Raw genomic sequence first — 57,426 nt, 5'->3', positions numbered from 1 at the left:
CCGTATCGTCTTGCCCCGTGTCACGTTGATCAGCAGCCCATGATCCCGCGCCGCGATCAGCGTCAGATCGCGAATCGGCTGTTTCAACTCGATGCCGATCATCAAGCCCTGCCCACGAATCGCCATCACGTTGGGGTTGTCTGCCAGTTCGGCGCGCAGGCGGGTCAGCAGGCGCTCGCCCTGTACCCGGACATTTTCCAGCAAGCCTTGCTCTTCGATGATGTCCAGCACCGTGCAGCCGACCCGGCAGGCCAGCGGGTTGCCGCCGAAGGTGCTGCCATGGCTGCCGGGGGTGAACAGGTCCGCCGCTCTGCCCCGTGCCAGACAGGCGCCAATCGGCACGCCGTTGCCGAGGCCTTTGGCCAAGGTCATGACGTCCGGCACGATGCCTTCATGCTGGAACGCAAACCACTGGCCGGTGCGGCCGATGCCGGTCTGGATCTCGTCGAGCATCAGCAGCCAGGCGTGCCGATTGCACATTTCGCGCAGGGCTTTGAGGTAGCCGGGCGGCGCCAGTTGCACACCGCTTTCGCCCTGGATCGGCTCGACCAGAATCGCCACGATACGCGCGCCGTGCTTTTGCTGCAGCTGATCCAGCGCCGCCAGATCACCAAAGGGCACTTTGGCGAAATCCCCCGGCAGATCATTGAAACCCAACCGCACCGCCGGGCCATCGCTGGCCGACAAAGTGCCTAACGTGCGGCCATGAAACGCGTTGGCCATGACCACCACCAGCGGCTGTTCGATACCTTTGCGCCAGCCGTATAACCGAGCCAGTTTCAGCGCAGTTTCATTGGCCTCGGCGCCGGAGTTGTTGAAGAACGCCCGCTCCATTCCCGACAGCTGCGTGAGTTTGCGCGCCAGTTGTTGCTGCCAGTCGATGCTGTACAGGTTGGAGGTGTGCAGCAGCATTGCGGCCTGTTCGCTGATGGCAGCGACGATGCGCGGATGCGAGTGCCCGACATTGGTCACCGCGACGCCTGCGACGGCATCCAGGTATTCACGACCGGCCTGATCCCACAGGCGAGTGCCCAGGCCTCTGGTGAAACTCAAGGCCAGCGGTTGGTAGGTGTTCATCAGGGCGGCGGTCATGACTTCAAACTCCAGTGAAGGTCGGTGTGTTTGCAGTATGGTTAGCCACCAGAACTGGATAAACTCGGCAAAACTTCAATCATTTAACAGCAGAGCTTGATAATGGACCTGTTGCAGGCGATGAGCGTCTACGTGAAGGTCGTGGAAGCCGGAAGCATGACGGCGGCTGCGTTGCAGTGTGAAATGTCCACGACCATGGTCGGAAATCACCTGCGCGCACTGGAGCAACGGCTCGGCGTGCAACTGCTGCAGCGCACCACCCGCCGCCAGCGACTGACCGAATTCGGCAGCGTTTACTATCAGCGCTGCCTCGACGTTCTGGGTTTGGTGGCCGACTCCGAACGCCTCGCCGAACAGGCCCTTGATGAACCCCGTGGCCTGCTGCGCATCACCGCGCCGCTGACCTTTGGCGTCGAACGTCTGGCCCCGGCACTCAGCGAGTTTTCCCTGCAATACCCGCAGGTGAAAATGGATGTGGTGCTGACTAACAGCCGACCGGACCTGCTGGAAAGTGGCCTCGACGTGGCATTTCGACTGGGGCATTTCGAGCAGTCGAACCTGATCGCCCGGCCGCTGATCGACTACACCCTCACCGTGTGCGCCTCGCCGGCCTACGTCGCCCGGCGCGGCATGCCGATCACCCCGCAAGAACTGCAGCAACACGACTGCCTGTCGTTCGCCTACCCTGCCGGCGACGACTGGCAATCGGTGGAAAAACGCTGGCGCCTCAGCGGCCCGCACGGCGAGATTCTGGTGGATGTCAGCGGCCCGATGCTGATGAACACCTCGGCCGGCCTGCATCAGGCAGCGCGCACCGGCATGGGCATCGTCATGCTGCCGGACGCGCTGGTGGAACAGGACCTGCGCGACGGCAAACTGGTGACGGTGATCCCCGATTACCAGCCACCAAGCCGTCCGTTGCATTTGCTGTACGCGCCGGATCGTTATCGTTTGCCCAAACTGCGGCGCTTCGTCGAATTCGCGATGAAAACCTGGGGCAGAGCCTGACTTGGTTGCTATCGACTACGCTCCGGTGATTGCCGACAAGGATGCTGCCACGTGATGAAGAACGACCTTACCGTACGCGATCTGTTGCCCGACGAAGTGGAGCCAGTTCGGCTGTTTCTCGGCCTACATGGCTGGGGACACCGGACAGGCTCCGGCGACTACTTCACTCAACTGATCGAAAACTCGCAACGCACTGCCGTCGCACTGAGCGACGAAAAAATCATCGGTTTTGCCCGAGGCATCACCGATGGTTTGTCCAACGGTTATCTGTCGATGGTGGTGGTTGATGGCCAGCATCGGCGCGCCGGCGTCGGGCGCGCACTGGTCGAGCATGTCATGGGGGACAACCCCGAGATCACTTGGGTACTGCGCGCCGGGCGCGAAGGTGCGGAGGCGTTTTTTGCCAGTTTGGGGTTTGAAACATCGGTGATTGCCATGGAGCGACCAAGGCTCAAGCAACACGTCTGAATCAGCTCCCGCTTTTCACCAACACCGGCTTCTCCTGATAACGCTGCGCGAACAATTGCTTCAACTGCGCGACCTTGGGCATGTCGTTGATCACGATGTACGGATAGCTTGGGTGTTCGGTCAGGAAGTCCTGGTGATAGTCCTCCGCCGGGTAGAAACCGTTGTAGGTTTCCAGTTTCGTAACGATCGGTTTGCTGTAGGCATGCGCCGCGTCGAGTTGGGCGATGTAGGCCTGGGCCACCCGTTGTTGATCGGCATTGACCGGGAACAGCGCCGAGCGATATTGCGTGCCGCTGTCCGGCCCCTGACGGTTGAGTTCGGTCGGGTTGTGGGCCACCGAGAAGTAGATCTGCAGCAGACTGCCGTAGCTGACTTGCGTCGGATCGAAGGTGACTTGCACTGACTCGGCATGACCGGTGTCGCCTTCGCTGACCCGTTCATATTGCGCCGTGTTCGCCGCGCCGCCGGCATAACCGGAGACGGCTTTCTGCACGCCTTTGACGTGCTGGAAAACCCCTTGCACACCCCAGAAACAACCACCGGCGAACACTGCGGTTTCGCTGTGCGCCTGAGTGGTTTCGTCGAGGGCCGGTGGCGGGATGACCACCGCATCCTCGGCGCCGAAAGAGAACGCCGAGCATTGGCCGATCACACCCGCCATAGCGACGGCGAGCAACACACGGCGCCAGTTGTTTTGAGCTTTCATGTTGCGCACTCCCGATCAGCCGAAGGTGAAGGCGTAAGCCGATACGCCCGGGTCAAGAAATTCGATGGTGAAGGTCCGATCCTTCACCGCATCGGTTTGCCGCACCAATTGGTACAGGCGCTGTTCGGTCACGCGACCGCTGCCATCCGCAGCGACATCCACACCATGGGCGGCACCCGGCGCCTGACCGTCAATCGAGACTTTGAAACGCACCGGTTTGCCATCCGTGCCCGGGCCCAGCACTAGATGCAGGTCGCGGGCATGGAAGCGGTAGACGATGCGGCTGGCCGGCGCGCTGGCGGTAGCGCGCTCGGCACCGACGGCCCACTGGCCGCCAAGGCTCCAGTCATTCAGGGTCAGGTTGGCCGGTGGGTTATAGGTCGCCACCTTGTCAGGCACCAGGCCGGTTTCCGGTACGAAATGTTCCGCACGCTGGTAGCCGACATAGGTTTCCGGTGATAGCACCTGATTCATGTCCGGCGCCTGTTGCACGCCTTGGGCATCGGCGTTGATCAAGCCGTCGGCGACAGTTTTCGCCCCGGTCTCACGCAGCAGCTGCTGAATGACCCGTTCCGATTCGGCGTATTCCCCTTCGCCAAAATGGTGGTATCGAATCCGTCCCTGAGCATCGGCAAAATAATGCGCCGGCCAGTATTCGTTGTTGAAAGCACGCCAGATCTTGTAGTCGTTATCGATCGCCACCGGGTAGTTGATACCCAGCTCCTTCATGGCTTTAGTGACATTGCCCACATCGCGCTCGAAGGCGAATTCCGGGGCGTGCACGCCGATCACCACCAGACCCTGATCGCGGTATTTCTCGGCCCACGCTTTGACGTACGGCAGCGTGCGCAGGCAGTTGATGCAGGAGTAGGTCCAGAAATCCACCAGCACCACTTTGCCCTTTAATGCCTGAGCGTCCAGCGGTGGCGAATTTAGCCATTGCACGGCGCCAGTGAGCGGCGGCAACTGACCTTCGACCGGCAATGTTCCCGGTGCCTTGTCGGCAACTTTCATCGCCCCGCCGGCAGCAGGAATCTGCGCCATCATGGTGCCGCTGCCCGTCGGCGATTTGCCGGAAAACTTGCCGACCAAGGCCTGTTCAATCCCGCCCGTGGACGCCGTCGAAATCCGCGCCAGAATGCCGGTATCGAGGCCCAGCGCGATCGCCACGACACCCGCGAGCATCGCCGCCCCCACCCCGCGCCGGATCCACTCACCGGTGCCGATCGAGCGCTTCATCAACGCAAACACCTTACCGCCCAGCAGCAGCGCCGCCGCCAGTGAAGTCGCGGCGCCCGCCGCGTAGGCGAGCAACAACAGCGTGGTGGCGATGCTTGCCCCTTGCAGCGCGGCGCCGGTCAGAATCAAACCGAGGATGGGCCCGGCGCACGGCGCCCAGAGCAGCCCCGTGGCAACACCGATCAGAAACGAGGCGCCGGGACGCGGACGATTGTCCTGGCCGGCGGCCTCGGACAGCCGACTGCCGGCCGACACCAGCGGCCGCGTCAGGCGCTCGGCGAGGCGCGGCAGCAGCAGCGTCAGCCCGAACAGTGCAACGAACAGCAACGCGAGCCAGCGCCCGTACTGATTGACTTGCACCACCCAACCGCCGCCCACCGCCGCCAGCGTGGCGACGAGGGCGAAGGTCAGCGCCATCCCGGTCAATAGCGGCAAGCCACTCTTGATAAACGGCTGCCCGCTGCGAGCGAAGACAAAAGGCAGAACAGGCAGGATGCACGGACTGACGATCGTCAGCACACCGCCCAGATAAGCGAGAACCAAGAGCCACATGGTGTCGTCCTGTAGAAAGTGAAGGTCGAAAAAGTGCCATGGCTCATGCCGCCACGGGTTTGAACGTCATCGCCAGGCCATTCATGCAATAGCGCAGGCCGGTGGGTTTCGGGCCGTCATCAAAGACATGCCCCAAGTGCCCGCCGCAGCGCCGGCAGTGCACTTCATTGCGGACCATGCCGAAGGAACGGTCCTGACGCGTGGCCACCGCCTGTTCCAGCGGTGCCCAGAAACTCGGCCAGCCCGTGTGGCTGTCGAACTTGGTTGCCGATGAAAACAGCGCCAGGTCACAGCCCGCGCAGGCGAATGTGCCGCTGCGATGTTCGTTGTTGAGCGGGCTGGTATAGGCCCGTTCAGTGCCTTCTTCGCGCAGGATCGCGTATTGCTCATCCGAGAGCAGCGAGTGCCATTCGCTGTCGCTATGGGTCACCTCAAACGCCTCATCGGCTTGCGCTTGCTCGACCAGCGCGGTGCCCGGGGACAATTTTGGCAATACACCCGCCACCAGGGCTGCGAGCCCCAGCCCGCCGCTCGCTACGAGAATCTGTCGCCGTGAAAACATGGCCGTCTCCAAAAATTCCAGGTGCCTGTCATGGAACACAGCCTAGGCTTGGGTTGATCGCCAAATCCTCACGGGAAGTTAACGAATTCGTGATAACTCACCCTCAGGAAAACCCGCACAATGCACTCACTGCGCCGAAGGATTGAGCTTGATGGAACCGACCAGACGCATCCTCGTGGTCGAGGATGATCAACACATCGCTGACCTGATTTGCCTGCACCTGCGCGACGAGCATTACGACGTCGTGCACAGCGCCGACGGTGATGAAGGCATGCGCCTGTTGCAGCAAGGGCAATGGGATGCGCTGATCCTCGACCTGATGCTGCCGGGCGTCGACGGCCTGGAAATCTGCCGCCGCGCCCGGGCGATGGCGCGCTATACGCCGATCATCATCACCAGCGCACGCTCCAGCGAACTGCACCGCATTCTGGGTCTGGAACTGGGGGCCGACGATTACCTCGCCAAACCATTCTCGATGCTGGAACTGGTGGCCCGAGTCAAAGCCTTGCTGCGCCGGGTCGACGCCATGGCACGCAACCTGAAAATGGACGCCGGCAGCCTCAGCCTCGATGGCCTGAACATCGACCCGATTACCCGCGATGTCACCCTCAATGGCGCGCGTCTGGACCTCACCCCGCGAGAGTTCGACCTGCTGTATTTCTTCGCCCGACAACCGGGCAAGGTCTTCTCACGCATGGACCTGCTGAACGCGGTGTGGGGCTACAGCCATGAAGGTTACGAGCACACGGTCAACACCCACATCAATCGCCTGCGGGCGAAGATCGAAAGCGATCCGGCGCAACCGACCCGCATCCTCACCGTGTGGGGTCGCGGCTATAAATTCGGCACGGAACAACCATGAGACTGAACCTGTCGCAGCGCCTGTCGCTGGTGTTCGCCGTTTTGCTGCTGGTGTGCTGCGGCACCTCGGCATGGCTGCAAGTGCGCTCCAGCAAGATGCATGAACTGGAAGTGGTGCAAGGCCTGTCGCGGGACCTGGCGCAGCACATCGCCCATGACACGGTGCTGATGGACAGCAATGGCCTGATGCCCGGTGCCGTGCGCGAACTGTTCAGCAAGCTGATGCTGGTCAACCCGAGTGTCGAGGTGTACCTGCTCGACAGCGAGGGGCGGATTGTCGGCAACGCGGCGCCGGAAGGCCATCTGCGCCGGGAGACTGTCGATCTGGCGCCGATCCGCCGTCTGCTCAATGACCAGCCGCTGCCGATCCTCGGCGATGACCCGCGCAGTGCCGACGGGCGCAAGGTCTTCAGTGCCGCGCCATTGAAGGTCAACGGCAAGTCCGCCGGTTATCTGTACGTGGTGTTGCTCAGCGAAGAACACGATCGCTTCGCTGAACGGGGCGCGACCAGTGCCGCACTCAATACGGCGTTGCTGTCGATCGGGCTGGTGGCGCTGTTGTGCCTGATCGCGGGTCTCACGGCGTTCAACCTGATTACCCGACCCTTGCGCCGGTTGACCGAAACCGTCAGCCGCTTCGACATTGATGGCACGCCGCAACCTCTGCCCGCTCCGTCAGCAGCTGTGGATAAAAGCGCTGACCCGGATGAGATCGCCGTGCTTGATGGCGCCTTCCGCCAAATGCAAAAACGCCTCGGTGAGCAGTGGCGCTCATTGACCCGCCAGGATCAGGAGCGACGCGAACTGGTGGCGAATATCTCCCACGACCTTCGCACACCACTGGCCTCGCTGCACGGTTATCTGGAAACCCTGTCACTCAAGGACGCTACGCTCACCGCCGAAGAACGCCGCCGCTATCTGGGTATCGCACTGGATCAGAGCCGCAAGGTCGGCGGATTGGCGCAATCGCTGCTGGAGCTGGTACGTCTGGAACACGGTTTCGTGCAACCGGTACTGGAACGCTTTTCGCTGATCGATCTGCTGCAGGACATCTTCCAGAAATTCGAACTGGCCGCCGAAGCCCGCCATGTCGAACTCAAGGCCACCTTCGTGCCCAACCTGCCAACGGTCTGCGCCGACCTCGGGTTGATCGAACGGGTGCTGACCAACCTGGTGGATAACGCCTTGCGCTACACGCCTGCGGGCGGTGAAATCGAACTGGATGTGAAACCCCTGGGCGCCTTGGTCGAAGTCACCGTCAGCGACACCGGCCCCGGCATCGCTCCGGAGCTGCGCGAAGGTCTGTTCCTGCGTCCGTTCAATATTGGCGGGGCGCGACGTGACGGTGGATTGGGGCTGCGCATCGTCCACCGCATCCTGCAACTGCACGGGCGTGAGATTCAGTTGATCGATGTCGCCGGGCGCGGGGCGACTTTCCGCTTCACGCTGCCGACCGATCAGCAAACCACTGAACAGTGGATGGTGCGCTCGATGAACCTGAACACGCCGGACAAATAATCCGCACCACCGGACTGTTGTTCCGTGACAACGCCGCCCCGCTCCCCTAAATTAACCGGCCTGAAAAAGACCTCGCGCTTTCTCGTTTCCACTCAAGTTAAAAAAGTAGTGAAATTTCAATGTCCGATTTCAACACCGCTGAATCCGTAGTTACCGAATTGTCCAAAGCGGAATACGAAAACTCCATCAATCTTTCACAACACCTTCCACAAGCCAAAATCATCAGCGAGATGGTGCTGGACGCCTTCCAGTCGACCCGCGAAAGCGACCAGATCCGCGAACTGCGCGCCGCGATCCGTCAGGCACACGACAGCTTCGACGACGACAAGGCCTATGAGCTGATGGGCGAACTCAAGCGCCTCAAGGACGCCGAGGCCGCCGACATCGCCGCCCTCGAAGACCTGAGCAGCAAGTTCTCGATCGGCCGCATCCTGTCCTGCTTCAAGGACGACCCGGCGTTCCAGGAAATCGTCTACGGCCTCGCGCTCAAAGTGCTGAACCAGACTCATCAAGCGATCAGCAACCCGAGCGGCGGCAAGAGCAAGGCCGCCAAGAAGAAAGAACTGGAAATCTTCACCATCAGCAAGGACGGCAGCAGCGTGACCCTGCCGCTGCGCACTCCGCGTTCGCGCCTGAGCGTTGACCGCGAAGCGCTGGAATTCCTCGGTTTCACTTTTGTTGGTGAAGGCGAAGAAGCCGAGCTGGAAGGCGAAACCTTCCTCGACAACGCCGGCACCGAACACGCAATCAACCGCAAGAACATCATCACCGCACTGCAACAGCAGACGGCGTTCGAGGGTTACAGCATCGCCGCGCAGTAATCCCGGCGCCGACAAAAAAGCCCCGCTCTGAGATTCAGGCGGGGCTTTTTGTTGGGCGGCGTAACGGTCAGACTTCCGACTGCACCGCCGCGATCATGTCGACTTCAATCGCGGCGTTCTTCGGCAACTGATAGACACCGACCGTGGTGCGGGTGTGCCGGCCGGCATCGCCGAGCACATGGCTGAACACGTCCGATGCACCGTTGGCCACCTCGCTCAGGTCAATGAAGTCCGGGGTGGACTTCACATACACCGTGACCCGTAATAACGCCCGGATCTTGTCCAGCGAACCCACCGCATCGACGATCAGTGCCAGGCAGCGCATGGCACTGATGCTCGCGGCTGCCTGGGCATCCTTGAGCGTCAACTCCAACCCCACACGACCGGGATACAGAATCCTGCCATTGACCCGCGGCACCATGCCGCTGATGTACAACTCATCGTGATGGCGGATCAGCGGCGCGTAATTGCCGCCAGCGGTGTTCTCGCCATAGATGTCGTAGTTCAGCTCTTGTGCCAGGGCAATGAAGCGTTCGTCGCAGGTCATCCTCTCAGTCATTTCGCCCAGCCTCTCGATTGATGCATGAATAACAGTGTCCCTGCGAAGTGGCATGGCGCTATCACCGTTATGGTTGGATCCAAATCTAGGGGGTTTACGCCGATATCGCAACTAAACCCTGTAGGAGCTGCGGCACGCTGCGATCTTTTGATTTTGATTGTATTTTTTAAGATCAGGATCAAAAGATCGCAGCGTGCCGCAGCTCCTACAAATGTATCGCGTCGAAGTGGCCTCTGCTCGCGATTGCCGACGCCTCGATCACCGAAAGCCAGCCAACAAAAAACCCCGCACATCTCTCAATGTGCGGGGTTTTTCGTGAAGCCATCCAGCCTTACGGCGCGTACGTCAGCAGCAGCTCGGCCGGCACCTTGAAGTCCAGGGACATCATGACGCTCAGGGCGGTGATGGTGAAGATCGAGAACACGAACAGCTTGCGTGCCCAGACCGTGTCATCCACCGCCTTGTAGCCGGTCCAGGCCATGTACAACCAGTACATGCCCATGGCCGCGGCAACGGCGAGGTAGCTCATGCCGGCGTAACCGCTGAAGGTCAGCATCAAGGTCGCCACGAGGAACGCCAGGATGTAGAGCAGGATGTGCTTCTTGGCCACTTCGATTCCGCGCTTGACGGGCAGCACCGGAATCGATGCGGCCAGGTAGTCGTTGAAACGGAAGATCGCGATGGCGTAGGAATGCGGCATCTGCCACAGGCTGAACATCACCAGCAGGGTCAGTGCGGCCATGTCGAAGCTGTTGGTTACGGCAACGTAACCGATCACTGGCGGCATGGCGCCCGACAGACTGCCCACCAGCGTGCCGTGAACCGACTTGCGCTTGAGGTACAGGCTGTAGAAGCCGACGTAGATGATGAAGCCGATTACCGCGAACAGGGCGGCCAACGGGTTGGCCACCTTGTACAACAAGGCAACGCCGAGAACACCCAGGATGGTCGCGTAGACCAGGGCCAGTTTCAGGGAGATCAAGCCCTGCACCAGCACCCGGTTCTTGGTGCGTTCCATCTTCAGGTCGATGTCGCGGTCGATGCAGTTGTTGAACACGCAACCGGAGGCCACAACCAGGGAAGTGCCGATCATGGCGGCCAGGAACACCGCCAGATCTACATGCCCTTTCGAGGCCAGGAAGAACCCGCCTGCCACAGAAAGCACGTTACCGAAAATGATCCCCGGTTTGGTGATTTGGATAAAGTGCTTGAGCGACATCGGGTCTACCTCACTTCGCCATCATGTACGTGTGGATGCTGAACATGATCCACAGCGACAGGCCAACCAGCAGCAGGATCACGATGGCCGTAAAGACAAACGCGATCACGTTGTTACGTTGTGCAATCGAACGGTCCAGGTGCAGGAAGTAGTACAGGTGAACGATCACCTGGATTACCGCGAACAGCAGGACGATTGCCAGCGTCGTGGACTTCGGCAAGGTCGGGTACATCACCAGGCCGAACGGGATGACGGTCAGGATCACCGACAGGATGAAGCCGATGGCGTACGACTTTACGCTGCCGTGGCCAGCATCATGGCTGTCATGGGAGTGTGCATTAGCCATTACAGGGTCCCCATCAGGTAAACAACGGTGAATACGCAGATCCACACCACGTCCAGGAAGTGCCAGAACAGGCTCAGGCAGCTCAGACGGGTCTTGTTGGTCGCCGTCAGGCCGTGCTTGTTTACCTGGTACATCATGATGCCCATCCAGATCAGACCCGCAGATACGTGCAGACCGTGGGTACCGACCAGGGTGAAGAACGCCGACAGGAAGCCCGAACGGCTAGGACCGAAGCCCTCGGAGATCAGCAGGTGGAACTCGTTGATCTCCATGGCGATGAAGCCTGCGCCGAGCAGGAAGGTCATGAACAACCAGCCCAGAACCTGCTGCTTCTTGCCTTTGTACAACGCCAGCATGGCGAAGCCGTAGGTGATCGAACTGAACAACAGCAGAGCGGTTTCGCCCAGCACGTATGGCAGTTCGAAGATGTCGTGGCCCGACGGGCCACCGGCGACGTTGTTTACCAGTACTGCGTACACCGCGAAGATCGACGCAAACAGAATGCAGTCGGTCATCAGGTAGAGCCAGAAACCGTATACGGTCATCTCGCCCGAGTCGTGGTGATGGTCATCGTGCCCATGGTCACCATGGGCGTGTCCAACATTGGTCACTAAGTTCGACATGGTTTAAGCCTGTTCCAACGAGGTTACACGGGTGGCATTGGCCGGGATTTTCCCTGCCGCGACCAGACGCTTGTGCTGCTCGGCTTCGATGCGCTCGATCGTTTCAACCGGAACCATGTAGCCCTGGTCGTCACGTGCGGCGTGGATCACGAAGTAGATGACAGTGCCGGCCAGACTGGCGATCGCCAACCACCAGATGTGCCAGATCATCGCGAAACCGAAGACGGTCAGCAGTGCGCCCATCACCACGCCAGTGGCGGTGTTGTTCGGCATGTGGATCGGCTCGTACTTGGCCGGAGCCTGGTACGCAGTACCGTTTTCCTTGGCTTCGGTGAACGGGTCGATGCAGTCAGCCTTAGGCAGCACAGCGAAGTTGTAGAACGGAGGTGGCGACGAGGTCGACCATTCCAGAGTGTGGGCATTCCACGGGTCACCGTGTTCGCACATGTTCTCTGGCTTGTTGCGGTCACGCACACTGACGTACAGCTGGATCAGTTGACAGGCGATACCGACAGCGATCATCACCGCACCGAACATGGCCACGTACAGGTACGGTACCCACTCAGGGTTGGTGGTGGCGTTCAGACGACGGGTCATGCCCATGAAGCCCAGTGCATAGAGCGGCATGAACGCGACGAAGAAGCCCGAGATCCAGAACCAGAACGCTGCTTTACCCCAGCCTTCGTGCAGCTTGAAGCCGAACGCTTTCGGGAAGTAGAAGCCGAAACCTGCGATGTAGCCGAATACCGCGCCGCCGATGATCACGTTGTGGAAGTGCGCAATCACGAACAGGCTGTTGTGCAGAACGAAGTCAGCACCCGGGATGGCCAGCAGTACGCCGGTCATGCCGCCGATGGCGAAGGTCACCATGAAGCCCAGGGTCCACATGACCTGGCTGGTGAAGCGCAGACGGCCCTGGTAGATGGTGAACAGCCAGTTGAACAGTTTCACACCCGTCGGGATGGAAATCAGCATCGTCGCCAGACCGAAGAAGGCGTTGACGCTGGCACCCGAACCCATGGTGAAGAAGTGGTGCAGCCAAACCATGAAGCCCAGTACCGAGATCGCGCCCGAAGCGTAGATCATCGAGTGGTGGCCGAACAGTTTCTTGCCGGTGAACGCCGAGATCACTTCCGAGAAGATGCCGAATGCCGGCAGGATCAGGATGTAAACCTCAGGGTGGCCCCAGGCCCAGAACAGGTTGACGTACATCATTGGATTGCCACCAAGTTCATTGGTGAAAATGTGGAAATCCATGTAACGGTCGAGGGTCAGCAGTGCCAGGGTAGCGGTCAGGATCGGGAACGAAGCCACGATCAGGACGTTAGCCCAGGTGCAGGTCCAGGTGAAGATCGGCATGTCCATCAGTTTCATGCCAGGGGTACGCATTTTCAGCACGGTGGCGAGGAAGTTGACCCCCGTCAGCGTCGTACCCAACCCGGATAGCTGTAGCGCCCAGATGTAGTAGTCCATCCCCACGCCAGGGCTGTATTGCAGACCCGACAGCGGCGGATAGGCAACCCAGCCGGTCTTGGCGAATTCGCCGACGCCCAGGGACAGGTTGATCAGCACAACGCCGGACACCAGCAGCCAGAAGCTCAGGGAGTTCAGGAACGGGAAGGCAACGTCACGCGCGCCGATCTGCAGCGGCACTGCAAGGTTCATCAGGCCGGTGAAGAATGGCATCGCCATGAAGATGATCATGATCACACCGTGAGCGGTGAAGATCTGGTCATAGTGTTCAGGCGGCAGGTAGCCAGGCGAACCCTCGGTGGCCATGGCCAGCTGGGTACGCATCATGATGGCATCGGCAAAGCCACGCAGCAGCATGACCATGGCAACGATGATGTACATCACGCCGATTTTCTTGTGGTCGACCGACGTCAGCCACTCGGTCCACAAGTAGGTCCACTTCTTGAAGTAGGTGATTGCAGCGAACAACGCCAGACCACCGAGCGCGATCATCGAGATGGTGACCATCACGATCGGCTCGTGGAAAGGGATCGCTTCCCAACTTAATTTACCAAACATCGTTTACTCCTCTGCCCCGGCAGCTGAATGCGAATTCGAGTCCATGTCCGTTGCCGCCACTTCTTTCTCTTTCTTCTCGTGCTTCAGCGGCTTGCCCGGTTTCATGCCTTCGTACTTGTCGACGATGGTCTGGAACAGGTTCGGCGTGACCGAGGAGTAGAGCTCGACTGGATTGTTCTGGCTTGGCTTGGCAAGGGCTGCGTATTCAGCTTGTTCAAGCTGTTTAGGTGCCTTTTTGACTTCACTTACCCAGGCGTCGAAATCTTCCTGAGAAGTTGCGATCGCTTTGAATTTCATACCGGTGAAACCGGCACCGCTGTAGTTGGCGGAGATACCGTCCATTTCAGCGTTGCGGTCAGCGATCAGGTGCAGCTTGGTGGTCATGCCCGCCATCGCGTAGATCTGGCCGCCCAGGCCCGGGATGAAGAACGAGTTCATCACGGCGTCGGAGGTGATCCGGAAGTTCACCGGAGTGTGCGCCGGGAACACGATCTTGTTGACCGTGGCGATGCCTTGTTCCGGGTAGATGAACAGCCACTTCCAGTCCAGCGCAACGACTTCGATGGTCACCGGCTTGACGTCGGATTCAATCGGACGGTACGGGTCCAGTTTGTGGGTCGAAATGTAGGTGATGTAACCCAGGGCGATGATGATCAGAACCGGGATGGTCCAGACCGCCACTTCGATTTTGGTCGAATGCGACCATTTCGGGGTGTAGACGGCATCCTTGTTGGACGCGCGGTACTTCCAGGCGAACAGGAAGGTCATGACGATAACCGGCACAACGACCAACAGCATCAGCAGCGTGGCGGTGATGATCAGGTTGCGCTGTTCCAGGCCGACCTGGCCCGTTGGATTGAGCAGGGTCATGTTGCAGCCTCCCAGCAACAACGTGCCGAGCAGCGGCACTAGGCCTAGTAATCTGGGGTACCTGTTTTTACTCATCTCACGACCTCTAAAGCAGCTTGCGCAATGCAGTTGGGTTTTGATCGCCAACACTTCACCCTGCCAAGGGTTGGCATTTTCTTTGGATTGAATAAGGGCCGCCCGTCGCGCGTCAGACGCTCGACAAAACCTTGGGACAGCGGTCAGTTCTTATTCGAATTCGTGGTCAAAGGCCTTGTTACAGACCAATTCCATTTGGTGCGGAAAGTTGGAAGGCACCGACACCTGGGTGTCTCGAAAGCCTTTCGGCCTGCTCGACACCCGACTTCCTGTCCAGTTCCTTAATAAAGGTTGAACAGTGCCGGGAATTCAGTGCGGGCGATTGTAGATAGGTAGCGCCCTATACACCATGTCTTATCCCGAAATAATTTTTATCGCTCAGAGCAACAATCCATCACCGTTTTTGCAAAAGTTCCGCATGTTATCGAAATCGATTCTCAACAAAAACACCAAAAAATGTAGGCCTATACACCTCAGTTCAGACAGCTCCGAAGGCTTTTTCCCGACACCGAATTGGCGCAAAGCCCGATATTCAAAGGCCTCTGGCCATCTGCCAGAGCCTGTTAAAACTGCCTGATCTGGCACCCACGTGCAAAACCAGAAAAATGCCGAAACAGACCAATCCTTTTTTGTAACATTACGCCAATCCGGGTTGCTGAAACGCCCTGCGACACGGCGTGTGTGACAACATGTCGCACACCTGTCGCACGCTCCATTGCCGTTCGTCACGGTGATTTCACAAACTCTCTGAAATGCAAAACGCCCCGAGCGGCTGATCCGCAAATCGGGGCGTTTTCTGTATCGGCCAATCCGTCGAAGAGTTGACTCAGCGCAGTGCTTTTCGGTTACGCGCGGTCAGCAGCGGCACCAGGATCACCACCAGCACGAAGGCCACCAGTGCCCATTGCGCCAGCGACAGGCCGAGGATCGGTGGGTACGGCGTCGAGCAGAAACCGTCGACCTGGAAGCCCAGCGGGAAGATCTTCGCCAGCGGCAGGTCATCGACAATCGGCTGCAGCACATCGATGCCGCAGCTCACCGCCGGATAGAACTGGGTGTACACATGATGCCCGGCGACACCGGCGCCGGCGATCGCGCAGATCACCACCAGTACCTCAAATACCGTGATGCTGCGGCGGGTGCGCATGGCCGCGCCGATAAACGCGAACAACGCAATCAGCAGCAATGCATAACGCTGCAGGATGCACAGCGGGCATGGCGCCTCGCCCAGCACGATCTGCATGTACAGCGCGCCGCCGATCAGTGCCAGACAGATGATGCCCAGCAGCACCAGAAAGCGCCGCTCGCGTCCCAGTCGAATCGTTTCCTCGCTCATCGCGTTTCCCTTGTATGTCCATGGTTCAGCTGGCTGGCGGCTGCGCTTGCAGTTGCGCCATCAGACTGATGTTGTCTTCGATATGCCAATTGGCCGCGATGCGACCGTTGTCGATCTGATAGATATCGGTTGCCCGGAAGTCTACACGCTGGCCCTGCCCTTTGAGAGCCTTGAACGTACCGCTGAAGTGGCCGCGAAAGTGCAGATGCACCACCACGCGGTCACCGGCAATGATCATTTGCTCGATTTCGCAACTCAGGTCTGGCACCGCCGTGCGAAAGAACTTCGACGCCAGCAACGGCCCGCTCGGGCCCTGCACCCGACCTTCGGGCGGGGTCTTGTCGACAAACTGCGGCGACAAGGCTGCCGTGGCCAGGGCCTCTTCCCCACTGTTCCAGAAACTGCCGTAACGCCGCGCCGCCAATTCCATTGCATCACGTTGAGCCTTGGGCAGGCTCTGATCGACGATCAGTGTCTGGGGTGCGATCAACGCCGATTCGGCCGAAGCAAACGGACTGGCCAGCAAAGCAGCCGACAGGCCAAGCATTGCCAGGCTCGAACGAGAGGAGAAGATGATGTGCGACATGGGGCGATCCTGATCAGTTAAACGAACGAGCGCCTATCATCAGCATCGGGGAATAAACGATAAACCGGTTAAGAAACGATTAACCTTTAAACACTTTTTAAGAATCAAGGTTGCGTAACGGCCATCGCGGGCAAGCCCGCTCCCACAGATTCAGCGTCGTTCACACATTTTGTGCACGCCACAAATCCTGTGGGAGCGGGCTTGCCCGCGATGCAGACGACTCGGTGTTTGCAATTACTCCAAAGCCGCCGCCGGCCCGAAGAACTCATAACGGCTCTGCTGCTCAGGCACACCCAGTGCTTTCAGATGCCGCTTGATCGCGCCCATGAAGCCCTTCGGCCCGAGGAAGTAAGCATCGACGTCACGTTGCGCCGGCAGCCATTCAGCCAATTGCTCTTGACTGAGCATTCCGACCTTGTCCGCCGCCGGGCTCACGCCGTCGTCTTCGGCGTAGCAATAGAAGCGCTTGAGCTGCGGATGACGCGCCGCCAGCCCATCGATCCAGTCGCGGAACGCATGCACGCTGCCGTTGCGCGCGCAGTGGATAAAGTGCACCGGGCGCTCGGTTTGCAACGCCGCCTCGAGCATCGCCAGGGTCGGGGTAATGCCGACACCGCCGCTGATCAGCACCAGCGGTTTGTCGCTGGCAGTCAGGGTGAACTCGCCCGATGGCGGGAACAGTTGAATGCTCGCGCCGACGTGCAGTTGATCATGCAAGTGGTTGGACGCACGACCACCCGGTTCGCGTTTGACGCTGATGCGGTACTGACCTTTATTGGCCAGTGCCGACAGCGAGTAATTACGGCGGATTTCTTCACCATCGAGGATCAGCTGCATGCCGATGTACTGACCCGGCTCTGCGGCCAGGATCGGACCTTTGTCCGCCGGCTCGAAGTAGAACGAAATGATTTCCGCGCTTTCCTCAACCTTGTCCACCACGATGAACTCCCGCGCCCCGCGCCAGCCGCCGAGCGCTTGTTCTTTCTGGTCGTAGATCGCCGCTTCGGCGCCGATCAGAATCTCGGCCAATTGCCCGTACGCCGCGCCCCACGCGCTCATCACTTCCGGCGTGGCGATTTCGTCGCCGAGCACTTCGGAAATGGCGCGCAGAAGGCAGGTGCCGACAATCGGGTAATGCTCCGGGAGAATTTGCAGGGCGACGTGCTTGTTGATGATCTTCGCCACCAGATCGCCCAACTGGTCGAGCTGATCGATGTGTCGGGCGTACATCAACACGCCATTGGCCAAGGCACGTGGCTGGTCGCCGCTGGCCTGATGCGCCTGATTGAACAACGGGCGGACTTCAGGGTATTCGGAGAGCATCATGCGGTAGAAGTGGGTGATCAGCGCTTCACCGCCGCTTTCCAGCAGAGGCACAGTGGATTTGACAATGGCACGATCCTGGACGCTAAGCATAAGAATGACTCCTGAGCTTTTTGAGAATTACCTTAGGCTCATCAGTTTTCGTGCCAGATAAATTATCGTTATAAATCAATGGTTTATTTTTACGTAGTCATTTAGACTCAAAGCGTTTTATAGTCATCGCGACTACATCGAGTCTCTTTGACTACAAGACCATGACCGCCAAATCCCTGCTCACCGCTCTACTGCCACTGGTCTCCGACCTGTCCCGCGAACTGCCCGAGGGCGAGCGCTATCGGCGCCTGCTCGAAGCCATGCGCGCCCTGCTGCCGTGCGATGCCGCCGCGTTGCTGCGCCTGGACGGCGAATGGCTGGTGCCGCTGGCGGTGGATGGTTTGAGTACCGACACCCTCGGCCGGCGCTTCAAGGTCAGCGAACATCCACGCTTCGAGATCCTGCTGGACGGCGCCGGGCCAACGCGGTTCGCCGCCGACAGCGACTTGCCCGATCCTTACGACGGCTTGGTCGATGGTCTGGGCGATCACCTCGAAGTGCATGACTGCCTCGGCTGCCCGCTGTTCGTCGATGAAAAACTCTGGGGCCTGATCACCCTCGATGCGCTCGATCCGGAGCGTTTCGAACCGATCGAACTCGACGCCCTGCAAGCCTTCGCCAGCCTCGCCTCAGCCACGGTCAACGCCGCCGAACGCATCGAACGCCTGGCGCTGCGCGCCGAAGACGAGCATCAGCGCGCTGAGGTCTACCGACAGGCCAGCGGTCAGCAGCAGCGCGAAATGATCGGCCAGAGCAAGGCGCACAAACGGCTGGTGGAGGAAATCAATCTGGTCGGTGGCAGCGACCTGACCGTGCTGATCACCGGCGAAACCGGGGTCGGCAAGGAGTTGGTGGCGCAGGCGATCCACGCCGCCTCGCCGCGATCCGACAAACCGCTCATCAGCCTCAACTGCGCGGCCCTGCCCGACACCTTGGTCGAAAGCGAACTATTCGGCCACGTGCGCGGCGCCTTCACCGGTGCCACCAGCGACCGCCGCGGCAAGTTCGAACTGGCCAATGGCGGCACGCTGTTTCTCGATGAAGTCGGCGAACTGTCGCTGACCGTGCAGGCCAAGTTGCTGCGCGTACTGCAAAGCGGCCAGTTGCAGCGGCTCGGCTCGGACAAGGAACATCAGGTCGATGTGCGCCTGATCGCCGCGACCAACCGCGATCTGGCCGAAGAAGTGCGCAGCGGCCGCTACCGCGCCGACTTCTATCACCGCCTGAGCGTGTACCCGCTGCGAGTGCCGGCACTGCGCGATCGCGGCCGCGATGTGTTGCTGCTCAGCGGCTTCTTTCTGGAACAGAACCGCTCGCGCATGGGCCTCAACAGCCTGCGCCTGAGCAGCGACGCCCAAGACGCGCTGCTCGCCTACACTTGGCCGGGCAACGTGCGCGAGCTGGAACACTTGATCGGGCGCAGTGCGCTGAAGGCGCTGGGCAATTGCAACGTGCGGCCGAAGATCCTCAGTTTGAGCGCGGCGGATCTGGATTTGCCGCGGGAGGTTGTGGGTAACTCTATTGAGCCGGCTGCCGAGGTGCCCGCGATGCCGTTGATCAACGGCGATCTGCGCAGCGCCACCGAGCAATATCAGCGGCAGTTGATCAGTGCTGCGCTTGAGCGTCATCAGGATAACTGGGCGAGTGCGGCGCGGGAGTTGGGCTTGGATCGGGCGAATCTTGGGCGGATGGCCAAGCGATTAGGCATGAAATAATCACTTCATCCAGTTTGAGTGGATTCCTTGTGGCGAGGGGATTTATCCCCGATGTGCTGCGCAGCGGCACCAGGAAATGGGACTGCTGGGCAGTCCATCGGGGATAAATCCCCTCACCACAGATGATTCTTGCCCTACCCGATAACCGACCTAAAGCCCACCCCGTTAACGCCGATAACCCGGCATCAATAGTTTCTGGCGATTTGCACCCTCGCCCATCACCTTTTTCCACAGAAGGTTTATATGTCTTCCACCAAAGCCCGCGCAGATTCACTTTCGCTTCTGCTGTTTACCTTGCGCAGCGGCAAGCTGATGGCGATCAACCTGCTGAAAGTCAGTGAAATCATTCCCTGCCCGCCGCTGACCAAAATGCCCGAGTCGCATCCGCACATCAAAGGCATTGCCACCCTGCGCGGCGCGTCGCTGTCGGTGATCGACCTCAGCCGCGCCATTGGCGAGCGACCGCTGGAAGACCCGAACGGCGGCTGCCTGATCGTTACCGACGTCAGCCGTTCGAAGCAGGGACTGCACGTGCAGGCGGTGAGCAAAATCGTCCATTGCCTGACCACCGACATCAAGCCGCCACCGTTCGGCTCCGGCGGTTCGCGCGCCTACATCACCGGCGTGACCTCGGTCGACGGCACGCTGGTGCAAGTGCTCGACATCGAGAAAGTCATCCACAGCATCGCCCCGGCACAAATCGAAATGGCCCCGACCGACCTGAGCATGGAAGACGCCGAAGTGCTGGGCAATGCACGGATTCTGGTGGTCGACGACAGCCAGGTAGCGTTGCAGCAATCGGTGCATACCCTGCGCAACCTCGGCCTGCAATGCCACACCGCGCGCAGTGCCAAGGAAGCCATCGACTGCCTGCTGGATCTGCAAGGCACCGCGCAGCAGATCAACCTGATCGTCTCCGACATCGAAATGTCCGAAATGGACGGCTATGCCTTTACCCGCACCCTGCGCGAGACGCCCGACTTCGCCCACCTCTACGTGCTGCTGCACACCTCGCTCGACAGCGCGATGAACAGCGAAAAGGCCCGCCTGGCCGGGGCTAACGCGGTGCTGACCAAGTTCTCTTCGCCGGAACTGACCCAGCGTTTGATCGAAGCCGCCAAACACGTCGCAGCCAACGGTCATTGAGTCTTGAGCCAGACGTACTGCTTTTTGATGCGGCGCGACCTTCGTCAAGACGTGCCGCCGCCCCACTGGCCGGAAGGCATTGAACTGAGCGCTTACCGCCCGGAACTGGCGGCGGCGGTGCATCAGCTGATGCAACTCGGCTACCGTGAGGGCGGCGGTCGGGTGCCGGCACTGGAGGAATGGCAGCTGCGGTTTGAAAGCGATGCCGAATACGATCCTGAATTGTGCTTCATCGCCCGCGATAACGAAGGCGTGATCGGCGTGGCGCAATGCTGGACCAGTTCGTATATCAAGAATCTGGTGGTGCATCCGCGCGCTCAGGGCCGAGGTTTGGGTCGGGCGTTGCTGTTGAATGCATTCAAGGTGTTTCAGCAACGCCGTGAAGGGTTTGTCGATCTGAAGGTGCTGGAAGACAATCTGCGGGCGCAGCGTTTGTATGAAAGTGCCGGGATGTTTGTGGTTCGCCGGGAAATCGTGCCGGACTGATTCAAAGTCAAAAGATCGCAGGCTTCGGCAGCTCCTACAATGGAACGCATTCTCTGTAGGAGCTGCCGCAGGCTGCGATCTTTTAGCGATGTCTCGGCAACAAAATTCTTTAGGCATACTCCAACCTCTGGACACTCAAGACCAAGGATGCCGCCCCATGAAACCCCTCACCCTGAGCCTGCTCTGCCTCACCGCCCTCGCCTCCCAGGCCCACGCCTCCAGCCCCGACGCCTGGGCCGCGTACGACAAATCCGTACTCGCCAGTTGCACCAAGGCCAGCGGCCTGAAAGCTGCGAAACCGGTCGGCACACCCGCGCAATTCGATGACCGCGTTGGCTACACCGCCGTGCTACTGCAAGGCCAATACCCGCAAAAACACATGAAAGGCCAGCAAGGCACTGAGCTGTGCCTGTACAGCAAAAAGTCGAAAACCGCGTTCGTCACCGAATGGGACTCGATTGGTCCGACCGCCAAGCCTTGAGGACTGGCGCACAACTTGCTTCGATCAGCCTTAGCCTGGCGACTTTATGTCGCCGTTTCACACCCTGATTGAAGATTGATCGTGCAATGAATACGACCTTTTCCTGCGTCGGTTGCGGCAAATGCTGCACCGACCACCATGTGCCCCTGACCCTCGCCGAAGCCCGCATGTGGGCGGCGGATGGCGGTCAGGTGATCGTGCTGGTGGAGGCCTTTCTCGGCAACGGCCTGGGCCTGCCGGCGCAGCAGCGTGAACACGCCGAACGACGTTCAGCGGCAGTGCGCAGCGGTACCACCGAGGCCCACGTGGCAATCACTTTCGCCGCCTACAACGTCGGTCGCTGCCGGAATCTTGACGAAGACAACCTGTGCCGCATCTACGAGCGCCGACCGTTGGTGTGCAGGATTTATCCCGCTGAGATCAATCCGCACATCCCGCTCAATCCGGCCGCCAAGGATTGCCCGCCAGAGTCGTGGCAGCAGGGGCCGCTGCTGATTGTCGGTGGGGAGCTGGTCGACCAGGAGCTGTTGGAATTGATCCAGCGTTCACGCCAGGCTGATCGCGATGACATCCGCATCAAGGATGCGATCTGCGCGGCGCTGGGGATTCGCACCACGGCGCTCAAGGGAGACGGGTTTACCGCGTATTTGCCGCAGATGGACGCTTTTGCGGCTGTGATCGATCAGGTGTCTTCACAGCCACTGAACACAGCATCCAGTGAATGGCTGTTTCATTTGTCCGGAGACGACGTGGCCGGGCAATTGCTGGCGGCCGGTGCGCAGGTGGTGACGGAGCCGGCGCAGACGTATGCGTTCATTTCGCTGCGCGCGGCTTGATCGGAAATTCCTGCCGATTGGACTGGCCTCATCGCTGGCAAGCCAGCTCCCACAAGGTTCCATGTCGTGCACAAGTCATGTGAACACTCGAGAAACCTGTGGGAGCTGGCTTGCCAGCGATGAGGCCAGTGGCAACAGCATCAATCCTAGCCTTGCCGCCGCCCCCAGAACTCCCGCGCCAGCAAGCGCAAATCCCCCGCCAACCCCGCCACATCCTCAGAGTTGCGCTGACTCAGCCGCCCCTCATCCACCGTCAATTCGGACGCCGTGCGAATGCTGACGATATTGCGATGGATGTCTTCGCTCACCGCGCTCTGCTGCTCCACCGCTGCGGCAATCTGCAGGCTCATTTCGGTGATCTGCTCGACCCGCTCGCTGATCCCGTCCAGCGCCCGCGCCGCACGCTGTGCCTGTTCGACGCTGTTATCCACATGCTCACTGCTTTGCTGCATCACCAGCACCGCATCGCGCGCGCCGTTTTGCAGAGTGCTGATCATCCGCTGAATCTCGTTGGTCGATTGCTGCGTGCGCCGCGCCAACCCGCGCACCTCATCCGCCACCACTGCAAAACCGCGCCCGGCATCGCCCGCGCGCGCCGCTTCGATCGCCGCGTTAAGCGCCAGCAGATTGGTCTGCTCGGCGATGCTGCGGATCACCTCCAGCACCCCGGAAATCTCGCTGCTGTGGCCTTCGAGCTGATGGATCACCTCGGTCGCCCGCCGCAATTCCTCGGCCAGACGCAACACCGCACTGCGACTTTCACCGACCAGCCAATGCCCTTCACGGGTTTCCGTATCGGCCAGGTCCGCCGCCACCGACGCCTGCTGCGCATGGTTGGCGACCTGCGCGACACTCGCGGCCATTTGGTGAATCGCTGCCGCCACCTGATCGGTTTCCGCCTGCTGCGCCAGCGAACTGCTGTGGCTTATTTGCAGATGATCAACCAGTTGCGCCGCATGCCCGGCCAACTGTTGCGATGCGTCCCCCATACGCCCGACCACCGCGCCGACCTGGGCTTCGAGCATCTGCAGGGCAAACTCGATCTGGCCGAACTCATCGCCGCGCCCGGTGTAAATGCCCTGGCTCAACGGATTGTCCGCGACCTGCCGCGCCCGTTCGCTCAGCCGCTCCAGCGGACGCAGAATCCAGCGCACGCCTAATGCACACACACTGCTGCCGACGACAAATGCGGTGCCATCAATCCATGCCGACTCCGGACGCAACCAGGCCTCGATCCCCAACACCACACCCAGCAACGCACTGGCCAACGCCGTGATCCTGCCGCGCAAACCTAACCTGAGCAGCGGCCGCCTTCCCTTCAATTCGCCACGCAACTGCGCATAAACCCGCTCCGCCGCGGCCACCCACCGCGCATCAGGCCGGGTGCGCACCGACTGATACTCCACCGCCACGCCGTTCTGCGTGACCGGCGTGACATACGCGCTGACCCAATAATGGTTGCCATTCTTGCAACGATTCTTCACCAGCCCCATCCACGAACGACCGCTCTTGAGCGTCTGCCACATATGGGCAAACGCCTGCGCCGGCATGTCTGGGTGACGCAACAAGTTATGCGGCGTGCCGAGCAATTCGTCGCGGCTATAACCGCTGATCTGAATGAAATCGTCGTTGGCGTAAGTGATCGCGCTGGTCAGATCGGTGGTCGAAAGAATGTTCGCATCCAGCGCCACATCGACGTTACGGCCGGTTACCGGGAGATTGATCTTCATGGAAAGCGCGCTCGTTTTATGAGAAGAGTCGGCAGGGCTGCTGACTCTAAGCGCACCAATTGGTCAAATATTGATCTGGCTCAGGGGATGAGCACTTAGCCATCACTGCGACGGAAAATCGCAGTCGATGGCTGAAGGCGGGATGAAACTCAGCGCTTGCCCATCGAACGGCGGGTACCCGGCGGGGCCATGCCCGGGGTCTTGGTGTGACCATTCTTGGCGCCGTTCTTGTACCACGGCTGATTCGAACCCTTGGCGGCCGCCAGTTCACCCGGTTTGAACGGGAACTTGAAAGCCGGGATCTCGGGTTTGGTCTCGCTGGCGTCAGTCAGCTCGGCCGGGACATCGCTCAAAGCGTCGTCAACCGGCGGTTGGATCGGGGAAGTCATAAAAGCTCCGCAAAGCAAAAAGTCCGGCCCGAACAGTGAGCCGCGAAGGCGCGCAGTATACCTGCGCGCCTTGCGACAGCACCTGAAGATTTGCAGCGCACGCCGAACGGTTTAGAGGTAGGTGATGGTGCAATGTTTCCCGAATCGGGAATGATCGGTCCCGTTTTGGGTCCGGCTGACAACAATAGCCGGCAGAGATGCGTCGCCCGCACAAACGCCTTCGCGAGCAGGCTCGCTCCCACAGGTGGACTGTGGTTTCAACCTGTGGGAGTGAGCCTGCTCGCGATGAACGATGACGCGGTGCTCGGACGGATCAAGTGCGTGGATCAACCCGATCCAGCGCCCGGTTCACGGCCAGTTCGGCGAGCATGACGATCTGCTGGATCGCCAGCGCCGTGCTGCGTTGCGGACCGCCGAGTTCATTGGCGAAGTTACTGGCCATGGCACTGGCAGAGGCCAACGATTCGTAAGCGTGGGCGAGCAGGGTTTCGGTGTCGATAGCTGGGTTGACCAGAAACATGGTGCTTGGCTGTCGCGGCTGGGCGGGTTGCGGACAGAGGTAGAAGTCGAGCGCGCGTTTGATGGCTTCGCGGTTTTGGGCGAGGTCTTCTGCGCGGATGGCTTCGGCGAGCGGGGTTTTAGTTTCGGGGGGTGGGTCTGGAATCAGTTTATCCATGGGTAGCTCCTACTTGTATTTGGGAGCCAGCCTTTGTCGTTTCCACACGACAAAAGGTGGCAACTGTGCGCGGGGTGGAAAACCGATAAGTAGGCAACCGGCCAGACCGAAGTCTGCCCACGCACAGCCGCCGCGACGCAGTTTGCAGACGAAAAAAGACGTCGGCAACGATTACGGTGCTGGTGCATTGTTTCTACTTGAATCGGGTTTCCACACCCGATCGCTGAATTGGCAGCGACAACCAAAGCCTAGAGACCGCGCTTCCGACGGACAACCTGAAAACCTTGTGGGAAGGTTCTGGTTTGCTCACACACTTTTAAACACAAACCCTCTCACTGTAGGAGCTGCCGAAGGCTGCGATCTTTTGACTTTGGCTTTCACAACTCAAAAGCGAGATCAAAAGATCGCAGCCTTCGGCAGCTCCTACAGGGAGATCGAATTTATTTAGTTGGAGACCGGTCGGCTGTCAGGCCGCCATCGCTGGCAAGCCAGCTCTCACAAAAGATCAAAAGATCGCAGCCTGCGGCAGCTCCTACAGGGAAAATAAGTACAACCCGCACGCGGCGCATGCCGCCCCACTCCAGGATGAGCGCGAGCTCGGCTGCCGCTCTTGATCTTGATCTTGATCCACGGGCGACGTCGGAAGGCTGAGCGGAGGGATTGATCCGGGCGTGGGAGCGTAGCGACCGTTTGGCGCAGCCAAACACAGCGAGAGGAGGTGCAGCGAAGCAAAGCGTAGGCGCTGCGCCCGGATCAATCCCGGAGCGAAGGGACCCAGAGCCACAGCGAGCGGGCCGAACGCAGGAGCGAGCGTTTTTTTGCTTACTTTTTTTTGGCGTTTGTAAAAAAAGTGAGTCGCCGTCAGGGCGAAACCGTAATCAGCCACACCCGCAGAAACGGATATACACCCCGGCGAAACTGACAGCGCTGACAGCCAGCCGTCACCCTCCTGACCCCCAAACAAGTTTATAAATACCCAACCTGCCCAAACTCCACCCCTGGCGCCCCAATCGCATGCGAATCCAGAAAAACATAGCCCTGCCAGCCCTAGTGATCGCCCTGGCCGCCGCAGGCACATGGTGGGCACTGAAACCCGCCCCGACCAAACTGGCCACCCCGACCGCCATCCCGGTCCGCGTCGTCACCGTCAGCGAAAAAGACGTCCCCCGCTACACCAGCGGCATCGGCTCGGTGCTCTCATTGCACAGCGTCGTAGTGCGCCCACAAGTCGATGGCATCCTCACCAAAATCCTCGTCAAGGAAGGCCAACTCGTCAAAGCAGGCGACCTGCTCGCCACCATCGACGACCGCTCTATCCGCGCCAGCCTCGACCAGGCCCGCGCGCAACTGGGCGAAAGCCAGGCACAACTGCAAGTCGCCCTGGTCAACCTCAAGCGCTACAAACTGCTCAGCGTCGACGACGGCGTCTCCAAGCAGACGTACGACCAGCAACAGGCCCTGGTCAACCAACTCAAAGCCACCGCCCAAGGCAACCAGGCCTCGATCGACGCGGCGCAGGTACAACTTTCCTACACGCAGATCCGCTCCCCGGTCACCGGCCGCGTCGGTATTCGTACAGTCGATGAAGGCAACTTCCTGCGCATGACCGACACCGCCGGCCTGTTCACCGTGACCCAGATCGACCCGATTGCCGTGGAGTTCTCGCTGCCGCAGCAAATGCTGCCGACCCTGCAGGGCCTGATCAACGACCCGCAGCACGCTCAGGTCAAGGCCTACATCGGCGCCGACACCGATGGCGAAACCGGCAACCTGCTCGGCGAAGGTCACCTGACCCTGATCGACAACCAGATCAACGCCAACACCGGCACCATCCGCGCCAAGGCCGAGTTCGACAACGCCAGCCAGAAACTCTGGCCGGGCCTGTTGGTGACGGTAAAAATTCAGACGGCGCTGGACAAGGATGCGCTGGTGGTACCGCCCACCGTCGTCCAGCGCGGTCTCGATCAGCACTTCGTCTATCGCGTGAATGGCGACAAGGTCGAAGCCGTGCAGGTGCAGATGGTTTATCAAGGCAGCGGCCAGGACATCATCAAAGGCGTGAAGGCTGGTGATCAATTGGTCAGCGACGGCCAGTCACGGCTCAAACCCGGCTCTACCGTGCAGGTCATGACCGAGCCGCCGCAGGTGGTGCAAGCGGAGCCCAAGCCATGAAGCAGCACACAGGCGTCTCCACCTGGTGCATCGATCACCCGGTCGCGACCATTCTGCTGACCATCGCGCTGGTGCTGGTCGGGGTGATTGCCTTCCCGCGCCTGCCGATTGCCCCACTGCCGGAAGCGGAATTTCCGACAATTCAGGTCTCGGCGCAGTTGCCTGGCGCCAGCCCCGATACCATGGCCTCGTCCGTGGCCACACCGCTGGAGGTGCAATTCAGCGCCATCCCCGGCATGACCCAGATGACCTCCAGCAGTGCGCTCGGCTCCAGCCTGCTGACCCTGCAATTCACTCTCGACAAGAGCATCGACACCGCCGCCCAGGAAGTCCAGGCGGCGATCAACACCGCGGCCGGCAAGCTGCCCAAGGACATGCCGACCCTGCCGACCTGGAAGAAGGTCAACCCGGCCGACAGCCCGGTACTGATCCTCAGCGTCAGCTCGACGCAAATGCCCGGCACCGAACTCAGCGACCTGGTGGAAACCCTGCTGGCGCGTCAGATCAGTCAGATCGACGGTGTAGGCCAGATCAACATCACCGGTCAGCAACGTCCGGCGATCCGCGTGCAAGCCTCGGCCGACAAACTGGCGGCGATCGGCCTGACCCTGGCCGACATTCGTCTGGCGATCCAGCAGACCAGCCTCAACCTCGCCAAAGGTGCGTTGTACGGCGAATCGAGCATCTCCACGCTGTCGACCAACGACCAGTTGTTCCACCCCGAGGACTACAGCCAACTCATCGTTTCCTACAAGGACGGCGCCCCGGTTCACCTGCGCGATGTCGCCAAAGTCGTCAACGGTTCGGAAGATGCCTACGTGCAGGCCTGGGCCGGTGATCAACCCGGGGTGAACCTGGTGATCTCGCGGCAACCGGGGGCGAACATTGTCGAAACCGTCGACCGCATTCAAGCCGCCCTGCCCGGCCTCGAAGCCATGCTCCCGGCCTCGGTGCAGGTGAAAACCCTGATTGATCGCACTCAGACCATCCGCGCCTCGCTGCATGAAGTCGAGATCACCCTGTTGATCGCGATCCTGCTGGTGGTGGCGGTGATGGCGCTGTTCCTGCGCCAGTTGTCGGCGACCATGATCGTCTCGGCGGTACTCGGCGTGTCGCTGACCGCCAGTTTCGCCCTGATGTACCTCTTGGGCTTCAGCCTGAACAACCTGACGCTGGTGGCGATTGTCGTCGCGGTCGGGTTTGTCGTGGACGATGCGATTGTCGTGGTGGAGAACATCCACCGGCATCTGGAGGCCGGCGACAGCATGCGCGAAGCGGCGGTCAAAGGTGCCGGCGAAATCGGCTTCACCGTGGTCTCGATCAGTTTCTCGCTGGTGGCGGCGTTCATTCCGCTGCTGTTCATGGGCGGTGTGGTCGGGCGGTTGTTCAAGGAATTCGCCCTGACCGCAACCTCGACCATTTTGATTTCGGTGGTGGTGTCGTTGACCCTCGCACCGACGCTGGCCGCGCTGTTCATGCGCAAACCGGTGCACCACGCCCACGACAAACCGGGCTTCAGCGAGCGCTTGCTGGCCTGGTACGAAAAGGGTCTGCGCCGTGCCCTCGCCCACCAGAAACTGATGATCGGCGTGTTCGGCCTGTCCCTGGCGCTGGCGATTGCCGGTTACATCTTTATCCCCAAGGGTTTCTTCCCGGTGCAGGACACCGGGTTTGTCCTCGGCACCACCGAAGCTGCTGCGGATATCTCCTACGGCGACATGGTGAAAAAACACCTGGCGATGGCCGAAATCGTCGCCGCCGATCCGGCCGTGCAGGCGTTCTCGCACTCGGTCGGTGTGTCCGGCAGCAACCAGACCATCGCCAACGGCCGCTTCTGGATCGCCCTGAAAAAACGCGGTGACCGCGACGTCTCGGCCAGCCAGTTCATCGACCGCATTCGTCCGCAACTGATGAAAGTCCCGGGCATCGTCCTGTACCTGCGCGCCGGCCAGGACATCAACCTCAGCTCCGGGCCGAGCCGCGCGCAGTACCAATACGTGCTCAAGAGCAACGACGGCGCAACCCTCGCCACCTGGACCCAGCGTCTGACCGAAAAGCTGCGCAGCAACCCGGCGTTCCGCGACATTTCCAACGACCTGCAACTGGGCGGCAGCATCACCCACATCAGCATCGACCGCAGCGCCGCCGCGCGTTTCGGCCTGACCGCCAGTGACGTCGACGAAGCGCTGTACGATGCGTTCGGCCAGCGCCAGATCAACGAGTTTCAGACCCAGGTCAATCAGTACAACGTGATTCTGGAACTGGACACCAAGCAGCGCGGCAAGGCCGAAAGCCTCAACTATTTCTACCTGCGCTCGCCGTTGAGCGGCGAGATGGTGCCGCTGTCGGCGCTGGCCAAATTCGATGCGCCGACCATCGGCCCGCTGTCGATTGCCCATGACGGCATGTTCCCGGCCGCCAACCTGTCGTTCAACCTGGCGCCCGGCGTGGCGTTGGGCGACGCGGTGATTCTGCTCAATCAGGCCAAGGCTGAAATCGGCATGCCGACCGCGATCAGCGGCAACTTCCAGGGCGCGGCGCAGGCGTTCCAGAGTTCGCTGGCCAGTCAGCCGTGGCTGATTCTCGCGGCGCTGGTGGCGGTGTACATCATTCTCGGCGTGCTTTATGAGAGCTTCGTGCATCCGCTGACCATCATCTCGACCCTGCCGGCGGCCGGTCTCGGTGCGGTGATCATGCTGTGGATCTGCGGCCAGGACTTCTCGATCATGGCGTTGATCGGCTTGGTGTTGCTGATCGGTATCGTCAAAAAGAACGGCATTCTGATGATCGACTTTGCCCTTGAGGCGCAGCGCAATCGCGGCTTGCCGCCGCAGGATGCGATTTACGAGGCGTGCCTGACGCGATTCCGGCCGATCATCATGACCACCCTCGCCGCCCTGCTGGGTGCCCTGCCGCTGATGCTCGGTTATGGCACCGGCGCCGAACTGCGCCAGCCGCTGGGGATTGCGGTGGTGGGCGGTTTGCTGGTCAGCCAGATGCTGACGCTGTTTACCACGCCGGTCATATACTTGTGGCTTGAGCGGCTGTTCCACAGGCCCAAACCAATGCCCACGACGGCATTGGCGACTACAGACTGAGGCGGTCATGCGCGTTCTGATTATCGAAGACGAGGAAAAAACCGCGGACTATCTGCACCGCGGTCTGACGGAACAGGGTTACACCGTGGACCTGGCCCGCGACGGCGTCGAAGGCCTGCACCTGGCGCTGGAGAGCGACTATGCGGTGATCGTCCTCGACGTCATGCTACCGGGCCTGGACGGCTTTGGCGTGCTGCGCGCATTACGTGCGCGCAAGCAGACCCCGGTGATCATGCTCACCGCCCGCGAGCGCGTCGAAGACCGGATCAAGGGCCTGCGCGACGGCGCCGATGATTACCTCGGCAAGCCGTTTTCCTTTCTGGAACTGGTGGCTCGCCTGCAAGCGCTGACCCGACGCAGCGGCGGGCATGAACCGGTACAAGTGAGCATCGCCGACCTGTGGATCGACCTGATCAGCCGCAAGGCGACCCGTGCCGGCACCCGACTGGACCTGACCGCGAAAGAATTCTCGCTGCTCAGCGTGCTGGCGCGCCGGCAAGGCGAAATCCTCTCGAAAACCGCGATTGCCGAGATGGTCTGGGACATCAATTTCGACAGCGATGCGAATGTCGTCGAAGTCGCGATCAAACGGCTGCGGGCCAAGCTCGACGGACCGTTCGACGAGAAACTGCTGCACACGATTCGTGGCATGGGTTATGTGCTGGAGAGCCGTGGTGTCCAGTAATTCGATTGCCCTGCGTTTAAGCGGGATGTTCACCCTGGTGGCGCTACTGGTGTTCCTGTTGATCGGCGGCGCGCTGTATCAACAGGTCGACAAGGGCCTGGGCCTGCTCCCGGAAGCCGAGTTGGATGCGCGTTACAGTGTGCTTGAATCGGCGCTCAATCGTTATGGCACACCCGAGCATTGGGTGAAGATCAACGCCAAGCTCAAGCTGCTCGGCGAAGAGGACAAGCGCATACGTTTCTGGGTGGTCAGCGCTGATCCCGGTTACGAGTATGGCGAGCCTGACGCGCAAATCCGCGCCTTCGCCCAGGGCCCGACCGGCATGCATGATCTGCAGTTGCCTGAACATCCTTATCCGCTGAAAGTGCTGCTGACCGAGTTACCGGCCAAGGACCAGCGCCCGCCGCTGCGGTTCATGATCGGCATCGACACCGAAACGTTCCACGAAACCCAACACAAACTGTTGATCGCTCTCGTCAGCCTCGCGATTGTCGGTGTGCTGATGGCCTCGGCGCTGGGGTACTGGGTCGCGCGAATCGGCCTCAAGCCGTTGATCAAACTGTCGGATGAAGCCCAGCGCCTCGCGCCTCCCCTACGGGCCGGACGTTTGCGGATGTCGCCATTGCCGCCGGAGCTTGAGCAGTTTGTCGATTCGTTCAACTCCACGCTGGAGCGGGTCGAACAGGCCTACTCGCGGCTGGAATCGTTCAACGCCGACGTCGCCCATGAACTGCGCTCGCCGCTGACCAACCTGATTGGCCAGACCCAGGTCGCATTGACGCGCGGACGCTCCGCCGAGCATTACTTCGAAGTGCTGCAGTCGAATCTTGAAGAGCTGGAGCGCCTGCGTTCGATCATCAATGACATGTTGTTCCTCGCCAGCGCCGACCAGGGCAGCAAGGCGACCAAACTGACATCTACGTCGCTGGCCGATGAAGTCGCGACTACGCTCGAGTATCTGGATTTCATCCTTGAAGACGCGCAGGTGCAGGTACACGTCAGTGGCGATGCGCAGGTGCGGATCGAGATCGCACATCTGCGCCGGGCATTGATCAATCTGCTGAGCAACGCCGTGCAGCACACCGAGCCGGGCAAGGTGATCGAAGTGCGGATCGAGGTTGAAGACCATCAGGTCAGCATTGGTGTGGCCAACCCGGGATCGCCGATTGCCAGCGAGCACTTGCCGCGTCTGTTCGAGCGCTTCTATCGAGTCGATGCCTCGCGCAGCAACAGCGGCAACAACCATGGATTGGGGCTGGCGATCGTCAAGGCGATTGCGCTGATGCACGGTGGGGATGTGTTTGTGCGCAGTGATCGGGGGATGAATACCTTCGGCATTCACCTCCCCGTTTAATCGCTGATTAAAGTCCCCTGTGGCGAGGGGATTCATCCCCGATGGGTTGCGAAGCGACCCCAAAATCAGCAATCGCGATCTTCCTGACACAACCAGTACAAAGGATTGAGGGCTGCTTCGCAGCCCATCGGGGATGAATCCCCTCGCCACAAGGAATGGCGTTCACCCGAGGTTGATCTTTGCTTTTGCTGTAACAGTCATTTATGAAAATCACGCTGTTTCCCAACGCTCGGCAACCTTATCTTTGCCCGCACCAAACAGCACTTGCCAAGCAAGAAGGTTTTCAAGATGTCCAACAGTATGGGTATTGCCAGCGCTTTCGTTTTGTCCTCATTGATCCTGTCGCCAATGGCGATGGCTGAAGAATCGCAGGCGTTCGTCGCGCAGAATGCTGCTCGCGCTCACGCCTTCGAGCAATCTCAGGCAGAAGTGATGGCGAAGTCGCAAGACGCCTCGCAAGCCCCACAGGCCGCCACTTCCCAGGCTCAAGCGGCCGAGAAAGACAGCTGAGTCGCGCACCGCGAAACATTTCCCTCGACGCGGTTGTTTGGCTCTTCCCGTTCAACCGTCGTCCTTCCAGGCCGCTGCCTTTCAGCGGCCTTTTTTCGTTGTGGTCTGAAAGCCGTTTGGTTCGTCTGTAACAACAAGAAATATCCCGCACCTCAAGACATTGAAGTGTCAGTTGACCCAAGGAGCTCCATCGCAAGTGCGTTACCCAGTCAGCTTCACCCCGTTGTTCATTGCAATTGCCGCAACGATTGCCCCCGCCGCCCATGCCGACGAAGCCGCCAGGGAAGGTTTCGTCGAAGGCTCGAGCCTCAACCTCAACGCTCGCAACTACTACATGAATCGCAACCGCCTGCAGCAGGCGGACGATAACATCGAGTGGGGCCAGGGTTTTCTCGGGATCTTCCAGTCGGGTTACACCGAAGGCACGGTCGGCTTCGGCATCGACGCCCACGCCATGCTCGGGCTGAAGCTCGACGGCGGTGGCGGTACCGATGGTTCGAGCATCCTGCCGATCAGCGATGGCAACGGCAAAGCGCCGGGCTCGTTCTCGACCGCAGGTGGCACGTTGAAGATGCGCGCGTTCGATACCGAGCTGAAGGCCGGTGACCTGTTCCTCACCAACCCGGTGATTGCCGGTGGTGAATCGCGCATGTTGCCGCAGACCTTTCGTGGCGTCAGCCTGACCAACCACAGCTTCGACGGCTGGATGTTCGAAGGTGGCCAGGCCAGTTTCACCAAGCCGTACAACCAGAGCGGCCGCCAGCGCATCGGCACGTCCTACGGCAAACTCGCCGAGGGCGACGAAAGCCGACACCTGAACTGGGCCGGCGTGTCCTGGAGCGGTGTCGAAGGGCTGACCAGCAATCTGTACGCCGCCGAGCTGAAGGACATCTGGAACCAGTACTACTACGACCTGGATTACACCTGGCAGTTGAACGATCTGGTCAGCCTCAACCCGGGCCTGCACTTCTATCACACGCAGGACACCGGCGACGCGCTGCTGGGTAACATCGACAACAACACCTACAGCCTGCACTTCACCGTTGGCATCGGCAGCCACAGCGTCACCGCTGCGTACCAGCGCGTGAACGGCAACACGCCGTTCGACTACATCAGCCAGGGCGACAGCGTTTACCTCGACAACTCGCAGCAGTACTCGGACTTCAACGGCCCGAACGAGCGCTCGTGGAAGCTCAAGTACGCCTACGACTTCGCCGGTCTCGGCGTGCCGGGCCTGACGTCGGCAGTTTCCTATTCGCGTGGCACCGTGGACCTGACCAAGGTCGATCCGGACAGCAAAGGCTATGCCTCGTGGTACAGCGCCGACGGTCGCAACGCCAAGCACTGGGAACGCGACCTCGATTTGAAATACGTGGTGCAGAGCGGCCAGGCGAAAGACCTCGCGGTGCGCCTGCAATGGGCGACCAACCGTGGCGGCAACGGCTACGGCGCGATCGATACCGACACCGATGAATACCGCGTGATTGTCGACTACCCGATCAACGTCTTCTAAGATCACCTCTAGGTCAGTTACAACTGACACTTATTTTGACTGAAATAGATTTTGTGGCGAGGGGATTTATCCCCGATGGGCTGCGCAGCAGACCCTTTTTTTGGGGCTGCTTCGCAGCCCATCGGGGATAAATCCCCTCCCCACAGTAGATCTGCTTTAGTGTTATCCCCCGCAGTGTTTGTGCAACTACTCTTATAAGTCTCAGCCCAATCGAAAGCCCCATCATGATCGCGAGCCGTACCCCACCTCTGGCGGGCAAGCCCGGACGCCCCGAATTGCTGCTGATCTGCGGCAGTTCGCTGACCGTGATCGCGATTCTGTGCATCGTCACTTTTCTGCTGATTCGTGAGCACGCCAACGCTCAGGAAGCGGCCACCCGCAGTGCCACCACCATCGCCCAGTTGATCGACGCCGACGTCCTGCGCACGGTCGAGTTGTACGACCTGACCCTGCAAGGCCTGATCGCCGCCGCCCAGCGCGATGACTTGCGCGACGTCACCCCGCAGATTCGCCATCTGGCACTGTTCGACCGTTCGACCACCGCGCGTTTCAAGGGCGACATTCTCCTGCTGGACAAGCATGGCGATGTGGTTGCCGACTCATCGCGGATCGAACCCAAACCGGGCAACTTTGCCGATCGCGACTACTTCCTTGCCCATGCCTTCAACCGCGATACCGGCATGTTCATCAGCCGCCCATTCAAGACCCGCTGCGATTGCGACGACGCCAATCAGTGGCGCATCAGCTTCAGTCGGCGGATCTCCTCGGACACCGGCGAATTCGCCGGCGTGGCGGTGGCGTCGATGAAACTCGACTACTTCGATCAGTTGTTCAACAGCCTCGACATCGGCAAAGACAGCACGCTGAACATCATCAACAGCGACGGTGTGCTACTGGCGCAGAAGCCGCATCTGCAAAGCGACTCCATCGGCAAGAGCTTCGGCAACCGACCCAACGTGGTGCGGATTCTCGGCGACAAGAATGGCAGCGGCAGTTTCACCAGCACTTCGAGCATGGACCATCAGCAACGGCTTTACACCTATTCGCGGGTCGGTAATCTGCCGTTGACGGTGATGGTCGCGCTCTCCAGCGATGAGGTGTTCGGCACTTGGCGGCGCACGGCGCTGTTGATCAGTGGCGCCACCGGCGTGCTGTGTGCCGGGCTGCTGTGGCTGACCTGGCTGCTCGCCCGCGAGCTGCGTTTGCGCCAGCGCGCCGAACGCGAGCTGGCGCAACTGGCTGCCACCGATGCGCTGACCGGCGTGGCCAACCGGCGGATGCTCGATCAGTCGCTGCGCCACGAATGGTTCCGCGCCCAGCGTTCGGGCAAGCCGCTGTCGGTGATGATGATCGATGCCGATCACTTCAAGGCCTTCAACGACCGTCATGGGCATCAGGCCGGTGATCAGGCGCTGCGCGAACTGGCCAGGGTTATCACCGCGAACGTGCGACGACCGGGTGATCTGGTCGCCCGTTACGGTGGCGAAGAGTTCTCGGTGATTCTCGCCGAAACCGACAGCAGCGGTGCCCGGCAAATCGCTGAACACATTCGTCAGGCGGTGGAGCAGATGCCGAGGGTCGAGGGCGCGGACGTGGCAATGACCGTCAGTATCGGTATCAGTACCTGGACATCGGCTGTCGAGATGTCGCTGGAGCAACTGCTGTTTGCGGCGGACAAGGCGCTGTATCAGGCCAAGGAGAGCGGTCGCAATCGCGTAGTCAGTTCGTAAGATCAAAAGATCGCAGCCTTCGGCAGCTCCTACAGTTGGACTAACTTTCCCTGTAGGAACTGCCGAAGGCTGTGATCTTTTGCTTTGAATAAAGGCATAAAAAAAGGCCATCCGAGGATGGCCTTCAAAAAACTAGAGAGGTTTTTTACTTACACTGCCGCAACCGGGCGCATGTAAGAGATCGGTGCAGTGCTGGCGTCTTCGAACGTCACGACTTCCCACGCATCTGTCTGCTCAATCAACTTGCGCAGCAGCTGGTTGTTCAGTGCATGACCGGACTTGAAACCTTTGAACTCACCAATCAGGCTGTTACCCAACAGGTACAGGTCGCCAATCGCATCGAGGATCTTGTGCTTCACGAATTCGTCTTCGTAGCGAAGACCGTCTTCGTTCAGTACACCATCGGAATCCACCACGATCGCGTTTTCAACGCTGCCGCCGAGTGCGAGGTTGTGCTTGCGCAGGTACTCGATGTCACTCATGAAACCAAAGGTACGCGCGCGGCTGACTTCTTTTACGAACGAAGTGCTGGAAAAATCCACGCTTGCACTCTGGGTGCGGTCCCGGAAAACCGGGTGATCGAAATCGATCTCGAAGCTCACCTTGAACCCTTCGAAAGGCACGAAAGTGGCGCGCTTGTCGCCGTCTTCCACTGTCACTTCACGCAGGATGCGGATGAATTTCTTGGCGGCGTCCTGCTCTTCCAGGCCAGCCGATTGAATCAGGAATACGAACGGTCCAGCGCTGCCATCCATGATCGGGACTTCGGACGCGGAGAGCTCGACGTAGGCGTTATCGATGCCCAGGCCAGCCATGGCCGAGAGCAAGTGCTCTACCGTGTCCACTTTGACGTCGCCATTGATCAGCGTCGTCGACATAGTGGTTTCACCGACGTTTTCCGCGCGGGCAGGAATCTGCACCACAGGGTCGAGGTCAGCGCGACAAAACACAATGCCAGTGTCGACAGGCGCAGGCTTGAGGGTCAGGTAGACCTTCTCCCCGGAATGCAGGCCTACACCTGTGGCACGGATAATATTTTTCAGTGTGCGTTGTTTAATCATGGCTTGGGCCGCTTCAGCGCAAATTGCGAACTGGTATCAACAAAGGCTGGCGATAATAGCAGACCGAGCCTTTGCTGAACACCAATCACCGTCATAGCCCTGATACATTCCATCAATCGGCCTGACGACGCAGGAATGCCGGGATGTCCAGGTAATCCAGATCGTCCTGCGGGTTCATCTTCGCGGCAGTCGCAGCACCGGCCTGAGCCTGGTTGCGCATGACGGTCGGACGGTCCAGGTCACGGTAGTTCACCGCCGGAGCTTCCTGACGCGCAGGAGCCGGTTGTTGAACCTGAGCGGCAGCCATGGAGGTGTGAACGGTGTTGTCGATGACCTTCACAGGCTTCTCGATTTTCGCGCCCAGACCGGTGGCAACCACAGTAACGTGCAGTTCGTCGCGCATGTCCGGATCGATCACGGTACCGACCTTGACCATTGCGTGCTCGGAAGCGAAGGCTTCGATGATGCTACCCACGTCGGAGTACTCACCCAGGGACAGGTCAGGACCGGCGGTGATGTTCACCAGGATGCCGCGTGCACCTTGCAGGTTCACGTCTTCCAGCAGCGGGTTGCGGATGGCCGCTTCGGTCGCTTCACGTGCACGGTTCGGACCGCTGGCGCAGCCAGTGCCCATCATCGCCATGCCCATTTCGCTCATCACGGTACGCACGTCGGCGAAGTCGACGTTGATCATGCCCGGACGCTTGATGATGTCGGAGATACCGCGCACGGCACCGGCCAGTACGTCGTCAGCCTTGGCGAACGCCGACAGCAAGCTGGCGTCTTTGCCGAGAATGGTCAGCAGCTTCTCGTTCGGAATGGTGATCAGCGAATCGACGCTTTCGGAGAGCATGCGGATGCCTTCGTCGGCGATCTGCATACGCTTGCGGCCTTCGAACGGGAACGGACGGGTCACGACCGCAACCGTCAGGATGCCCATTTCCTTGGCCACTTCGGCGATGATCGGCGCAGCACCGGTACCGGTACCGCCGCCCATGCCAGTGGTGATGAACACCATGTTGGTGCCGGCCAGCACTTCAGCGATGCGCTCGCGATCTTCCAGCGCAGCCTGACGGCCGACTTCCGGGTTGGCGCCGGCGCCCAGGCCTTTGGTCACACCGGTGCCCAGTTGCAGGATGGTGCGCGCGCCGATGTTTTTCAGCGCTTGAGCATCCGTGTTGGCGCAGATGAATTCAACGCCTTCGATGTTGCTCTTGACCATGTGGTTGACAGCGTTGCCGCCGCCACCGCCAACACCGATAACTTTGATTACCGGGCTTGCGGGGATGTTGTCTACGAGTTCGAACATTTTCCCTCTCCTTACATTCTCTAGTTTTTTCGCCTACTGCATTTTTGTAGCGGTGTTGCGGTAAAGCTTTAGAAGTTGCCTTGAACCCACTTCTTCAATCGGTCCAGCAACGGCGCCTGTGGCTCATCGTTGCTGTAGCTGTCGCGGCTGCCGATGCCCGAGAACGAGATCCCGTCGGACTGCTTCTGCAGGCCGTACATCAGCAAGCCAACGCCAGTGGAATAAATCGGGTTGCGCACCACGTCATCCAGACCTTTCACGCCGTGCGGCACGCCCAGGCGCACCGGCATGTGGAAGATTTCCTCGGCGAGCTCGGTGGCACCTTCCATCTTCGAGGTACCGCCGGTCAGGACAATGCCCGCCGGGATCAGGTCTTCGTAGCCGCTGCGACGCAGTTCGGCCTGGATCAGGGTGAACAGTTCGTCGTAACGCGGCTCGACCACTTCGGCCAGGGCCTGACGCGACAGTTCGCGCGGAGGACGGTCGCCAACGCTTGGCACCTTGATGGTTTCACCGGCACCGGCCAGTTTGGCCAGGGCACAGGCGTAGCGGATCTTGATCTCTTCGGCGTACTGGGTCGGGGTGCGCAACGCCATGGCGATGTCGTTGGTCACCTGATCACCGGCAATCGGGATCACCGCGGTGTGGCGGATCGCGCCTTCGGTGAAGATCGCGATGTCGGTGGTGCCACCGCCGATGTCGACCAGGCACACGCCCAGCTCTTTTTCGTCGTCGGTCAGTACCGAGTAGGCCGAGGCCAGTTGCTCGAGAATGATGTCGTCGATTTCCAGACCGCAGCGACGCACGCACTTTTCAATGTTCTGTGCGGCGTTGACGGCGCAGGTGACCACGTGAACCTTGGCTTCCAGACGCACGCCGGACATGCCCAGAGGCTCGCGGACGCCTTCCTGGTTATCGATCACGTAATCCTGCGGCAGGGTGTGCAGCACGCGCTGGTCAGCCGGGATCGCCACGGCCTGGGCAGCGTCAAGTACACGCTCCAGGTCAGCCGAGCTCACTTCGCGGTCACGAATCGCCACGATGCCGTGGGAGTTCAGGCTGCGGATGTGATTGCCGGCCACGCCGACGAACGCCGAGTGAATGCGGCAGCCCGCCATCAGTTGGGCTTCTTCGATCGCGCGCTGGATCGATTGCACGGTCGACTCGATGTTCACCACCACGCCCTTCTTCAGGCCGCGGGACGGGTGAGTACCGATACCGACGATTTCCAGCGTGCCGTCGTCCGCGACCTCGCCTACCAGCGCCACCACCTTGGAGGTGCCGATATCCAGACCGACGATCATTTTGCCGCTTTGCACGTTTGCCATGGGTCCTGCCTCTTCTTAATTCTTTGCGACAGCGGGTTGGGCTGTCGTCGGCGCTACTGGTTCCCGCCAGCCAACAGCGAGGCCGTTGGCGTAGCGCAGATCGATGCGCGCAATGTTCGTAATCTGGTCTTTAAGCGTCTTGTCATAGATGGCGATGAAGCGGCGCATCTTTTCCACCAGGTTGCCGCGTCCCAGCAGCAGCTCGATGCCGGGGCCGGAGCTACCGGCACCGGTGGTCAGGAACCAGCTGCCACGTTCACGCAGTTCCAGACGCGCGATCGAGAAACCCAGCGGCCGGAGCATCTGGCTCAGCACCTGATACTGCTGCATCACTTGCTGCTGGGCCCGTTGTGGGCCGAACAGCTGTGGCAGGTGTTCGTAGTTCGCCAGCTCCTTGGGCGTAAACGCCTGGCCCTGGTTGTTGAGCAGCGACTCGTCGCCCCAACGGGCCACGGGCAGTTGCTCTTCGAGGCGGATCACCACCTGGTCCGGCCACACCCGGCGTACTTCGGCGTGGGCGATCCACGGCATTTGCTCAAGCTCGGTGCGCATGCCGGCCAGATCAATGGTAAAGAAGCTCGACGCCACGTACGGGGCGATTCGCTGCTGCACCGCTTGCTGGCTGATGTAGCTCAGGTCGCCCTGCACGGCGATCTTGGTGATCGGCCGATCGGCATACGGCAGCAAACGCTGCGCGCCTTCGTAGGTACCGAACCCCAACGCCACCAGCAGCACTGGCCAGAACAGGCTTTTCAGAAAGCCGAAATTGGCTTTCGGCAGGCGCGCAGACATCGGCTCTTTGGCCACCATTCGGCTGGCACCCCGCGGCACCGGCTTGCGGCCGGGTGCGGGTGGCTGATGTCTGAGCTGAGCGCCTTGCATGGTCTTAACCTCGCGCCTCTGTATGACCGGAGCCTTCAACACTGGCGGCCAGAATGGCCAGAACCAGTTGCTGGAAGTCCAGACCGGCAGCACGGGCCGCCATCGGCACCAGGCTGTGATCGGTCATACCCGGTGCGGTGTTCACTTCCAGGAACCAGAACTGCCCGTCGGCGTCCTGCATCACGTCCGCCCTGCCCCAACCGGCAATACCCAGCGCCTCACAGGCCTTGGCCGTGAGATCCATGAGTTCCTGTTCCTTGGCGGCATCCAGCCCGCACGGAATGCGGTACTGGGTATCGTTGGCGATGTACTTGGCGTCGTAGTCGTAGAACGTGTGCGGTGTACCCAGGGCGATAGGAGGCAACACCTGGTCACGCAGGGTGGCGATGGTGAACTCCGGACCTTGAATCCATTGCTCAACCAAGACTTGCGAATCGTAGGTACTGGCCGCTTTCCATGCGTCGATCAACTCGGACGCAGAGCTCACTTTGGCCATCCCGATACTTGAACCTTCATGCGCCGGTTTGACGATCAAAGGGAAGCCCAGTTCCGTCGCCGCGGAAATACAATCGGCTTCGCTGCACAACACGGCGTGACGCGGCGTCGGAATCCCGAGGCTGTGCCAGACCTGCTTGGTGCGCAGTTTGTCCATCGCCAGTGCCGAGGCGAGGATGCCGCTGCCGGTGTACGGAATACCGGCGCATTCGAGCAGGCCCTGCATCGAGCCGTCTTCACCGCCACGACCGTGGAGAATGATGAACGCGCGGTCGATCTTTTCATTCAGCAGACGCTGCAGAAAATCCTCGCCGACGTCGATCCCGAACGCGTCCACACCCGCGCTTTGCAGCGCGTCGAGCACGGCGTTACCGGATTTCAGCGAAACCTCACGCTCGGCACTCATGCCACCGAACAGCACGGCGACCCGGCCGAAGTCTTTCGGCGCGATGGTGGAGAACAGGTTGGCGTAGGCAGCAGTCATTTCAACTTCCCCTCGACCGACGCCGCCACGGCGCCGGCGAACAATTCACTTTTCAACAGCTTCGGCGCGAGACCGCCGATATCCCCGGCGCCCTGGCACAGCAGGATGTCGCCGGCGCGCAGCAACGGCTTGACCAGCGGCGCGAGGTCGACACCGCGCTCGATGTAGATCGGGTCGAGCTGACCGCGCTGACGGATGCTGTTGCACAACTTGCGGCTGTCCGCGCCCGGGATCGGCTCTTCGCCGGCCGGATAGACTTCCATCAGCAGCAGCACGTTGGCATCGGCCAGTACATTGACGAAATCGTCGTACAGGTCGCGGGTGCGGCTGTAACGATGCGGCTGGTAGACCATCACCAGACGGCGCTCCGGCCAGCCACCGCGCACGGCTTTGATCACCGCCGCGACTTCGGTCGGGTGGTGACCATAGTCGTCGACCAGCATCACGTTGCCGCCGTCCACCGGCAGTTCGCCGTAGACCTGGAAGCGTCGGCCAACGCCCTGGAACCCGGACAGGCCCTGAACGATGGCTTCATCACTGACGCCTTCGTCGGTGGCGATGCAGATGGTCGCCAGCGAGTTGAGCACGTTGTGGTTGCCCGGCATGTTCACGGAAACATCCAGCGGCTCGCGGTCAGGACGCAGCACGGTGAAGAACGTCTGCATGCCTTGCTGGCGCACATTGATCGCGCGCACATCGGCGTCTTCGCTGAAGCCGTAGGTCACGGTCGGACGCTTGACCAGCGGCAGGATTTCACGCACCACCGGATCGTCCAGGCACATCACGGCCAGACCGTAGAACGGCAGGTTGTGCAGGAACTCGACGAAGGTTTTCTTCAGTTTGTTGAAGTCACCGTCGTAGGTCGCCATGTGGTCGGCGTCGATGTTGGTAACCACCGCCACCAGCGGTTGCAGGTGCAGGAAGCTCGCATCGCTTTCGTCGGCTTCGGCGATCAGATAGCGACTGGTGCCGAGCTGGGCATTGGTACCCGCCGCATTCAGACGGCCACCGATGACGAAGGTCGGGTCCAGGCCACCGGCGGCGAACACCGAAGCGATCAGGCTGGTGGTGGTGGTTTTGCCGTGAGTACCGGCGACGGCGATGCCGTGGCGGTAGCGCATCAGCTCGGCGAGCATCTCGGCACGCGGCACCACCGGGATACGACGCTCAAGGGCGGTCGCCACTTCCGGGTTGGAAGTGTTCACAGCGCTCGAGACCACCAGTACGTCGGCGGTGGCAGCGTTCTCGGCACGGTGGCCGATATAGATGTGCGCGCCGAACGATTCCAGACGCTCGGTCACCGGCGACGCTTTCAGGTCGGAACCGGACACTTCATAGCCCAGATTCAACAACACTTCAGCGATGCCGCACATGCCCACGCCGCCGATACCGACGAAGTGGATACGACGGATACGGCGCATTTCCGGTTGTGGCATGGCTTTCTGATTCTCAACCATGGGCCACCTCCAGACAGGTATCGACCACGCTACGGGTGGCATCGGGTTTGGCCAGACGGCGGGCCGCTTGGGCCATTTCTTCGAGTCGTTGCGGTTGCATCAAGACCTCTGTCAGGCGCGCGGCAAGGTCCGCGGCACCAGTCGTTCTTTGCGGCATCACGAAGGCAGCGCCTTCACGGGCCAAATAATCGGCGTTGCGGGTCTGGTGATCGTCGATCGCGTGGGGCAAAGGCACCAGCATCGAGGGCAGACCAACGGCGGCCAGCTCACTGATGGTCAGCGCGCCAGCGCGGCACACCACCAGGTCAGCCCAGCCATAGGCCTGGGCCATGTCTTTGATGAACGGCTGCACCTGCGCATCCACGCCGGCGGCGCGATAGCGCTCTGCAGTCACGTCATCGTGGTTTTTGCCGGCCTGATGAAACACGTCCGGACGCAAATCGGCAGGGACTTGCGCCAGGGCTTCAGGCAGCAACTTGTTCAACGGTTCTGCGCCCAGGCTTCCGCCGAGGATCAGCAAACGCGCTTTGCGCCCGGCCAGAGCCGGTCGCGATGTTTCGAGGAACAGCTCGCTGCGCACCGGGTTTCCGGTGGTACGGCGGCTGTCCGACAGAGTAAAGGTGTCGGGGAACGCTTCACACACCCGGGCGGCGAACGGCACCAGCAACCGATTGGCGGTGCCGGCAACGGCGTTCTGTTCGTGAACGATCACCGGCACACCGGCCAGTTTCGCGGCAATCCCGCCAGGCCCGGTCACATAACCACCGAAGCCGACCACGCAGACTGGACGCAGCTTGCGAATCACCGCCCGCGCCTGCCACACCGACTTGAGCAACATGAACGGTGCCTTGAGCAGCGACAGCTTGCCCTTGCCACGCAAACCCGTGGCATTGATGCGGTGCAGTTCAAGACCAGCAGCCGGTACCAGATCGTTTTCGATCCCGCGTGGCGTGCCGAGCCAGTGCACGGTGTAACCGCGTGCCTGGAATTCGCGGGCACAGGACAGCGCCGGGAACACGTGGCCGCCGGTGCCGCCAGCCATGATCAATACGTTAGCGCCCATGGTTCGGCTCCTCGGCGAAGTCGCTCTCATGGAATTCCATCTCTTCACTGCCCAGGTGGGTCCGACTCTCCCACTCGATCCTCAGCAACAGGCCAAGGCAGGCGCAGCAGATCACCAGGGAACTGCCGCCATAACTGAGGAACGGCAGCGTCAGGCCCTTGGTCGGCAACAGGCCGACGTTCACGCCGATGTTGATCAGGAACTGACCGATCCACAGGAACGACAGACCGTAAGCCACGTAAGCGGCGAAGAATTGCTTGGCCTTCTCGGCCCACAAACCGATATACATGCCGCGAATACACACGAAGACGAACAGCGCGACGGTGCACAGCGAACCGACGGCGCCCAGCTCTTCGGCCAGTACCGAGAACACGAAGTCGGTGTGCGCTTCAGGCAGGTAGAACTGTTTCTGCACGCTGTTGCCCAGGCCAACGCCCAGCCACTCACCGCGACCGAAAGCGATCAATGCCTGCGACAACTGATAACCGGCACCGAACTGGTCGGCCCACGGGTCAGCGAAGTTGGTCAGACGCGCCATTCGATAAGGCTGCATCTGGATCAGCAACACCACCGCTCCGACTGCCAGCACCACCATCAGCGAGAAGCGGAACAGCCCGACCCCGCCAAGGAACAGCATCGCCGCCGCAGCCCCCATCATTACCACGGTGGCACCGAAGTCCGGCTCCATCAGCAACAGGCCCGCCATTGGCAGCAGCACGATGAACGGCTTGAAGAAGCCCATCCAGCTCTCGCGCACTTCTTTCTGCCGACGCACCAGATAACCGGCGAGGTAGATCACCACGAAGACTTTGGCGATCTCCGACGGCTGTACGTTGAAGAAGCTGAAACCGATCCAGCGCATCGAACCGTTCACTTCACGGCCGATCCCGGGGACGATCACCATCACCAGCAGACCGAATGCACCGATCAGCATCATCCAGCCCAGACGCTGCCAAGTGGCGATCGGAATCATCATGGTGATGATGCAGGCACCCAGGCCCAGCGCCACATAGATCAGGTGGCGAATCATGTAGTACAGCGCGCTGCCCGACTGCGCCGCCGCCACTTCGGTGGAGGCCGAGGCGATCATGATCAGGCCCAGGCCCAGCAGCGCCAGGCAGCCGGCGAGCATCGGGAAATCGAGGTCGATGCCACGGCCGGTGATGATCGGCGACGGGTACGGCTTGATGATATTGCGCAGGCTCATGCCAGATCCTCCACGGCGCGGACGAACTGGTGACCACGGTCTTCGTAATTCTTGAACATGTCGAAACTGGCGCAGGCCGGCGACAGCAGCACCACGTCACCCGGTTGGGCGACCGCGCGGCATTGCTCGACGGCTTCGACCAGCGAACCGGCGCGAATCAGCGGCACGGCGTCACCGATGGCTGCGCCGATCTTGTCGGAGTCGCGGCCCATCAGGATCACGGCGCGGCAGTTGGCCACCACCGGATCGCGCAAATCGTTGAACTCGGCGCCTTTGCCGTCGCCACCGGCGATCAGCACGACTTTGCCGTCGATATCCGCACCCAGGCCTTCGATGGCGGCCAGTGCGGCGCCGACATTGGTGGCCTTGGAATCGTTGTAGTAACCGACGCCGTCGAGATCACGCAGCCACTGGCAGCGGTGTTCGAGGCCGGTGAAGTTGCGCAGGGCATCAAGCATGGCGTCGAACGGCAGGCCGACCGCATGCCCCAGCGCCAGCGCCGCGAGGGCATTGGCCTGGTTATGCGCGCCGCGCACTTTCAGTTCGCGCACCGGCATCAGGTTCTGGAATTCGAAGGCCAGGTATTTCTCGCCGTCTTCTTCGCGCAGGCCGAAAGCCTTGAAATCCGGTTTGTTCAGGCCGAAGGTCCAGCATGGCTGACCCTCGCCGATCAGCGGACGGCTGAGCGCGTCCTGACGGTTGACCACGAACTGCTTCGCGCCACGGAAGATCCGATGTTTGGCCAGGTGATAGGCCGGCAGGCCGCTGTAGCGGTCCATGTGGTCTTCGCTGATGTTCAGCACAGTGGCCACTTCGGCGTTGAGCTGGTCGGTGGTTTCCAGCTGAAAACTCGACAGCTCCATCACGTACAGCTCGACGTCGTCGCTGAGCAGGTCCAGCGCCGGCGTGCCGAGGTTGCCGCCCACCGCGACGCGTTTGCCGGCCGCAGCCGCCATCTCGCCGACCAGGGTGGTGACGGTGCTTTTCGCGTTGGAACCGGTGATGGCCACGATCGGCGCCCGCGCGTTACGCGCGAACAGCTCGATGTCGCCGGACATTTTCACGCCACGGGCGGCAGCGGCTTGCAGGGCCGGGGTCGCCAGCGCCAGGCCGGGGCTCACGTAGAGCTCGTCGGCACGGCACAGGAATTCGACGTCCAGCTCGCCACAACGCACTTCCACGTGCGGATAGTCACGCTTGAGCGTGGCCAGTTCCGGTGGATTGTCCCGCGTATCGGCGACGGCAAACGACACGCCCCGGTTCGCCAGGAAGCGAACCAGGGACATGCCGCTCTTGCCGAGGCCGACAACGATGCGGAAGTGGTCAGAAGCGATCAGAGACACTCGTTCTACCTCAGCTTCAGGGTGGCAAGGCCGATCAGCACGAGAATCACGGTGATGATCCAGAAACGGACGATCACGCGTGGCTCGGGCCAGCCCTTGAGTTCAAAGTGGTGGTGAATCGGTGCCATGCGGAACACTCGGCGCCCGGTCAGCTTGAAAGAGGCAACCTGGATAACCACCGACAGGGTTTCCATCACGAATACGCCGCCCATGATGAACAGGACGATTTCCTGACGGACGATCACCGCAATGGTGCCCAGTGCCGCGCCGAGTGCCAGAGCACCGACGTCGCCCATGAACACTTGCGCCGGGTAGGTGTTGAACCAGAGAAACCCGAGCCCCGCACCGATCAGCGCGCCGCAAAACACGATCAGCTCGCCTGCGCCCGGCACGTAAGGAATCAGCAGATACTCGGCGAATTTCACGTTACCCGACAGGTAGCAGAAGATGCCCAGGCCACCGCCGACCATCACGGTTGGCATGATCGCCAGCCCGTCGAGGCCGTCGGTCAGGTTGACCGCGTTGCTCGAACCGACGATCACGAAGTAGGTCAGCACGATGAACCCGGCGCCCAGCGGAATGCTGTAGTCCTTGAGCATCGGCAGGATCAGCGTGGTCTCCACAGGCGTGGTGGCGGTCATATAAAGGAAGATCGCTGCGCCCAGGCCAAAGACCGACTGCCAGAAATATTTCCAGCGGCTTGGCAAGCCACGGGAGTTCTTCTCGATCACTTTGCGGTAGTCGTCGACCCAGCCAATGGCGCCGAACAGCAGGGTCACCAGCAGCACGACCCACACGTAGCGGTTGCTCAGGTCAGCCCACAGCAGGGTGCTGACACCGATGGAAGACAAAATCAGTGCGCCACCCATGGTTGGCGTACCCGACTTGGACAGGTGCGATTGCGGGCCGTCATTACGAACGGACTGGCCGATCTGACGGTTCTGCAGGGTGCGGATCATCCACGGGCCATAGCACAGCGACAAAACCAGCGCGGTCAGCACACCGAGGATCCCGCGCAGGGTCAGGTACTGGAAGACCGCGAAGCCTTTGTAGAACTGTTGCAGATACTCCGCTAGCAGCAGCAGCATTAATGTTTCTCCAGACTGGACCCGCACAGAGCCGCAACGATGTTTTCCATCGCTGCACTGCGCGAACCCTTGATCAAAATGGTGGTGTTTGTGTCCTGCTCGGCGTCGAGGGCCTGGATCAGTTCGGCTTGCGTGCCGAAGTGATGCGCCTCTTTGCCGAATGCGTTCACGGCGTGGACCATGTTCGGCCCGACCGCGTAAAGCGCGGAAACCTTGCCCCGGGCGTATTCGCCCACGTCGCGGTGCCCCTGCTCCGCCCAGTCGCCCAACTCGCCGATATCTCCGAGCACCAGGACGGTGCGGCCGGAAAAGCCGGCGAGTATATCAACGGCAGCGCACATGGAGGTGGGGTTTGCGTTGTAAGTGTCATCGATCACGCGCATGCCGTTCTTCGCCAGTTGCGCGACGGTGCGGCCCTTGACCGGTTGTACCGCGCCAAGCCCGGTGGCAATGCCGAACAGCGACACGCCCAAGGCGTGAGCGGCAGCGGCGGCAGCCATGGCGTTGGCGACGTTATGGGTGCCGAGCAGGTTCAGCTGAACGTGCTCCACACCTTCAGGGGTATGCAGGTTGAAGGCCGGGCAACCCCGGGCATCGGTGCTCAGGTCGCTGGCGTAGAAATCTGCCTGCGGATTGCTCAGGGAGAAGGTCAGCACCTTGCGTGCGCCGGCGCGGAGCTTCCAGATTCCGAAGGCCTTGTCGTCGAGGTTGAGCACGGCAATACCATCCGCCGCGAGCCCGTCGATGATCTCGCCTTTGGCCTCGACGATTTTTTCCGGCCCGCCGAACTCGCCAACGTGGGCGGTGCCAGCGTTGTTGAGGATCGCCACGTGTGGCTTGGTCAGCCCGACGGTGTAGGCGATTTCGCCCAGACGCGAGGCGCCCAGTTCGATCACGGCGGCAGTGTGTTCCGGTGCCAGTTCGAGCAGGGTCAGCGGCGCGCCGAGGTCGTTGTTCAGATTGCCGCGCGTCGCCAGCACCGGACCGCGGGTACGCAGGATGCTCGCCAGCATTTCCTTGACCGTGGTCTTGCCGCTGGAGCCGGTAATGGCCGCCACCGGTTGCGTGAACGCGGCACGGTTCAGCGCACCCAACTGGCCGAGGGCCTGACGGGTGTCCTTGACCAGCAGTTGCGGCAAGGTGCTGTCGGCGACTTCACGCTCGACCAGTGCCGCCACCGCGCCTTTGCCGGCGACATCGTTCAGGTAGTCGTGACCGTCAAAGCGCGGGCCAGTCAGGGCAATAAACAGTTGGCCAGCGGTGATCGCACGGCTGTCGATACTGACGCCATCGAAACTGGCATCGCTGCTGATCAGACGTGCGTCGAGCACGTTGGTCAGTTCGCTCAATGTCAGAGCCTTAAGCATGGGCCACCTCCCACGCGGTGAGGGCATGATCGGCCTCGACCAGATCGGAGAAAGCGTGCCGCTCGCCGTTGATTTCCTGATAGTCCTCGTGGCCTTTGCCGGCCAGAACGATCACGTCATCGGCCGATGCAGCAGCGATCAGTTGGGCAATCGCCTGACCACGGCCGGCGACGAAGGTGACTTTATCCACAGCGGTGAAACCGGCGCGGATGTCGTCGAAAATCTGCGCCGGGTCTTCCGTGCGCGGGTTGTCATCGGTGACCAGTACGCGATCGGCCAGACGCTCGACCACTTCGGCCATCAGCGGACGCTTGCCGCGATCACGATCACCGCCACAGCCGAACAGGCACAGCAACTGGCCTTTGACGTGTGGGCGCAATGCAGTCAGAACTTTTTCCAGCGCATCCGGGGTGTGGGCGTAATCGACCACCACCAGCGGCTGAGTGCCGCCACCCAGACGCTGCATACGTCCGGCCGGGCCTTCGAGTTTCGGCAGCACCTTGAGAATTTCGTCTAGGGCGTAATCCAGACCGAGCAAGGCGCCGACTGCCGCCAGTACGTTGCTCAGGTTGAAACGACCGAGCAGCGTGCTGCGCAGGTGATGCTCGCCCTGCGGCGTGACCAGCGTGGCGCGCACGCCGTGGTCATCGAACTGCGCTTCGCGGACATACAAATAGGCGCTGCTGTCGAGCAGGCTGTAACTGATCAAACGCGACTCGCGTTTTTCGCCGGCCAACTGCCGACCGAAATCGTCGTCGAGGTTGACCACGCGGCACTTCAGGTCATTCCAGGCGAACAGCTTGGCCTTGGCCTCGGCGTACGCCTGCATGGTGCCGTGATAATCCAGGTGGTCGCGGGACAGGTTGGTCATCACCGCGACGTCGAACGCCAATGCAGTGACCCGGCCCTGATCCAGACCGTGGGACGACACTTCCATGGCCACGGCTTTGGCCCCGGCCTTTTTCAGGTCGGCGAGAGTGGCTTGCATGGCGATCGGATTCGGCGTGGTGTGCAGGCCGCTTTCCAGCGCGCCATGGAAGCCGGAACCCAGCGTACCAACGATGCCGCAATGCTGACCAAGCAGATCGAGTGCCTGCGCGACCAGTTGGGTCACGCTGGTTTTGCCATTGGTGCCGGTAACACCGATCAGGTTCAAGTGATGGCTCGGCTCGCCATAAAAGCGCCCGGCGATGTCGGACAGCTGCGCCGCCAGGCCTTTGACCGGAATCAACGGTACTTCGGTGATCGGCAGCACGGTGGCGCCTTCCACTTCGTAAGCAACTGCCGCCGCGCCGCGCTGCAAGGCATCGGCGATGTGCGCACGGCCATCGAATTTGCCGCCCGGCACGGCGAGGAACAGGTCACCCGCGCGTACGTTGCGGCTGTCCAGCGCCAATTCACGGATCAACAGATCATGGCCGGCGTGGGGGAATATCTTGTTCAGACTCAGAGACATCAGCCGCGCCCTCCATTGGCTTTCAGCGGAACGACCGGGGTAGCGTTGGCCTGTTGGGTAGTCGGCAGGTTGTCCGGGGTCACGTTCATAAGGCGCAGGGTGCCGGACATCACACGGCTGAACACCGGCGCCGACACCAGACCACCGAAGTAACCGGCCTTGGACGGCTCATCGATCACCACCACGATGGCGTAACGCGGATCACTCATCGGCCCGAAACCGGCGAACAGCGAGCGGTAGGAGTTTTCGGCGTAGCCCTTGGTGCCCACCGAAGTCTTGCGCGCAGTACCCGACTTGCCGGCCACGTGATACGCCGGCACCTGCGCACGGAACACGCCGCGCGGTGCTTCGATCACTTGCTGCAGCATGCCTTGCATGGTTTTCGCGACCGCTTCCGGCAATACCTGAGTGGTCTGCGGCGGCTTGTCGGTTTTGATCAGCGTCAGCGGTGCGAGACGACCGTTGTTGGCCAGCGCCGAGAATGCGTGCACCAGCTGGATCGCGGTCACGGAAATACCGTAGCCATAAGACAGTGTCGCGGTTTCGGCTTTGCGCCAGTCGCGGTAGTTCGGCAGGTTGCCGACGCGCTCGCCCGGAAAGCCCAGGCCGGTGTCCTGTCCGAGTCCGACTTTCTGTGCGAGACGGTAAATGGTTTCACCGCCGATATCGAACGCGACCTTACTCATGCCGACGTTACTGGAGTTGATCAGAATCCCGGTCATGTCCAGCACCGGGCCTTCGGTCTTCGAAACGTCCTTGATCGTGTACTTGCCGATCTGCAGCGAGCCCGGATACACCTCGACGGTGTCGGTCGGTTTCCAGCGACCGGACTCGATGGCGGCGCTCATCGAGATCGCTTTCATGGTCGAACCCGGTTCGAACACGTCGATCATCGCGCGGTTACGCATCATCGCCGGCTGCAGGTTGCGACGGTTGTTCGGGTTATAGGTCGGCTGGTTGACCATGGCGAGAATCTCGCCGGTCTTCACGTCCATGATCACCAGACTGCCAGCCTTGGCGCCGTTCTCGATGATCGCGTTGCGCAGCTCGCGGTTCGCCAGGTATTGCAGACGCAGGTCAATCGACAACGCCAAGGGCTTGCCGGCCTTGGCGTTCTTGGTGACCTGGACATCCTTGATCAGCCGACCGCGCCGATCCTTGATGACCTGCCGCTTGCCCGGCACCCCGGCCAGCCACTCGTCGTAGGCCAGCTCGACGCCTTCACGCCCGTGATCGTCAATGTCGGTAAAGCCGACCATGTGCGCGGTGACTTCACCGGCCGGGTAGAAGCGGCGGAATTCTTCGATACCGTAAACGCCCGGCACTTTCAGGTCGAGCACAGCCTGGCCCTGCTCGGGGGTCAGCCCGCGCACCAGGTAAATGAATTCTTTGTTGGCCTGAGCTTCGAGACGTTCGGCCAGGGCTTTCGGATCCTGCCCCAGCGCCGCGGCCAGTGCCGGCCACTTCTCTTTGGCCGTCTGCATTTCCTTGGCGTTGGCCCACAGCGTCGTCACCGGGGTACTCACGGCCAACGGCTCGCCGTTACGGTCGGTGATCAGACCACGGTGAGCAGGAATCGGGATGTGACGGAGACTGCGCGCGTCGCCCTGCCCCTTGAGGAAGTCACGGTCAACCACTTGCAGGTCGATGATGCGCCAGCAGATCGCCGCGACCATCACGCCGAGCAGAGCCACCATCAGGCGGAAGCGCCACGGGAAGAGTGCGCCTTCGAGTTTCATCATGGCGCCACCATCTTCACGTCAGCCGCGCCCGGAATGTGCATTTTCAATTGTTCAGTGGCCAGCACTTCGATGCGGCTGTGCGCTGTCCAGGTGCTTTGCTCGAGAATCAGACGCCCCCACTCGGCCTGCGCCTTGTCGCGCACGCTGAGTTCGTTGTAAAGGGTGTTAAGCAACTGCCGGTTCCAGTGCGCGCTGTAGGACACGCCGATGGCCGACACGAGCACGCCGACAAACAGCAGCAGCATGATAAAGCTGCCGCCCGGCAGGGGCTTGGCGAAAAGCTTGCTCACCGCAACTTCTCCGCAACACGCATGACAGCGCTACGGGAACGTGGGTTGGCTTTGAGTTCGGCGTCGGAGGCCGTCTGCGCTTTGCCATGGATTTTGATTTTCGGTTCGAACGCCACGTGGCGCACGGGCAGGTTGCGCGGCAGGTTGTCGGCTTCGCCTTTGACCAGCTTGCGCATGAACAGTTTGACGATGCGGTCTTCCAGCGAGTGAAAGCTGATGACCACCAGGCGGCCGCCAATTTCAAGCGCATCCAGGGCGGCTTCGAGGCCGGCCTCCAGATCGCCCAGTTCGTTGTTGACGTGAATGCGCAAGCCCTGGAACGCGCGGGTCGCCGGGTTCTTGCCCTTCTCCCACGCCGGGTTGGCGACTTTCAAGACTTCGGCCAGATCGGCGGTGCGCTCGAACGGCTTGATGTCGCGGCGCTCGGCCACGGCACGGGCCATGCGCCCGGAGAAACGCTCTTCGCCGTATTCCTTGAACACCCGGGCGATTTCTTCCACCGGCGCAGTGTTGACGAACTCGGCGGCGCTGATGCCACGGGACGGATCCATGCGCATGTCCAGCGGGCCGTCATTGAGGAAACTGAAGCCGCGCTCGGCGTCATCCAGTTGCGGCGACGACACGCCGAGATCGAGCAGGATACCGCTGACCTTGCCGCTCAGCCCTTGTTCGGCGACCACCGAACCCAGTTCGGCAAAGCTGCGCTGCACAACGACAAAGCGGCCGTCTTCGGCCGCTAGCGTTTGCCCGGTGGCAATCGCTTGAGGATCCTTGTCGAATCCGATCAGTCGGCCGTCCGGCCCGAGCTGGCTGAGGATCAGCCGACTATGCCCGCCGCGCCCGAACGTACCGTCCAGATAGCAGCCATCAGGGCGTACGGCGAGAGCCTCGACGGCTTCGTCAAGCAGTACGGTGATGTGGTTAAAGCCGCTATCAATAGTCACAGGATCAAATCACGCAGTTCGTCAGGCATGGCGCCCGGTTGTTGAATAGCAGCAAGGTCAGCGGCAGATACCGCGTTCCATGCATCCTCGTCCCACAATTGGAACTTGTTCAGTTGGCCCACCAGCATCGCTTTCTTATCAAGCTTTGCGTATTCGCGCAGACGCGGAGGAACCAGAAAACGACCACTGCCGTCGAGTTCGAGGTCGACGGCATTACCAATCAATAAACGCTGCAGGCGACGGTTCTCTTCGCGAAGCGAAGGGAGTGCACGCAACTTGGTTTCAATAACTTCCCACTCGTCGAGCGGGTAGACACACAGGCACGGATCAACGGCATCAATGGTCACGATCAACTGGCCGGAACTACGCGAAACGAGCTCGTCACGGTACCGGCTCGGCATGGCGAGACGGCCCTTAGCATCGAGACTGATAGCGTTAGCTCCGCGAAACACGTCAGCGTTTCTCCAATTTTTATCGTTTTGAGCTCAAAAAACCCACTTCATGCCACTTTCCGCCACTTGCGCACACTATAGGAATGCGCCCACCACACCGTCAAGGCGCGGATTAAAGGAAAACCCTTACAGAACGGAGATTTAGGAGCTTAAAAGGAGGGGCAACGACAATTTGGCGGATACTTTTGACCAATAACTTGATGCAGCACTGAAAGCTGCGCTCAGAAGTTAAAGTGATTTGTTAAGAGTAAGATTTTTTCGGTATTACAAAAGCGCTTCTGCTGTTGATTGAAGCAAGGTGGGAAATGGCTATTACTGCATTTGCCGCTGCCGGACTTTAGCGCAGGCCTGCCGATAATAACCAGCCCTGATGCCATTGATTCAAGCAGGGAAAAAAAAGGTGGAGAGTCGATCTGTAAGCCGGGTTCTGTCTTGAACAGTCATTCGTCTACGATGGCCATCACTGGACATCTTTAGCAACCTACCCGGTCCCAGCGCGGGCCACGCCTTGGGACCCTATTTGGTCTTGCTCCAAGTGGGGTTTACCTAGCCACGAACTGTTGCCAGACGTGCGGTGCGCTCTTACCGCACCTTTTCACCCTTACCGGCGCCGAAGCGCTTAGGCGGTTATTTTCTGTGGCACTTTCCGTAGGCTCACGCCTCCCAGGCATTACCTGGCACTTCGCCCTATGGAGCCCGGACTTTCCTCCCCCCTCTAATTTTCATAGAGGGCAGCGACTGTCCGATCGACTCTCCGCCGCGCAGGTTAACGGCAGAGCGCCCGAAGAACAAGCGCTAATAGCCGTGAAACCCGTCTGCGCGACGGGTTACTCGCCCTTCTGCTGTTCCAGTGCGACCTGATACAGCACGTTTTTGCGCTCGCCGGTGATTTGCGCGGCCAGAGCGGCGGCACGCTTGAGCGGCATCTCTTCGAGCAGCAGGTTGAGGACGCGCATCGCCTCGCTGCTGACCGCGTCCTCGGACTGCGGTGCAGACCAGCCCGCGACCAGCACCACGCACTCGCCGCGCTGCTGATTGCTGTCGGACTCGACAAACGCCCGCAACTCAGCCAGCGGCAAGCCTTTGAGCGTCTCGAAGGTCTTGGTGATTTCCCGGGCCAGCAACGCCTGACGCTCGCCACCGAACACCGCTTCCATGTCCTGCAGGCACTCGAGAATGCGATGCGGGGCCTCGTAGAAAATCAGCGTGCGTGGCTCTTCCTTTACCGATTCCAGGCGCGCCTTGCGCCCCGCCGACTTGGCCGGCAGGAAGCCTTCAAAAATGAACCGGTCGGAGGGCAGCCCCGCCGCCGACAGCGCTGCGATCAACGCACAGGCACCCGGCACCGGCACCACATTGATGCCCGCCGCCCGCGCCTGACGCACGAGGTGATAACCCGGATCGGAAATCAGCGGTGTCCCGGCATCAGATATCAGCGCGACGTTATCGCCTGCCAGCAAACGGGTAATAAAGCGGCTACCTTCATCACGTTCGTTATGTTCATGGCACGCGGCCAGCGGCGTGGCAATACCGAAGTGCTGCATCAAGCGCGCCGAGTGCCGCGTGTCTTCGGCGGCGATCAATGCCACTTCGCGGAGGATTTTCAGAGCCCGGGCGCTGATGTCGTCCAGGTTGCCGATGGGCGTCGCCACCACATAAAGCGAGCCAGCAGCGGAATTCAAAGGACCTGGAGCAGTCAAAGCGCACACCTCATGATCGGTAAAAGCCGGCATTGTAACGCGTCACGAGGCTTGCGATGCGTTCCGGCCGACGCCGGGTTTGCGCGCCTTTGTGCGATGCCGCAACATTTGCTTCAGCTAAATTGACGGTTTCACGCCAGTAACATCGCGCCCCGGCCAGCGCTTGGGTACAATTCCACGCTAATTTGATCGAGTATCAGGAACACTTACATGATCGCTTGCCTGCGGCTGTTCACTGCCCTCTGCCTCGCTGCCTTATTGGCGGCCTGCGCCAGCTCCCCTTCCTCCAGCCTTGGCGAACTTCCACGGACTCCGGATGCCAGTATCGAGCAACTGCTCGAACAGGCTACCCAGGCCAAGACGCCGGAAAAAGCCGCGTTGTTGCGCTTGAGCGCGGCAGACCTCGCTTATCGCCAGGGCAATGCCGGCCAGTCCGCGCAGATCCTGCAACAAGTGCCAATGGAGCAGTTGAAGCCAGGCCAGCAGATCTTCGCCAGCACCTTGTCCGCTGAGCTGGCAATGACGCGTAATCAGCCGAAAGCTGCGCTGACCGCCCTGAGCCATCCGAGCCTGCAGCATCTGAGCGAAATGCCGGAAGATCAGCAAGTTCGCACCGGCACCGTGCACGCCCGCGCACTGGAAGCCGACGGCCAGACCCTGGCAGCCGCTCGTGAGCGCATCTTCATCGCTCCAATGCTCAAAGGCGAAGCCGCGAGCAAGAACCATGAAGCGATCTGGACCCTGATCGCTTCGCTGCCGACCGATCAACTGCAACCCAACACCGCCGACGATCTCGGCGGCTGGATGGGCCTGGCCCTGGCTGTGAAAACCGCCGGCACCCTGGAACAGCAGCAAGCGGCGATCGACGCCTGGCGCGCACAGAATCCAAAGCACCCAGCTGCAATCAACCTGCCGCTGCCACTGACCAAACTCAAGGAACTGGCCAGCCAGCCCCTGAGCAAGATTGCCCTGCTGCTGCCGCAAGACGGCCCACTGGCCTCGGTCGGTAAAGCGCTGCGTGAAGGTTTCATGGCGGCGCACTATCAAGCGCAACAAGCCGGCCAGAAGCCGCCTGCCATCGAGTTCTATGACAGCTCCAAGCTGACCTCGATGGACGAGTTCTACCGCAAGGCCCAAGCTGATGGCGTGCAACTGGTGGTCGGCCCGCTGGAAAAACCGCTGGTCAAACAACTGAGCACCCGTCCGCAACTGCCAATCACCACCCTCGCATTGAATTACAGCGAGGGCGATCAAGGTCCGGCGCAACTGTTCCAGTTCGGCCTGGCCGCTGAAGACGAAGCTCGCGAAGTTTCGCGTCGCGCCCGCGCCGACGGCCTGCATCGCGCGGC

Annotated in this window: 51 protein-coding genes, 1 other RNA gene and 1 pseudogene (2 of these 53 running past the window's edge); 18 read left to right on the top strand and 35 right to left on the bottom strand. The window is 60.8% G+C overall.

Annotated features, from left to right (window positions below):
- Positions 1-1,092, bottom strand: the 5' portion of a protein-coding gene (locus AB1J88_RS26230; protein WP_430292273.1) for an aspartate aminotransferase family protein. It extends 75 nt beyond the left edge of the window; only the first 1,092 of its 1,167 coding nucleotides appear in the window; the start codon lies at positions 1,090-1,092; the stop codon falls past the left edge of the window.
- A 102-nt stretch (positions 1,093-1,194) separates the two neighbouring features.
- Between AB1J88_RS26230 and AB1J88_RS26225 the strand changes: the two genes are divergently transcribed.
- On the top strand, positions 1,195-2,100 hold the full coding sequence (locus AB1J88_RS26225; protein WP_041071775.1) for a LysR family transcriptional regulator: 906 nt from the start codon (positions 1,195-1,197) through the stop codon (positions 2,098-2,100).
- A 54-nt stretch (positions 2,101-2,154) separates the two neighbouring features.
- A complete protein-coding gene (locus AB1J88_RS26220; protein ID WP_430292271.1) occupies positions 2,155-2,568 on the top strand; it encodes a GNAT family N-acetyltransferase in 414 nt (137 codons plus the stop codon).
- Position 2,569: 1 nt separating this feature from the next.
- Here the strand turns inward: AB1J88_RS26220 and msrA are convergent, their stop codons facing one another.
- The 3 genes from msrA to msrB are packed head-to-tail and all read right to left on the bottom strand — an operon-like array spanning position 2,570 to position 5,627.
- Positions 2,570-3,274, bottom strand: a complete 705-nt coding sequence (gene msrA / locus AB1J88_RS26215; protein ID WP_430292269.1) for a peptide-methionine (S)-S-oxide reductase MsrA — start codon at positions 3,272-3,274, stop codon at positions 2,570-2,572.
- A 15-nt stretch (positions 3,275-3,289) separates the two neighbouring features.
- Positions 3,290-5,065: a cytochrome c biogenesis protein DipZ gene (locus tag AB1J88_RS26210; protein WP_430292268.1), complete on the bottom strand. Its 1,776-nt coding sequence runs from the start codon at positions 5,063-5,065 to the stop codon at positions 3,290-3,292.
- 43 nt (positions 5,066-5,108) lie between these two features.
- Positions 5,109-5,627: a peptide-methionine (R)-S-oxide reductase MsrB gene (gene msrB, locus AB1J88_RS26205; protein ID WP_086791664.1), complete on the bottom strand. Its 519-nt coding sequence runs from the start codon at positions 5,625-5,627 to the stop codon at positions 5,109-5,111.
- A gap of 151 nt (positions 5,628-5,778) precedes the next feature.
- On the opposite strand from msrB, the gene AB1J88_RS26200 reads away from it, so the two are divergent.
- The 3 genes from AB1J88_RS26200 to AB1J88_RS26190 all read left to right on the top strand — a co-directional run bounded on the left by AB1J88_RS26200 (position 5,779) and on the right by AB1J88_RS26190 (position 8,827).
- Positions 5,779-6,489: a response regulator transcription factor gene (locus tag AB1J88_RS26200; RefSeq protein WP_041071765.1), complete on the top strand. Its 711-nt coding sequence runs from the start codon at positions 5,779-5,781 to the stop codon at positions 6,487-6,489.
- Complete coding sequence (locus AB1J88_RS26195) at positions 6,486-8,006, top strand: HAMP domain-containing sensor histidine kinase (RefSeq protein WP_430292266.1); 1,521 nt, start codon at positions 6,486-6,488, stop codon at positions 8,004-8,006. The genes AB1J88_RS26200 and AB1J88_RS26195 overlap by 4 nt, the downstream gene beginning before the upstream one ends.
- A 119-nt stretch (positions 8,007-8,125) precedes the next feature.
- A complete protein-coding gene (locus tag AB1J88_RS26190; protein ID WP_430292264.1) occupies positions 8,126-8,827 on the top strand; it encodes a hypothetical protein in 702 nt (233 codons plus the stop codon).
- A gap of 67 nt (positions 8,828-8,894) precedes the next feature.
- On the opposite strand, the gene AB1J88_RS26185 is transcribed toward AB1J88_RS26190, so the two are convergent.
- The 9 genes from AB1J88_RS26185 to hmpA all read right to left on the bottom strand — a co-directional run bounded on the left by AB1J88_RS26185 (position 8,895) and on the right by hmpA (position 17,888).
- The gene (locus AB1J88_RS26185; protein ID WP_430292263.1) at positions 8,895-9,386 is read right to left on the bottom strand and encodes a RidA family protein; all 492 of its coding nucleotides are present in this window, start codon (positions 9,384-9,386) and stop codon (positions 8,895-8,897) included.
- Between the two features lie 331 nt (positions 9,387-9,717).
- A complete protein-coding gene (cyoE, locus tag AB1J88_RS26180; RefSeq protein ID WP_003227980.1) occupies positions 9,718-10,605 on the bottom strand; it encodes a heme o synthase in 888 nt (295 codons plus the stop codon).
- A gap of 10 nt (positions 10,606-10,615) precedes the next feature.
- The gene (gene cyoD / locus AB1J88_RS26175) at positions 10,616-10,951 is read right to left on the bottom strand and encodes a cytochrome o ubiquinol oxidase subunit IV (protein ID WP_041071757.1); all 336 of its coding nucleotides are present in this window, start codon (positions 10,949-10,951) and stop codon (positions 10,616-10,618) included.
- Entirely contained in the window at positions 10,951-11,574 is a 624-nt protein-coding gene (cyoC, locus tag AB1J88_RS26170; RefSeq protein ID WP_003227982.1) for a cytochrome o ubiquinol oxidase subunit III, read from the bottom strand. Before cyoC ends, cyoD begins: the two co-directional genes overlap by 1 nt.
- A gap of 3 nt (positions 11,575-11,577) precedes the next feature.
- The gene (cyoB, locus tag AB1J88_RS26165; protein ID WP_003227984.1) at positions 11,578-13,605 is read right to left on the bottom strand and encodes a cytochrome o ubiquinol oxidase subunit I; all 2,028 of its coding nucleotides are present in this window, start codon (positions 13,603-13,605) and stop codon (positions 11,578-11,580) included.
- A 3-nt stretch (positions 13,606-13,608) separates the two neighbouring features.
- Positions 13,609-14,550, bottom strand: a complete 942-nt coding sequence (cyoA, locus tag AB1J88_RS26160) for a ubiquinol oxidase subunit II (RefSeq protein WP_027612162.1) — start codon at positions 14,548-14,550, stop codon at positions 13,609-13,611.
- Between the two features lie 826 nt (positions 14,551-15,376).
- Positions 15,377-15,886, bottom strand: coding sequence for a disulfide bond formation protein B (locus AB1J88_RS26155; RefSeq protein WP_145593195.1), 510 nt, complete (start codon positions 15,884-15,886; stop codon positions 15,377-15,379).
- A gap of 25 nt (positions 15,887-15,911) precedes the next feature.
- Complete coding sequence (locus AB1J88_RS26150; RefSeq protein WP_041071753.1) at positions 15,912-16,472, bottom strand: ester cyclase; 561 nt, start codon at positions 16,470-16,472, stop codon at positions 15,912-15,914.
- Positions 16,473-16,706: 234 nt separating this feature from the next.
- Positions 16,707-17,888 (bottom strand): NO-inducible flavohemoprotein, encoded by a 1,182-nt coding sequence (gene hmpA, locus AB1J88_RS26145; protein WP_239778075.1) that lies wholly within the window; start codon positions 17,886-17,888, stop codon positions 16,707-16,709.
- 161 nt (positions 17,889-18,049) lie between these two features.
- Between hmpA and norR the strand changes: the two genes are divergently transcribed.
- The 5 genes from norR (at position 18,050) to AB1J88_RS26120 (ending at position 22,552) form a co-directional block, all read left to right on the top strand.
- Positions 18,050-19,603, top strand: a complete 1,554-nt coding sequence (norR, locus tag AB1J88_RS26140; RefSeq protein WP_430292262.1) for a nitric oxide reductase transcriptional regulator NorR — start codon at positions 18,050-18,052, stop codon at positions 19,601-19,603.
- 243 nt (positions 19,604-19,846) lie between these two features.
- Complete coding sequence (locus tag AB1J88_RS26135) at positions 19,847-20,749, top strand: chemotaxis protein CheV (RefSeq protein ID WP_007968390.1); 903 nt, start codon at positions 19,847-19,849, stop codon at positions 20,747-20,749.
- 27 nt (positions 20,750-20,776) lie between these two features.
- Positions 20,777-21,235, top strand: coding sequence for a GNAT family N-acetyltransferase (locus AB1J88_RS26130; RefSeq protein ID WP_262948231.1), 459 nt, complete (start codon positions 20,777-20,779; stop codon positions 21,233-21,235).
- A gap of 157 nt (positions 21,236-21,392) precedes the next feature.
- Complete coding sequence (locus AB1J88_RS26125) at positions 21,393-21,716, top strand: hypothetical protein (protein ID WP_430292261.1); 324 nt, start codon at positions 21,393-21,395, stop codon at positions 21,714-21,716.
- Between the two features lie 86 nt (positions 21,717-21,802).
- Positions 21,803-22,552, top strand: a complete 750-nt coding sequence (locus tag AB1J88_RS26120; protein ID WP_108183738.1) for a YkgJ family cysteine cluster protein — start codon at positions 21,803-21,805, stop codon at positions 22,550-22,552.
- A gap of 146 nt (positions 22,553-22,698) precedes the next feature.
- On the opposite strand, the gene AB1J88_RS26115 is transcribed toward AB1J88_RS26120, so the two are convergent.
- The 4 genes and pseudogenes from AB1J88_RS26115 to AB1J88_RS26100 all read right to left on the bottom strand — a co-directional run bounded on the left by AB1J88_RS26115 (position 22,699) and on the right by AB1J88_RS26100 (position 25,347).
- The gene (locus AB1J88_RS26115; protein ID WP_430292720.1) at positions 22,699-23,799 is read right to left on the bottom strand and encodes a methyl-accepting chemotaxis protein; all 1,101 of its coding nucleotides are present in this window, start codon (positions 23,797-23,799) and stop codon (positions 22,699-22,701) included.
- A 201-nt stretch (positions 23,800-24,000) separates the two neighbouring features.
- Positions 24,001-24,282 (bottom strand): annotated as a pseudogene (locus tag AB1J88_RS26110) (PAS domain-containing protein); the annotation flags it as partial.
- Between the two features lie 149 nt (positions 24,283-24,431).
- Entirely contained in the window at positions 24,432-24,671 is a 240-nt protein-coding gene (locus AB1J88_RS26105; RefSeq protein ID WP_095136866.1) for a hypothetical protein, read from the bottom strand.
- A 313-nt stretch (positions 24,672-24,984) separates the two neighbouring features.
- Positions 24,985-25,347 (bottom strand): DUF6124 family protein, encoded by a 363-nt coding sequence (locus AB1J88_RS26100; RefSeq protein WP_430292260.1) that lies wholly within the window; start codon positions 25,345-25,347, stop codon positions 24,985-24,987.
- Positions 25,348-26,361: 1,014 nt separating this feature from the next.
- On the opposite strand from AB1J88_RS26100, the gene AB1J88_RS26095 reads away from it, so the two are divergent.
- The 7 genes from AB1J88_RS26095 (at position 26,362) to AB1J88_RS26065 (ending at position 36,409) form a co-directional block, all read left to right on the top strand.
- A complete protein-coding gene (locus AB1J88_RS26095; protein WP_430292259.1) occupies positions 26,362-27,519 on the top strand; it encodes an efflux RND transporter periplasmic adaptor subunit in 1,158 nt (385 codons plus the stop codon).
- Positions 27,516-30,617, top strand: coding sequence for a multidrug efflux RND transporter permease subunit (locus AB1J88_RS26090; RefSeq protein ID WP_095668357.1), 3,102 nt, complete (start codon positions 27,516-27,518; stop codon positions 30,615-30,617). The genes AB1J88_RS26095 and AB1J88_RS26090 overlap by 4 nt, the downstream gene beginning before the upstream one ends.
- A 7-nt stretch (positions 30,618-30,624) precedes the next feature.
- On the top strand, positions 30,625-31,302 hold the full coding sequence (locus AB1J88_RS26085; RefSeq protein ID WP_007916978.1) for a heavy metal response regulator transcription factor: 678 nt from the start codon (positions 30,625-30,627) through the stop codon (positions 31,300-31,302).
- Complete coding sequence (locus tag AB1J88_RS26080) at positions 31,292-32,656, top strand: heavy metal sensor histidine kinase (RefSeq protein WP_145593183.1); 1,365 nt, start codon at positions 31,292-31,294, stop codon at positions 32,654-32,656. The genes AB1J88_RS26085 and AB1J88_RS26080 overlap by 11 nt, the downstream gene beginning before the upstream one ends.
- A 288-nt stretch (positions 32,657-32,944) precedes the next feature.
- Positions 32,945-33,166 carry a hypothetical protein gene (locus tag AB1J88_RS26075; RefSeq protein ID WP_027612176.1) on the top strand — a complete coding sequence of 74 codons (222 nt, stop codon included), beginning with the start codon at positions 32,945-32,947 and terminating at the stop codon, positions 33,164-33,166.
- 196 nt (positions 33,167-33,362) lie between these two features.
- Complete coding sequence (locus AB1J88_RS26070; RefSeq protein ID WP_430292257.1) at positions 33,363-34,679, top strand: OprD family porin; 1,317 nt, start codon at positions 33,363-33,365, stop codon at positions 34,677-34,679.
- 224 nt (positions 34,680-34,903) lie between these two features.
- On the top strand, positions 34,904-36,409 hold the full coding sequence (locus tag AB1J88_RS26065; RefSeq protein WP_430292256.1) for a sensor domain-containing diguanylate cyclase: 1,506 nt from the start codon (positions 34,904-34,906) through the stop codon (positions 36,407-36,409).
- Positions 36,410-36,558: 149 nt separating this feature from the next.
- Here the strand turns inward: AB1J88_RS26065 and lpxC are convergent, their stop codons facing one another.
- The 18 genes from lpxC to rsmI form a co-directional block, all read right to left on the bottom strand.
- Positions 36,559-37,470, bottom strand: coding sequence for a UDP-3-O-acyl-N-acetylglucosamine deacetylase (gene lpxC, locus AB1J88_RS26060; RefSeq protein ID WP_007961638.1), 912 nt, complete (start codon positions 37,468-37,470; stop codon positions 36,559-36,561).
- A 112-nt stretch (positions 37,471-37,582) separates the two neighbouring features.
- Positions 37,583-38,779 (bottom strand): cell division protein FtsZ, encoded by a 1,197-nt coding sequence (gene ftsZ, locus AB1J88_RS26055; protein WP_025109282.1) that lies wholly within the window; start codon positions 38,777-38,779, stop codon positions 37,583-37,585.
- 68 nt (positions 38,780-38,847) lie between these two features.
- Positions 38,848-40,107, bottom strand: coding sequence for a cell division protein FtsA (gene ftsA / locus AB1J88_RS26050; RefSeq protein WP_003228014.1), 1,260 nt, complete (start codon positions 40,105-40,107; stop codon positions 38,848-38,850).
- A gap of 15 nt (positions 40,108-40,122) precedes the next feature.
- On the bottom strand, positions 40,123-40,989 hold the full coding sequence (locus AB1J88_RS26045; protein WP_041073143.1) for a cell division protein FtsQ/DivIB: 867 nt from the start codon (positions 40,987-40,989) through the stop codon (positions 40,123-40,125).
- Positions 40,990-40,993: 4 nt separating this feature from the next.
- A complete protein-coding gene (locus AB1J88_RS26040; RefSeq protein ID WP_086791637.1) occupies positions 40,994-41,968 on the bottom strand; it encodes a D-alanine--D-alanine ligase in 975 nt (324 codons plus the stop codon).
- On the bottom strand, positions 41,965-43,425 hold the full coding sequence (gene murC, locus AB1J88_RS26035) for a UDP-N-acetylmuramate--L-alanine ligase (protein ID WP_007961634.1): 1,461 nt from the start codon (positions 43,423-43,425) through the stop codon (positions 41,965-41,967). Before murC ends, AB1J88_RS26040 begins: the two co-directional genes overlap by 4 nt.
- On the bottom strand, positions 43,418-44,488 hold the full coding sequence (murG, locus tag AB1J88_RS26030) for an undecaprenyldiphospho-muramoylpentapeptide beta-N-acetylglucosaminyltransferase (protein WP_430292255.1): 1,071 nt from the start codon (positions 44,486-44,488) through the stop codon (positions 43,418-43,420). Before murG ends, murC begins: the two co-directional genes overlap by 8 nt.
- The gene (gene ftsW / locus AB1J88_RS26025; protein ID WP_003228018.1) at positions 44,478-45,695 is read right to left on the bottom strand and encodes a putative lipid II flippase FtsW; all 1,218 of its coding nucleotides are present in this window, start codon (positions 45,693-45,695) and stop codon (positions 44,478-44,480) included. The genes murG and ftsW overlap by 11 nt, the downstream gene beginning before the upstream one ends.
- Positions 45,692-47,038 (bottom strand): UDP-N-acetylmuramoyl-L-alanine--D-glutamate ligase, encoded by a 1,347-nt coding sequence (gene murD, locus AB1J88_RS26020; protein ID WP_430292254.1) that lies wholly within the window; start codon positions 47,036-47,038, stop codon positions 45,692-45,694. The genes ftsW and murD overlap by 4 nt, the downstream gene beginning before the upstream one ends.
- A 5-nt stretch (positions 47,039-47,043) precedes the next feature.
- Entirely contained in the window at positions 47,044-48,126 is a 1,083-nt protein-coding gene (mraY, locus tag AB1J88_RS26015) for a phospho-N-acetylmuramoyl-pentapeptide-transferase (RefSeq protein WP_025109289.1), read from the bottom strand.
- The gene (locus AB1J88_RS26010; protein WP_086791635.1) at positions 48,126-49,493 is read right to left on the bottom strand and encodes a UDP-N-acetylmuramoyl-tripeptide--D-alanyl-D-alanine ligase; all 1,368 of its coding nucleotides are present in this window, start codon (positions 49,491-49,493) and stop codon (positions 48,126-48,128) included. The genes mraY and AB1J88_RS26010 overlap by 1 nt, the downstream gene beginning before the upstream one ends.
- Positions 49,486-50,949: a UDP-N-acetylmuramoyl-L-alanyl-D-glutamate--2,6-diaminopimelate ligase gene (locus AB1J88_RS26005; protein ID WP_047296423.1), complete on the bottom strand. Its 1,464-nt coding sequence runs from the start codon at positions 50,947-50,949 to the stop codon at positions 49,486-49,488. Before AB1J88_RS26005 ends, AB1J88_RS26010 begins: the two co-directional genes overlap by 8 nt.
- Positions 50,949-52,688, bottom strand: a complete 1,740-nt coding sequence (locus AB1J88_RS26000) for a peptidoglycan D,D-transpeptidase FtsI family protein (protein ID WP_174376919.1) — start codon at positions 52,686-52,688, stop codon at positions 50,949-50,951. The genes AB1J88_RS26005 and AB1J88_RS26000 overlap by 1 nt, the downstream gene beginning before the upstream one ends.
- The gene (gene ftsL / locus AB1J88_RS25995) at positions 52,688-52,981 is read right to left on the bottom strand and encodes a cell division protein FtsL (protein ID WP_041073157.1); all 294 of its coding nucleotides are present in this window, start codon (positions 52,979-52,981) and stop codon (positions 52,688-52,690) included. The genes AB1J88_RS26000 and ftsL overlap by 1 nt, the downstream gene beginning before the upstream one ends.
- Positions 52,978-53,925: a 16S rRNA (cytosine(1402)-N(4))-methyltransferase RsmH gene (gene rsmH / locus AB1J88_RS25990; RefSeq protein WP_430292253.1), complete on the bottom strand. Its 948-nt coding sequence runs from the start codon at positions 53,923-53,925 to the stop codon at positions 52,978-52,980. Before rsmH ends, ftsL begins: the two co-directional genes overlap by 4 nt.
- Positions 53,922-54,377: a division/cell wall cluster transcriptional repressor MraZ gene (gene mraZ, locus AB1J88_RS25985; protein ID WP_430292252.1), complete on the bottom strand. Its 456-nt coding sequence runs from the start codon at positions 54,375-54,377 to the stop codon at positions 53,922-53,924. The genes rsmH and mraZ overlap by 4 nt, the downstream gene beginning before the upstream one ends.
- Positions 54,378-54,777: 400 nt before the next feature.
- Positions 54,778-55,131, bottom strand: an RNA gene (rnpB, locus tag AB1J88_RS25980) — RNase P RNA component class A.
- 73 nt (positions 55,132-55,204) lie between these two features.
- Positions 55,205-56,110 (bottom strand): 16S rRNA (cytidine(1402)-2'-O)-methyltransferase, encoded by a 906-nt coding sequence (rsmI, locus tag AB1J88_RS25975; RefSeq protein ID WP_086791633.1) that lies wholly within the window; start codon positions 56,108-56,110, stop codon positions 55,205-55,207.
- Between the two features lie 177 nt (positions 56,111-56,287).
- On the opposite strand from rsmI, the gene AB1J88_RS25970 reads away from it, so the two are divergent.
- Positions 56,288-57,426, top strand: partial view of a penicillin-binding protein activator gene (locus AB1J88_RS25970; RefSeq protein ID WP_041073162.1) — the 5' portion only. The gene runs 673 nt beyond the window's last position; the window shows 1,139 of its 1,812 coding nt (coding positions 1-1,139); it begins with the start codon at positions 56,288-56,290; its stop codon lies off the right edge, out of view.

The sequence above is a fragment of the Pseudomonas sp. S8 genome (assembly GCF_050473925.1).
Taxonomy (GTDB): Bacteria; Pseudomonadota; Gammaproteobacteria; order Pseudomonadales; family Pseudomonadaceae; genus Aquipseudomonas; species Aquipseudomonas parakoreensis.
The sequence above is the reverse complement of the archived record's forward strand: the minus strand, read 5'-3'. Positions and strand labels throughout refer to the sequence as shown.

What these genes read in the sequence shown, in the direction of transcription:
- AB1J88_RS26225 (WP_041071775.1), top strand. Translation starts at nt 1,195, where the DNA reads ATGGACCTGTTGCAGGCGATGAGCGTCTACGTGAAGGTCGTGGAAGCC.
- AB1J88_RS26220 (WP_430292271.1), top strand. Translation starts at nt 2,155, where the DNA reads ATGAAGAACGACCTTACCGTACGCGATCTGTTGCCCGACGAAGTGGAG.
- msrA (WP_430292269.1), bottom strand. Translation starts at nt 3,274, where the DNA reads ATGAAAGCTCAAAACAACTGGCGCCGTGTGTTGCTCGCCGTCGCTATG.
- AB1J88_RS26210 (WP_430292268.1), bottom strand. Translation starts at nt 5,065, where the DNA reads ATGTGGCTCTTGGTTCTCGCTTATCTGGGCGGTGTGCTGACGATCGTC.
- msrB (WP_086791664.1), bottom strand. Translation starts at nt 5,627, where the DNA reads ATGTTTTCACGGCGACAGATTCTCGTAGCGAGCGGCGGGCTGGGGCTC.
- AB1J88_RS26200 (WP_041071765.1), top strand. Translation starts at nt 5,779, where the DNA reads ATGGAACCGACCAGACGCATCCTCGTGGTCGAGGATGATCAACACATC.
- AB1J88_RS26195 (WP_430292266.1), top strand. Translation starts at nt 6,486, where the DNA reads ATGAGACTGAACCTGTCGCAGCGCCTGTCGCTGGTGTTCGCCGTTTTG.
- AB1J88_RS26190 (WP_430292264.1), top strand. Translation starts at nt 8,126, where the DNA reads ATGTCCGATTTCAACACCGCTGAATCCGTAGTTACCGAATTGTCCAAA.
- AB1J88_RS26185 (WP_430292263.1), bottom strand. Translation starts at nt 9,386, where the DNA reads ATGACTGAGAGGATGACCTGCGACGAACGCTTCATTGCCCTGGCACAA.
- cyoE (WP_003227980.1), bottom strand. Translation starts at nt 10,605, where the DNA reads ATGTCGCTCAAGCACTTTATCCAAATCACCAAACCGGGGATCATTTTC.
- cyoD (WP_041071757.1), bottom strand. Translation starts at nt 10,951, where the DNA reads ATGGCTAATGCACACTCCCATGACAGCCATGATGCTGGCCACGGCAGC.
- cyoC (WP_003227982.1), bottom strand. Translation starts at nt 11,574, where the DNA reads ATGTCGAACTTAGTGACCAATGTTGGACACGCCCATGGTGACCATGGG.
- cyoB (WP_003227984.1), bottom strand. Translation starts at nt 13,605, where the DNA reads ATGTTTGGTAAATTAAGTTGGGAAGCGATCCCTTTCCACGAGCCGATC.
- cyoA (WP_027612162.1), bottom strand. Translation starts at nt 14,550, where the DNA reads ATGAGTAAAAACAGGTACCCCAGATTACTAGGCCTAGTGCCGCTGCTC.
- AB1J88_RS26155 (WP_145593195.1), bottom strand. Translation starts at nt 15,886, where the DNA reads ATGAGCGAGGAAACGATTCGACTGGGACGCGAGCGGCGCTTTCTGGTG.
- AB1J88_RS26150 (WP_041071753.1), bottom strand. Translation starts at nt 16,472, where the DNA reads ATGTCGCACATCATCTTCTCCTCTCGTTCGAGCCTGGCAATGCTTGGC.
- hmpA (WP_239778075.1), bottom strand. Translation starts at nt 17,888, where the DNA reads ATGCTTAGCGTCCAGGATCGTGCCATTGTCAAATCCACTGTGCCTCTG.
- norR (WP_430292262.1), top strand. Translation starts at nt 18,050, where the DNA reads ATGACCGCCAAATCCCTGCTCACCGCTCTACTGCCACTGGTCTCCGAC.
- AB1J88_RS26135 (WP_007968390.1), top strand. Translation starts at nt 19,847, where the DNA reads ATGTCTTCCACCAAAGCCCGCGCAGATTCACTTTCGCTTCTGCTGTTT.
- AB1J88_RS26130 (WP_262948231.1), top strand. Translation starts at nt 20,777, where the DNA reads ATGCGGCGCGACCTTCGTCAAGACGTGCCGCCGCCCCACTGGCCGGAA.
- AB1J88_RS26125 (WP_430292261.1), top strand. Translation starts at nt 21,393, where the DNA reads ATGAAACCCCTCACCCTGAGCCTGCTCTGCCTCACCGCCCTCGCCTCC.
- AB1J88_RS26120 (WP_108183738.1), top strand. Translation starts at nt 21,803, where the DNA reads ATGAATACGACCTTTTCCTGCGTCGGTTGCGGCAAATGCTGCACCGAC.
- AB1J88_RS26105 (WP_095136866.1), bottom strand. Translation starts at nt 24,671, where the DNA reads ATGACTTCCCCGATCCAACCGCCGGTTGACGACGCTTTGAGCGATGTC.
- AB1J88_RS26100 (WP_430292260.1), bottom strand. Translation starts at nt 25,347, where the DNA reads ATGGATAAACTGATTCCAGACCCACCCCCCGAAACTAAAACCCCGCTC.
- AB1J88_RS26095 (WP_430292259.1), top strand. Translation starts at nt 26,362, where the DNA reads ATGCGAATCCAGAAAAACATAGCCCTGCCAGCCCTAGTGATCGCCCTG.
- AB1J88_RS26090 (WP_095668357.1), top strand. Translation starts at nt 27,516, where the DNA reads ATGAAGCAGCACACAGGCGTCTCCACCTGGTGCATCGATCACCCGGTC.
- AB1J88_RS26085 (WP_007916978.1), top strand. Translation starts at nt 30,625, where the DNA reads ATGCGCGTTCTGATTATCGAAGACGAGGAAAAAACCGCGGACTATCTG.
- AB1J88_RS26075 (WP_027612176.1), top strand. Translation starts at nt 32,945, where the DNA reads ATGTCCAACAGTATGGGTATTGCCAGCGCTTTCGTTTTGTCCTCATTG.
- AB1J88_RS26065 (WP_430292256.1), top strand. Translation starts at nt 34,904, where the DNA reads ATGATCGCGAGCCGTACCCCACCTCTGGCGGGCAAGCCCGGACGCCCC.
- lpxC (WP_007961638.1), bottom strand. Translation starts at nt 37,470, where the DNA reads ATGATTAAACAACGCACACTGAAAAATATTATCCGTGCCACAGGTGTA.
- ftsZ (WP_025109282.1), bottom strand. Translation starts at nt 38,779, where the DNA reads ATGTTCGAACTCGTAGACAACATCCCCGCAAGCCCGGTAATCAAAGTT.
- ftsA (WP_003228014.1), bottom strand. Translation starts at nt 40,107, where the DNA reads ATGGCAAACGTGCAAAGCGGCAAAATGATCGTCGGTCTGGATATCGGC.
- AB1J88_RS26045 (WP_041073143.1), bottom strand. Translation starts at nt 40,989, where the DNA reads ATGCAAGGCGCTCAGCTCAGACATCAGCCACCCGCACCCGGCCGCAAG.
- AB1J88_RS26040 (WP_086791637.1), bottom strand. Translation starts at nt 41,968, where the DNA reads ATGACTGCTGCCTACGCCAACCTGTTCTCCACCATCGCGCCGAAAGAC.
- murC (WP_007961634.1), bottom strand. Translation starts at nt 43,425, where the DNA reads ATGGTTGAGAATCAGAAAGCCATGCCACAACCGGAAATGCGCCGTATC.
- murG (WP_430292255.1), bottom strand. Translation starts at nt 44,488, where the DNA reads ATGGGCGCTAACGTATTGATCATGGCTGGCGGCACCGGCGGCCACGTG.
- ftsW (WP_003228018.1), bottom strand. Translation starts at nt 45,695, where the DNA reads ATGAGCCTGCGCAATATCATCAAGCCGTACCCGTCGCCGATCATCACC.
- mraY (WP_025109289.1), bottom strand. Translation starts at nt 48,126, where the DNA reads ATGCTGCTGCTGCTAGCGGAGTATCTGCAACAGTTCTACAAAGGCTTC.
- AB1J88_RS26010 (WP_086791635.1), bottom strand. Translation starts at nt 49,493, where the DNA reads ATGCTTAAGGCTCTGACATTGAGCGAACTGACCAACGTGCTCGACGCA.
- AB1J88_RS26005 (WP_047296423.1), bottom strand. Translation starts at nt 50,949, where the DNA reads ATGTCTCTGAGTCTGAACAAGATATTCCCCCACGCCGGCCATGATCTG.
- AB1J88_RS26000 (WP_174376919.1), bottom strand. Translation starts at nt 52,688, where the DNA reads ATGAAACTCGAAGGCGCACTCTTCCCGTGGCGCTTCCGCCTGATGGTG.
- rsmI (WP_086791633.1), bottom strand. Translation starts at nt 56,110, where the DNA reads ATGCCGGCTTTTACCGATCATGAGGTGTGCGCTTTGACTGCTCCAGGT.